The following is a 57,068-nucleotide window of genomic DNA, read 5'->3' as shown; positions in this document are numbered from 1 at the left end:
GGAGCAGCTCGGCCATGCGTCCGGCCACCGCCGCGTCGCCGATCATGACCGGGGCGATGGCGTGGTCGCCGGGCAGGACGTCGAAGCCCTCGTCGGTCATCCGCGAGCGGAAGAGAGCCGTGTTGGCGGCGAGGTGTTCCCGCAGGTCACCGGCGGACTCCAGGAGGTCGAGGACCTTCAGGGAGGCCGCGGCGATCACCGGGGCGAGGGTGTTCGAGAAGAGGTACGGGCGCGAGCGCTGGCGCAGCAGGGCGACGATCTCGGCGCGGGCGGCGACGTAGCCGCCGGAGGCGCCGCCGAGGGCCTTGCCCAGGGTGCCGGTGATGATGTCGACGCGGTCCATGACGCCGTGCAGCTCGGGCGTGCCTCGGCCGCCGGGGCCGACGAAGCCGACGGCGTGCGAGTCGTCGACCATGACCATGGCGTCGTAGCGGTCGGCGAGGTCGCAGATCTCCGCGAGCGGGGCGACGTAGCCGTCCATGGAGAAGACACCGTCGGTGACGATCAGCTTGCGGCGGGCGCCGCCCTCCGTGGCCTCCTTCAGCTGCTGCTCCAGGTCCGCGAGGTCGCGGTTGGCGTAGCGGAAGCGGCGGGCCTTGGAGAGGCGGATGCCGTCGATGATCGAGGCGTGGTTGAGGGCGTCGGAGATCACCGCGTCCTCGGCGCCGAGCAGCGTCTCGAAGACGCCTCCGTTGGCGTCGAAGCAGGAGGAGTAGAGGATCGTGTCCTCCTGGCCGAGGAACGCGGACAGGCGCGCCTCCAGCTCCTTGTGGACCTCCTGCGTGCCGCAGATGAAGCGGACGGACGCCATGCCGTAGCCCCAGCGGTCGAGCGCCTCGTGGGCGGCGGCGACGACGTCGGGATGGTCGGCGAGGCCGAGGTAGTTGTTCGCGCAGAAGTTGAGGACCTCACCGGGACGCCCGCCGGAGGTGACGGCGACCGTCGCGGACTGCGGGGTGCCGATCACGCGCTCGGGCTTGTGCAGCCCGGCGGCGCGGATCTCGTCGAGGGTGGCCTGGAGGTCTTCGCGTACGGAGTCGAACATGCGTGATTCCTTCGAGAGGTCAGGAAAGTTCAGGGGCGGAGGGCCGGAGCGAGGGACGGTGGTCAGACGGTCCAGTCGAGGATGACCTTGCCGCCGCGGCCGCTCGCCGCGTCGTCGAAGGCGGCCTCGAAGTCGCGGTGACCGTACCGTCCGGTGATCACGGGGGCCAGGTCGAGACCGCCTTCGAGCAGCACCGACATCGCGTACCAGGTCTCGAACATCTCGCGGCCGTAGATGCCCTTGATGGTGATCATCGAGGTGACGATCCGCGACCAGTCGACGGCGAACTCCTCGGCGGGCAGTCCGAGCATGGCGATCTTGCCGCCGTGGGTCATGTTGGCGACCATGTCGCGCATCGCGCGCGGGTTGCCGGACATCTCCAGGCCGACGTCGAAGCCCTCGCGCAGGCCGAGCTCGCGCTGCCCGTCGGCGATCGTCGACTCCGCCACGTTGAGGGCGAGGCCGGCGCCGACCTTGCGGGCCAGCTCAAGGCGCTCCTCGCTGACGTCGGTGACCACGACGTTGCGGGCGCCCGCGTGCCGAGCCACGGCCGCGGCCATGAGGCCGATCGGTCCGGCCCCGGTGATCAGCACGTCCTCGCCGACCAGCGGGAAGGACAGGGCCGTGTGCACGGCGTTGCCGAACGGGTCGAAGATCGCGGCCACGTCGAGGTCCACGGGGACGCGGTGCACCCACACGTTCGACGCGGGCAGCGCCACGTACTCGGCGAAGGCGCCGTCCCTGCCGACCCCGAGGCCCACCGTGGCGCGGCACAGGTGCCGCCGCCCGGCCAGACAGTTGCGGCACTTGCCGCACACCAGGTGGCCCTCGCCGCTGACCCGGTCGCCGATCTTGATGTCGGCGACGTCGCGGCCGGTCTCCACGACCTCGCCGACGAACTCGTGCCCGACCACCAGCGGCGCGGAGATCGTCTGCTGCGCCCAGCCGTCCCAGGCCCTGATGTGCAGGTCCGTCCCGCAGATCCCGGTGCGGAGCACCTTGATGAGCACATCTCCGTGGCCGATGACCGGCTCCGGTACGTCCTTGAGGCTGAGACCCGGCTCCGCCTTCTCCTTGACCAGCGCCTTCAACGCCACGGCTCCCGTCGTACGTCGCTTCTTCCCCCGACGACACAGGAATCTTCCCTACGGCGGCGCCCCGGTCCATCGAGGATTTCTTAAGCGCCGCCGCAGCTTTCCTTCAGACCTTGGGTTCAGCGGGTCTGACCGCGCTCGAAATAGGCGATCAGCTCCGGGTCGAGGGCGGGCACCTCGCGGGGCGTCCCGCCGTCCCGCAGCGACTGGGTGGCCCGCACGCCCGCCGCCACCGCCATGCGCGCCGCGACGGGCGACGTGTCGGTACGTCCTCCCTCCCGCACGAAACGTACGAACTCGTCGATGAGCAGTGGATCCGCGCCGCCGTGCCCGCCGTCGTCCTGCGCGTCCGGTACCGCGTACTCGGCGTCGGCCGCGCCCCGGTAGCCCGACCGGCGCGCGTTCCACACCTTGACCACTCCCCCGGGCCCGTCGCCGAAGTTCTCCAGCCGGCCCGCGTCGCCGATGACGGTGTAGTTGCGCCAGTAGTCGGGCGTGAAGTGGCACTGCTGGTAGGCGGCGAGGACGCCGTTGTCGAGGCGCATGTTGACCAGGGAGACGTCCTCGACGTCGATGACGGGGTTGAGGTCGCGCTGGGTGTGCGGCGGCCAGTGGCCGTCCTTGGTGTACCAGTCGTCGGTCTTCGGCTCGCCCGGCTCGCGGCGGTGCGGATTGTCGCCGTAGACCATCAGGTCGCCGAGGGCCTGCACTTGGCGCGTGTAGCCGCCCGCGAGCCAGTGCAGCACGTCGATGTCGTGGGCGGCCTTCTGCAGCAACAGGCCGTTGGTGTACTGCCGTTCGGCGTGCCAGTCCTTGAAGTACCAGTCGCCGCCGAACCCGACGAAGTGCCGTACCCAGACCGTCTTGACCGCGCCGATCTCACCGCGCCCGATGATGTCGCGCATCAGGCGGACCACGGGCATGTGGCGCATGTTGTGCCCGACGTACAGCCTCGTGCCCGTCTCGTGGGCGGTGCGCAGGATCTCGTCGCAGGCCTCGACGCTCGTCTCCAGCGGCTTCTCCACGAAGACGGGCTTGCCCTCGCGCAGCGCCTCGCAGGCGAGCTGCGCGTGGGTGTGATCGGGGGTGAGGACCACGACGGCGTCGACGTCCGGGTCCTCGACGACCTTGCGGTGGTCGCTGGATATCAGCGCGCCGGGGAAGGCCACGGCCGCCTCGGCCCGGGCGGTGGCGTCGTGGTCGGCGAGCGCGGTGACGCGTGCGCCCGCGTCCGGCCGGTGGGCGGTGCGGGCGAGCGAGCCGCGCAGTCCGTAGCCGAGAACGCCGAGACGGAGGTCGGTCATGGAACTTCCTTCGCTTGAGCGGGTGTTGCGGGTGCGGGGGTGCGGGGGCGAGGGCGGGGCTGGGGTTGGGGGTTGGGGGTTGGGGGTTGGGGGTTGGGGGTTGGGGGCGAGCTTGATCCTTATCTATCCGGCCGCGCCCGCCTCTGTCGAGAGCTCGGACGGCCCCGCTACGGATGGACGAGCACGTGGGCGAGGACGACGCACCCGCTCCCCATGAGCCTGATCCGCACAAACCTCGCCGACTCGCCCTTGCCGAATGCGAGGAGCGTGGGCCGCAGCGCCTTCCCGCCGACGTGGCGGGTCGAGGCGTCGGCGAAGTCCGGGGTCCTCGACAGCTGTACGTCGAAGTCCGCCGTGGCCGTCGCCGCCCCGTTCCACACCTCGACCTGCCCGACGCGCCGCACCTCACCGAGGTCGACCTGCCACCAGGCGCCGGATTCGGCGAGCGTGCGGGTGTCGGTGGAGGTGTCGCCGTCGACGGCGTACGCGGCCGGGGCGCCCGCGTCCGTCGAGGACGGCGTCGCAACTCCCGTTCGGGCCAGGTCCGGGCGCAGCTGCTCGACCCGCTCCCGATGCGCGCCCGCACGCCGCGCCACAGCGACCGCCTCGGTGGGCAACCGGTCCAGTTCGGTGTGGTTCTCCGCCCAACCGTCGAGGGCGCGCCCGCCGGAGAGCACGGGGCGGGCTCCGGGTGCCGCGGTCCAGGTGACCGTGTGTCCCGCGCGCCCGGAGTCGGCGGCGCCGGGACGCAGGGGCGCGGACACCTCGTACACGCCGCCGCCGAGTTCGACGCGCACGTCGCGCGCCTCCCGCGCTGTGGTGGTGCGTGCGGCGTCTCTGGCGCCGGCGAGCGAGCACGGGCGTGCGGTGCTGCACGTGTCGCCGGTGCCGTGCGGGGCCGCGTGGAGGACCTGCGGGCGGGGCGCCGCGGCTGCGGAGGCGGGCGCGGGGGCGGCCAGGGAGCCGAGGGCCGACGCGGCGGTGAAGGCGGCGGCGAGGAGTGCGGACCGGCCGCCGTGACGGCGGCCCGCCGAGCGGCGCCTCATTCGGCGCCGCCCCAGTCGGGGTGCCCGGGCATCGGCGGATTGTCGAGGTCGAAGAGCCAGTGGCGCAGGAAGGTCCCGACGGACCGGTCCCCCGTCACCTGCACCGCGTTGTCGATGAAGTCCTGCGTGGACGCGTTGCCGTGCCGGTGCCTGGTGAGCCACGCCTTCATCACCGCGTCGAACCCGTCCTTGCCTATCTGCTGCCGCAGGGCGTAGAGGGAGACGGCCGCGCCGTCATAGATGTTGAATCCGCCGAGCCCGGTCGGCTTTCCGGGCGGGCCGTCGGTCTTGCGCACCGCGTCGAGTTTCTCGTACGCGGTCCTCATCTTCTCCTCGATGGGCTGGAAGCCCCTCCGATCCGCCCACACGGCCGCGTAGAACACGGCGGGCCCCTCGTTCAGCCAGGCGTCCTGCCAGGTGGCGGGGGTGACGGAGTCGCCGAACCACTGGTGGGTCAGCTCGTGGACCATGGTCGTGGAGTACGTGGGGCGGTCGAACCAGCCGGGCCCGAAGAGGGAGAGGGTCTGGTTCTCCAGGGCGTCACCGTAGCCGTCGCGCACGATCTGCACGCCGTACGTGTCGAACGGGTAGCGCACGCCGAGGGTCTTCTCCAGCCAGGCGAGCTGCCCGCCGGTCTCCTGGACGATCGGACGGTACTTCGTCGTCCGGCCCTCGGGGACGAGGTGGCGCAGCTTCACGCCGTGCGGGCCGCGCCCGTAGACGTACGTCTGCTTGTTGACGGAGATGCCGAGGAGCTCCGGTGCCATCGGGGAGTTGAGGGAGAAGTCCCAGGTCTCCTTGGCTCCGGGGGCCTTGCGCCGGCCGGTGCGGTTGCCGTTGGCGGCAGGCGTCCAGCCCTTGGGCGCGGTGAGGTGGAAGGACCAGGTGGCCTTGTCGGAGGGATGGTCGTTGACGGGCGCGAAGGTGTCGGCGCGCGACGCCTGGGCGGCCGAGGCGAAGCCCCCGTCGGACATGTGACGCCAGCCGGGCAGGCCGACGGGCTTCGTCCTGCCGTTGCCGTGGTACGTGACATCGACGTCGAAGGAGCGGTGGTCGCGCAGGGGGTGGGCGGGGGTGACGGTGAGCTCCTGGCCCGTCTTGCCGACGCCGATGGTCCAGGTGGCGGGCGCGCCGTTCACCGTGATCCGGTCGACGGCCAGCGAGTCCACGTCCAGGTTGAAGGACGACAGGTCGTGGGTGGCTCTCGCCCGGATCTTCATGGTGGCGGCGAAGTCGTACGTCACGGGGGTGAAGTCGAAGGAGAGGTCGTAATGGCGGACGTCGTAGCCGCCGTTGCCGAGCGTCGGGTACAGCGGGTCGCCCACGCCGTCCGAGCCGGGGGTGGAGATGGGGGTGGCGGGCGTCGCGTGGACGGGGGCGGCGAGCGCGAGGGTGGTGGCCGCGGCCGCCGTCGCGATGGCGGCGCGCAGAGGTCGGATCCTTTTCTCAGCCATGGGGTGGCAACGTAGTAATCGCTTACTGCGCCGGTCAATACCCTGTCACGCCTGAGCCATCGCCACATCAGCACAGGTGGAGCAGAAAGAACGTAGAAAGATTCCGGGCCCTCTTGCGCGCCGTAGCAACCGCTTACATGCTGTCGCGGGATCGGCTCACCTCAAGCGCTCCGACGCCTCCATGTGCCCCGACACCTCAGGGAGTTCGCATGCCCGCACCTGGCCCCCGTTCTGGATCCAATGGTTCCGCCGGGCCCGGCCGTCGCAGGTTTATCGCGGTGGGGCGGGGGTCGCGTCCGTCGTGGTGCCGTCGGTGATGGGCGGCTGCGGCACGGCGTGGGGTGCTGCCGCCTCTACTGGTTCCGAGGACACTCCTGCTCGTTCCGAGGGCACCTCTCCCGATTCTGATCGCACAGTTCCCCGCGCCCCTCAAAGCGGCCCGCCCCTCAGGGCAAGCCCCGCTTGCCGGCAGCTAGCGCCTAGGAGACACGAATCCTCATGCCCGCCCCGCATCTGACCCTGCCGCCCACCGACCGCGTTCTGTCTCCGCTCACCGGCTGGACCCGGGCGCACTGGGAAGCGCTCGCCGACCGGCAGTTGGATGCCCTTGTCCCGTACGCCACGCCGGGCTTCGCTCAGTACCGGCTGCCGGGGCGGAACAGTTGGTCGGGGGTCGTGTCGGACGGACTCGAAGGGTATGCGCGGTCGTTCCTCCTCGCCTCCTTCCGGATCGCGGGAGCGGGCGGCGAGGTCGACCCCCGCCTCGTGGAACGCTACGCGCAGGGTCTGGCCACGGGCACGGATCGTGACAGCGGTGAGGCGTGGCCGGAACTCACCGACTGTTCCCAGCAGATGGTGGAGGCCGCCTCCATCGCGATCGGGCTGCACGAGACTCGTCCCTGGATCTGGGACAAGCTCGACACCCGGGTCCGGGAGAGGGCCGTCGACTGGTTCTCCGGATTCGTCGGCGGGAAGACCTGGGACAACAACTGGCGGCTGTTCCAGGTGGTGTCCGAGCAGTTCCTCGCGTCGGTGGGAGCCCCTTACAGCCAGGCGGACATCGACGGCGGCCTCGACCGCATCGAGGACTGGTACCGCGGCGACGGCTGGTACAGCGACGGCGACGGGCGCAACTTCGACTACTACATCGGCTGGGCCATGCACCTCTACCCGCTGTTGTGGGCCCGAATGACCAGTGGGGCCGGTGGGGCCGGTGGGGACGACGGGGCCGACGGGGGCGACGGGGCCGACGGGGGCGACGGCGGCCGTGCCAAGGTCTACCGGGAGCGCCTCACTCAGTTCCTCGCCACCTACCCGCACTTCTTCGGCGGTGACGGCGCGCCCGTCCACCAGGGGCGTTCCCTGACGTACCGCTTCGCGGCCGCCGCGCCCGTGTGGATGGGCGCCTTGGCGGACTGCACGCCGCTCGCGCCGGGCCTGACGCGACGCCTCGCCTCCGGCACGGCACGGCACTTCGTGGAGCGCGGCGTGCCCGACGAGCGGGGACTTCTGCCGCTCGGCTGGTACGGGACGTACCTGCCCGCGACGCAGGCCTACTCGGGGCCCGCCTCCCCGTACTGGGCGAGCAAGGGCTTCCTGGGGTTGCTGCTCCCCGCCGACCACCCAGTGTGGACGGAGCGCGAAGTGCCGCTGCCCGTCGAGGAGTCCGACCAGTACACGGCGCTCCCCCAGCCCGGCTGGCTGCTGCACGGCACCCGGCACGACGGCATCGTCCGCCTGATCAACCACGGCAGCGACCACAACCCTCTCGAAGGCCCCGCCCAGGACGACCCGCACTACGCCAAGTTCGCCTACTCCACGGCGACCGCCCCTGAGACCGCCCCACGCGCGTGGGACCGCGCCGTCGACGGCCACATAGCCCTTCTCGCCCCCGACGGCACGCCCTCGCGCCGCCTCCGCATCCACCCGCTGAGCTGCGAGGGCCGCGTGGCCGCGTCCCGCCACGAGGCCCAGTATCCGGGCGGCGAGGCGGCGTACCCCATCGAGACGACGAGCGCGCTGCACGGCCCCTGGGAGATCCGCGTGCACCGCGTGCGGGCCCCCGCGGGGGCGACCGTCCGCGAGGGCGGCCACGCGGTGGCGGACGACACGCAGCCGCACACCGAGCACGGCCCCGGTTGGGCGCTCACCCGTACGACGACGGGTCTGACCAGCGCGGTCATCGCCCTGCACGGCTGGGACGAGAACGCGGGCGTCGCCCGCGAGGTGGCGGCCAACGCGTACGGCCCGCACTCCGCGACACCGTTCCTGACCTCCGCGTCCCACGCGGGCGGCGACAGCGTCCACGTCACCCTGATCGCCCTCTCACGGGACACGGTCAGCCCGCGCGCGCTGCGGGAGTCCGTCACCTGTTCCGTGGACGGCGACACCGTCCACGTCCGCTTTCCCGATGGGACCGGACTCGACCTGTGAGCTGATGCCGTTCGGCGAGGTTCGCCGGCTGCTCCCGGGTCCACCGCTGGTTGTTCCCGCCGTGGCAGGCGTGTCGTACTGCGGGGCCGTATCGCTGCTGCGCAACGTCCAGTGTTGAGTGCGCTAGCCGATGCACGCCCACTGGTTCGCCAGCGCCCCGTCAGCCCCCGTAGATCTCCAAGCACTTGCCGGAGTGCCAGCAAAGATCGAAAGCTTCCGGACCCCCGAGGCGATTCCGTGCGGCGACACTCCGCTGCAACCCCGGCCCACTCCTGCACGTCTTGCTACTGAGTACCGGCAGGAGCCGGCCACCCCGGGGGAACGAGACGCGAGCCATGCGAAAGTACGCGATCGTCCAGCACACCACACGGTTCTTCTGGCTCCCACGCGGTGCGGGACGCCAGCCGCCCACGTCCGTGTGGCGACTGGCGGGACTGTGGCTGTTCACACTCGCCTGCGCGGCCGGGCTCACCACGCTCGGCTGGGACGACGAACTCGACGACGGCCAGCCCATGGTGCTGCTGCTCGTTTTCCACGTCATCGACGACATCGCCGAGGGAGTACGGCACCGCTGGCCGGCCGCACTGGCCGCGATGACCCTTCTGTGGGGCGTCGCCCGGTTCACCGGCGCCTCCCTGCCCGGCTCCCTCGGCGAGGCCTGGACGCAGACCATCGCCGCCGCCGCCGGCGTCACCCTCGGTTTGGCAGCGAGCGGAATCATCACACGGCTTCCGGAGCGCCGACCACGCAGGCCCGTCGAGGGGCACGACGCCGAGCCCGGTTAGTCACAGTGGGGCCGGCCCGGACTTTCGCCGATCAGGTCAGGTTGTTGTCCGTCGCGCATTCCGAATGCGCCTCAGATCCCGCCCGCCTCCCGCCGATGGATCTGCTCGACCAGCTCCCCGGCCATGCGTTTGATCGTGTCGAGTCCCGCCGTGCCCCAGCGGCGCGGCTCGACGTCCACGACGCAGACCGTGCCGAGGACCGTCGCCGTGCGGTCGATCAGGGGTGCGCCCAGGTAGGAGCGGATGCCGGTCTCGTCGACCACGGGGTTGCCCGCGAACCGCGGATAGTCGCGGACGTCCTCCAGGACGAGGGCCTTGCGGCGCACCACCACGTGCGGGCAGTAGCCGTAGTCGCGGGTCATGTAGCGGCCGGCCGCACGTTCCGGGTGCCCCGGAGCGTGCAGGCCCGCGAAGAACTGTCCGCTCTCGTCGAGGAAGTTGACCATGGCGTACGGCGCGCCGGTCACCTCGGCGAGCCGGTCCGCGAAGGCGTCGAAGGCCGGTTCGGGATACTGCCCGATCCCGAGCCCGCGCAGCCTCCGCACCCGTGCGGGCGCCTCGTTGTCCACCGGGGTGAGCAGGAGGCGCCCGGTCGGGTCGTGCATCACGTGTGGGCTCCGTAGCTGGCCGCGGGGGCGTGGTTGAGGAGGTGCTTGACGAGGGTGAGGAGGGTCTGGATGCCGGAGCTCGAGATCCGTGCGTCGCAGCGCACGACGGGTACGTGCGGGTCGAGGTCGATCGCGGAGCGCACTTCGTCGGGCTCGTAGCGGTAGGCGCCGTCGAATTCGTTGATCGCCACGATGAAGCCCATGCCGCGCTGCTCGAAGAAGTCCACGGCAGCGAAGCAGTCCTCCAGGCGCCGCGTGTCGGCGAGCACCACCGCGCCGAGCGCCCCTTCGGAGAGCTCGTCCCACATGAACCAGAAGCGTTCCTGCCCCGGTGTGCCGAAGAGGTACAGCACGTGTTCCGGGTCGAGCGTGATTCTCCCGAAGTCCATGGCGACCGTCGTCGTGGTCTTGTTCTCCACGCCCGACAGGTCGTCGGTACCCTCGCTGACCGTGGTGAGCAGCTCCTCGGTGCTGAGCGGCGCGATCTCGCTGACCGCGCCGACGAAGGTCGTCTTGCCGACCCCAAAGCCACCCGCGACCAGGATTTTCAGTGCGGTGGGGAAGGGGTCAGAGCTGTCGTCGTAATCCATCGAGCACTGCCTCCAACAGGGACCGGTCAGTTGGGTTGTGGTAGAAGTCCGGGGCCTTCTGGGTGAGGGCCCCGGAGTCGAGGAGATCCGAGAGGATCACTTTGGTCACGGCCGCGGGCAGCTTCAGCTGGGCCGCGAGCTCGGCGACGGAGGTGGGCTCCTCGCACAGGCCGAGGGCTGTGGAGTGCTCGGGCCCGAGGTAGCCGAGCGGGGTGGAGCCGGTCGCCATCACCAGGGAGAGCAGGTCGAGCTGGCTGCTCGGTCTCGTCCGTCCGTTGCTGACGGTGTAGGGGCGGACCAGCCGCCCCGCGGCGTCGTCGAGCCAGGGCCCGTCGTGCGGGGCCGCCATCCTCAGTGCCTCATCGGGGCGGGTTCCCCGACGGGTTGGCGGGGGGCGGTGATCAGGTACGGCCGCACGCTCTTGACCAGCATCGCCATCTCGTAGCCGAGGACGGCCGCGTCCGCGTCGCGCCCGGCGAGCACCGCCAGACAGGTGCCGGAGCCCGCGGTGGAGACGAACAGGAGGGTGGAGTCCAGTTCCACGACGACCTGCCGGACGTCACCGCTGTCGCCGAAGCGGATGCCCGCGCTGCGCCCCAGCGAGTAGAGCCCGGAGGCGAGGGCGGCCATGTGGTCGGCGCTGTCCGGGTCGAGGCCGTGCACCGACTTCACGAGTCCGTCGGAGGAGAGCAGGACGGCGCTGTGCGTGTGCGGCACGCGCTGCACGAGGCCGCTCATCAGCCAGTCGAGATCGGATACCTGGCCGGTCGGCGCATCGCTCGCCATGGTGGATCGACTCCTTGGGGTACGGACGTACGTAGATCTGCGCAAGCAGCGGTGGGGGGTCGGGGTCGGGCCCGGGGTACTGGTCAGCCGCCGTGTCCTTGCCCGTCGTGCGGGGCGCCGGTCCGGTGTTCCCGCGGGGTGGGTTCGCGCGCGTCCTGCGCCTGGGCGAGGCCGATGCCGCGCTGGAACGCGGCCATCAGGCCCGGGTCGTGGCCGACGAGCTGCTCGCTCTCCGGCCGCGGCGACGGGGAGTCGCGCAGCTGCGGTGCGAGGTGTTCCTGGGCGCGCCGCTTGGGGAGCTGCGGTCTGCCGACCCGGCCGCGCACGGCGCCGTTGCGGGGTACCGGCGGTGCCGCGGCGTGCTCGGCGGCGGCCTGCCGGTCCTCGGGCCGGATGCCGGGGGTGGCGTCGGCGGGCGTCGGCCGTTCCTGGCGGGCGCCGCGCACGGGGAGGGGTGCGGGTGACGCGCCGTTCACGGTGCGCGGCTGGGGCGTCGCGGGGGCCGGGGCGGCGGCGTGGGACTGGGAGGTGGGCTGGGGCTGGGGCTGCGGAGGTGAGTGAGGGTGGGGCTGGAGCGGTGTGGGGTCCGGCCAGGCCGGGGGGTCGGCGTGCACCACGGCGCGTGCCGCGTCCCGCGCCCCTTCTCCTGCGCTTCCGGCGGCGCCCGGCGACGCCGCCTCGGCCGCCGGGCGGCGACGGGTGACCGGGGCGGCCTCCTGCTCCTCGCCGAGCAGTTCCTGCGGCAGGATCAGTACGGCCTGGACGCCGCCGTAGATGTTGGTCTGCAGCCGCACGGCGACGCCGTGCCTGCGGGCGAGCGCGGAGACCACGAAGAGGCCGATGCGGCCGTCCTGCAGCAGGCTCGCGACGTCGACCTGGTCGGGGTCGGTCAGCAGGCGGTTCATCTTGTTCTGCTCGGTGACGGGCATGCCGAGGCCGCGGTCCTCGACCTCCACGGCGATCCCCGCGGTCACCGGGTTGGCGCGCAGCAGGACCTGGGTGTGCGGCGCCGAGAACACCGTGGCGTTCTCGACGAGTTCGGCGAGCAGGTGGATGACGTCGGCGACGGCGTGTCCGCGCAGGGTGCCGTCGATGGGCGGCACCAGTTTGACGCGCGAGTACTGCTCGACCTCCGCGATGGCGGAGCGCATCACCTCGTGCATGGAGACCGGGTTGCTCCACTGGCGGCGCGAGACGGCGCCGCCCAGCACGGCGAGGTTCTCGGCGTGTCTGCGGATGCGGGTCGCGAGGTGGTCGACGTGGAAGAGGCCCTTGAGCAGTTCGGGGTCCTCGACCTCGTTCTCCAACTCGTCGAGCAGGGAGATCTCGCGGTGCACGAGCGACTGGAGCCGTCGGGCGAGGTTCACGAAGACCTCGACCTTCTGTTCGCTGCCCGCGTGGCTGGAGAGCTGCGAGGCCTGCACGACGGCGCCGACGGCGGCTTCCTGAGCGCGGTTCAGTTCGTCGGTGAGCTGGTCGAACTCGTCGCCACCGGGCCTGATCCGGGCCGTGGCGGCCGGGGTCGGCGGTTGGTCGCCGCGGCGCAACTGCTCGACGACGCCGCGCAGTTCCGTCTGGCCACGTGCGGTGGCACGGCGCAGCCCGACGATGCGGTCGCGGACGGTCTTGGCGGCGCGCTCGGCGGCGACGGCGGCCGTCACGATGCCGGCGAGGCCCACCAGGGCGGCCGCGGTGAGGACGGCGAGCAGGGCGGGGTCCGGCCGGGCGCCGGTCGAGCGCAGGGTGAACAGCACGGCCGCGCAGGCGCTCAGGCCCACGGCGACGGCCGGCAGCACGGCGATGCGCAGGAGCTGCGGCCGTATCTGGGTCTCGGATGGTGCGGCGACGTTCCGGCTGCCGGGTTTGCCGTGCCGGCCGCCCTCACGGCGGTCTGCGCGGGCGGCCGGTGCGCGTAGGTGAGACATCTGCGTCCTCGGTACGTTGCGACGAGGGTCCGGCGGTCGGCCGGAGCTCTCTTTGCGGCGTGGTTGCGGCATCGCCGTGCCGGTCGGCAGGTCGCGACGTCAGCCCTGCGTCGTGATCCCTGCGTCGCCCGGCGGCCACTCACGGTAGTCGGCAACGCATCATGTGCGGTGGGCAGTTGACAAAGTCAGCGGGGCAGCGTCCCGCTCTGGTATGACGCCTCGTACGCGGGTCCGATTCGCGTGTCCTGCTGTAATGCCCTTATGCACCTCAACCCTTACGGCGAGGACGCCGTGAAGCTGGCCGCCGGGCTGGCCAACCGTCGGCCGGCCGACGCGGAGGAACTCGCGGACCGCTGCCGTGCCGCGGGACTGGCCCTGGGGCGCCCGGTCGTGCACGACGATCTCGTGCGCGCGCTGGAGGCCCTGGACGCCTGGGAGAAGGTCGTCGACGCGGTCGACGAGCACGAGCGGGCGGCGCTGGTCAACGCCATGCTGGCCGCGGCAGCGGCGCATCCACGGCTGACCGATCACGCGGGCAGCGGCTGGCACCTGCACTACCGCGAGGCGGACCGGCCCCTCGGCGACCTGCTGTTCTCCCTGATCTCGGTGGGCACCGCGCTGCATCTGGCGGGCCGGGGCATGCACCGGCTGCGGCGGTGCGCGGTGACCGAGTGCACGACGGTCTTCGCCGACACCTCGCGCACGGGGCGGCAGCGCTACTGCTCGCAGCGCTGCGCCAATCGCGACGCGGTACGCAGACACCGCGCACGCGCCGCGTGAGGTGGAGGGGGACGCAGGCGCAGGACACCGCGCCCCCGGTCCACGTCACGCCACAGGCGCCGCCTCCGGCTCCCCGCTGTCCGACGGGCGCGTCCGTTCGGTTCCGGCGGCGTCCGCCACGGCCGGTTCGGGCCAGCCGCCCTTCGGGGTGAGGGCGACGCCCCGCCACCACGGCGCCGTCGGCACGGTCGGCGTCCCGGGCTCGAAGGGCTCGCCGGGGCGGGGCAGCGCGATGGCGGCGCCCGCACGGCGCGCCGCCGCCATGGTGTCCTCGCCCGGCTCCGACCAGGCGTGCGGGGCGAGGTTGAACGTCCCCCAGTGGATCGGCAGGAGCACGCCGCGCGGCTCGCCGCCCTGGAGGTCCAGATGGGCCTGTACGCCTTCCTCGGGCGTCATGTGGATGTCGGGCCAGAAGTCGCTGTACGCGCCGATCTGGATCATCGTCGCGTCGAACGGCCCGTGCGCGGCGCCGATCTCCTGGAAACCGGCGAAGTAGCCCGTGTCGCCGCTGTGGTACACGCGGTGCTCGGACCCCGCCACCACCCACGACGCCCACAGCGTGTGCTGCTGGTTGCGCAGGCCGCGGCCGCAGAAGTGCCGGGCGGGGGTGGCCGTGAGGGTCAGCCCCGACACCTTCGCGGACTCGTGCCAGTCCAGCTCGCGCAGGCGGTCGGCCGGCACGCCCCACCGCTCCAGGTGGGCACCGACGCCGAGCGGCACCGCGAACACCGTGTCCGTACCGGTGAGGGCCTTGATGGTGGGCATGTCCAGGTGGTCGTAGTGGTCGTGCGAGATGACCACCGCGTCGACCGGCCCGAGCGCCTCGAGCGGCACCGGCACCGGGTGCAGCCGCTTGGGCCCCGCGAAGGAGAAGGGTGAGCACCGCTCGCCCCACACCGGGTCGAAGAGGACGCGCCGGCCGTCGATCTCGACCAGGACGCTGGAGTGACCCATCCAGGTGACCCGCAAGCCGCCGATCGGCGGCTTGGCGAGGTCGGCGAGGGTCGTGGCGTGCACGGGGACCGTTCCGGCGGGTCCGCGGCGTACGCGCTCCTCCTTGCGGAAGTAGATCTTGGCGAACTCCAGGGACGACCCGGTCGGCCGGGTCCGCGCCCCCACGGGGTTCTGGAAGGAGCCCTCCGTCACCGAGAAATTCGGCGACCTGCGGATGCGTGCCAGCCGGGCACCCGAAGGATCCGCTCCGAAGGCAGCGGACCGCAGCGAGCGCAGCCCGGGGATCAGGAACCGGGACACGGGACCTCCTGAGGGGGGTGAATAGGCCTCCCCATTATGTCCACGGGCTCCGGATGAGTCCTGCGGGGCACCTGAGCCGGTGCCCCGCCCCCGCGGCGCCCCGCGTCACCGCAGCTCGTACACCGCCGTCACCGAGACCTCGTCCTGGATGCGCCCCGGCGCCACCGGCACCGAGTCCTTCGAGAAGGAGGCCACCGGGACCGGCACCGGACGCGGGCGCCCGCCGTCGCTCTCCTCCAGCGAGAGGAGCTGGCCCAGGCTGCGGCCGCTCAGCCGGGCGTACTGCTCGGCCTTGCCCCTGGCGTCCTCGTACGCCGACGTGCGGGCCTTGGCGCGCAGTGCCTCCGGGTGCTTCACGTCGAAGACCACCGAGTGGATACGGGTCGCGTCGCCGGGCGCGTCGGCGACCGCGCGGACCACGGCGCCGGTCTTCTTGATGTCACGGATGACCAGGGAGAACATCTGCGTGGCGCGGTGGCCGATGAAGAGCCCGTCCTCGCCCCTCGCGCCCGTGGCCTCGTACTGGCCCGGGTCACCGACCCGGTTGCGGTACACCGCGGACAGGGAGAGGTTCTCGGTCCTGATGTCGCGCTCGGCGACGCCCGCGGCGCGTGCGGCGGCCAGCAGCGCCTCGGCCGCGGCGTTCTGCTCGGTGAGCGCCTTGTCCGCGGTCGGCCGGGTGACCTCGATGCCGGCGGTGAGCACGGCCATGTCGGGTGCGGCCGACGCGATGCCCACCCCGGTCACACTCACCGTCGCCGCCGCGGGGGCCACGGCGGCCGTGAGGGCGGCGGGCGCGGTCCGGGCGGCGACGGCGGGGGCGCCCGGCAGCCCGAGAGCGGCGAGCGCCAGGGCGAGGGCACTGACGGAACGTACGGAACGTACTGAGCGCATGACGTGGGTTCCTTCCGGCTGCCCGTCCCTGCGGGGACGGTTCGCCGTCATCCCAGCACCGGGGCGCCCGCGCGGGTCCGCGCCACTCCAGCCCTGTCACCTCACCGGCCGACTCCCTTTACGATGGCGGGCGTTCGCCCCCCGATGCCGTCCAGACACCTCGGAAGAGCGGAGTGACCGGTTGCCAAGGCCGACGAGTTACGAGAGCGCCCACCGCGAGAGCCTCCTTGACCCGACGGCCTTCTGGGGCCGCGCGGCCGAGGCCGTCGACTGGTACGTGCCGCCCGTTACGATCCTGGACACCGGCGCGCCGGCCGCGCCCCGCTGGTTCGCGGGCGGCGAGCTGAACACCTGTCACAACGCTCTGGACCGGCACGTCCTGGCCGGGCACGGGGATCGTACGGCACTGATCCACGACAGCCCCGTCACCGGCACGGTCCGCGGCCTCACCTACCGCGAACTGCTCGACGAGGTGGCCCGCACCGCGGGAATGCTCGCGGAACTCGGCGTCGGCAGAGGCGACACCGTCGTCGTGTATATGCCGATGGTGCCCGAGGCGGCCGTCGCGATGCTGGCGTGCGCGCGCATCGGCGCCGTGCACTCCGTGGTGTTCGGGGGCTTCGCGGCGCCCGAGCTCGCGGCCCGCATCGACCACGCGCGCCCCAAGGTGGTGCTCTCCGCGTCGTGCGGCATCGAGGTCGACCGGGTCATCGCGTACAAACCGCTCCTGGACGCCGCTCTGGAGCGGTGCGCGCACCGCCCGGAGGCCTGCGTGATCCTCCAGCGTCCGCAGGCGCGGGCCGAGTTGCGCGTGGGACGGGATCTCGACTGGGCGGACGCGGTCCGCTCGGCGCCGACCGCCGAGTGTGTGCCGGTGGCCGCCACAGACCCGCTCTACATCCTCTACACCTCCGGCACCACCGGCTCCCCCAAGGGCGTGGTCCGCGACCACGGCGGCCACGCCGTGGCGCTGCGCTGGAGCATGGAGCACATCTACGACGCCCGGCCCGGCGAGGTCTTCTGGACGGCGTCCGACGTGGGCTGGGTCGTCGGCCACTCGTACATCGTCTACGCACCGCTGCTCGCCGGCTGCACCACGCTCCTGTACGAGGGCAAGCCGGTCGGCACGCCCGACGCGGGCGCGTTCTGGCGCGTCGTCGCGCAGCACCGGGTGCGCACTCTGTTCACCGCGCCGACGGCGATCCGTGCCATCAAGCGCGACGACCCCGAGGGTGCGCACCTGGCCGAGCACGACGTGTCGTCGCTGCGTGCCCTGTTCCTGGCGGGCGAGCGCCTGGACCCCGACACGTACCACTGGGCGCGTGAGCTCCTCGACATCCCCGTCGTCGATCACTGGTGGCAGACCGAGACGGGCTGGCCCATCGTCGCCAACCCGCTCGGCATCGAGGCGCTGCCCGCCAAGTCCGGCTCGCCCGGCAGGCCGATGCCGGGCTGGGACCTGCGGGTCCTGGACGAGGCGGGCGAGGAGTGCCCGTCCGGTACGGACGGCACCCTGGCTCTGCGCCTGCCGCTTCCGCCGGGCAGCCTCACCACGCTGTACCGCGACGACGAGCGGTTCGCGTCCACCTATCTGAGCCGCTACCCCGGCCACTATCTGACGGGCGACGGCGGCCATCTCGACGAGGAGGGCCACGTCTTCGTGATGGGGCGCCTCGACGACGTCATCAACGTCGCGGGGCACCGGCTGTCCACCGGCGCCATGGAGGAGGTGCTCGCCGACCATCCGGACGTGGCGGAGTGCGCGGTGGTGGGCGTCGCGGACGAGCTCAAGGGCGAGCTGCCGCTCGGCCTCGTCGTGCTGCGTCAGGGCGTGGACCGTCCTGCCGCCGACGTCGAGGCGGAGCTGCGCTCCCTCGTACGGACCCGCATCGGTGCCGTCGCCACCCCGCGCCGGGTGGTGACCGTGCCGCGGCTGCCCAAGACCCGCTCCGGGAAGATCCTGCGCGGCACGGTACGGGCGATCGCCGACGGGCGGGAGTACACCGTTCCGGCGACGATCGAGGACATCGGGGTCCTCGACGAGATCACCGCGTCCCTGCGGGCGGACGGCCGGTGACGACCGTGGACGGGCCGGGAGTGGAGCTCTCCGCGCGCGGCGTCGAACTCGTGCTGCCGGACGGCGGTGTGGCGCTGTCCGGGATCGACGTGCCGACGGTCGGTCCCGGGCGTGTGCTCGGTGTCGCGGGCGGCAGCGGCGCGGGCAAGACGCTGCTTCTGGAGGTGCTCGCGGGGCTGCGGGTGCCGCGCGCCGGGCGGGTGTCGGTGCGGGCAGCCGCGCCCGGCGGTGGGGCGGAGACACCGCGGCAGGCGCTGCGGTACGGGTTCGTGCCGCAGGACGACATCGTGCACCGCGCGCTGCCGTTGCGGACAGCCCTGGAGTACGCGGCTCGGTTGCGCGGCACCGATCCCGGCGAAGTGCCCCGCGTACTGGAGGAGTTGGGGCTCGCCGAGGCGGCCGGGCAGTCCGTGCGGACGCTCAGCGGAGGGCAGCGCAAGCGGGCGAGCATCGCGATCGAGCTGCTCTCCCGTCCGCGGCTCCTCTTCCTCGACGAGCCGACGTCCGGACTCGATCCGCTCGCCGGGGCGCAGCTGACGCAGTACCTCGTGCGGCTTGCGGCGAGCGGTGTCACCGTCGTGTTCACCACGCACACGCCCGCCGATCTGCACCACTGCGACCAGGTGCTGTTCATCGCTCCGAACGGCAGAGCCGGCCCCTCGGGCACCCCGGCCGAGCTGCTGCGGCTGTCGCCCGACGGGACGTTCGAGGCCCTGTACTCCGTGGAGGCGCCGGCGTCGGACGGCGGGGCGCCGCCGTCCCGTGCGGAACCGCGAGCGTCCGCCGCACGCCCCCGCTTCTCCCCCGCCACCGGCCGGCTGCGCCAGTGGGCCGTCCTGACCGGCCGTGACCTGCGGCTGCTGCGGCACGACCGGCTGACCGCCGCGATCACCATCGGCTCGCCGCTCGTCATCATCGCGATGTTCGCGCTGCTGTTCCGCCCGGGCGTCTTCGACCCCGGCGACCCGTCGCCCGCGGCCTCCGCGATGGTGCTGTTCTGGATCGCGTTCGGCGCGTTCTTCTTCGGGCTCGCCTACGGACTCCCGCAGATCTGCGGCGAGTTGGCGGTGGTGCGCAGGGAGCGCAGAACCGTGCTGCGGCTGTGGCCCTATCTGCTGGCCAAGCTCACCGTCCTCGGGCCCGTCCTGCTCCTCACGGACGCGCTGCTGCTCGTGGTGCTGCGCGCCCTCGACCGGCTGCCGAGCGCCGGACTCTCCGTCCACGCCTCGTTGTTCGTGACGACGGCGCTGGCGTCGTCCGCCGCGCTCGCGCTCGGCCTGTGCTGTTCGGCCCTGGTCTCCGAACCGAGCCGGGCGGCGCTGGTGCTGCCGCTGCTGTGCTTCCCCCAGGTGCTGTTCTCGGGGGCGTTCGTGCCGGTGCCGGAGATGGCGGCGGGCGGGCGGTGGATCAGTGTGGCGATGACCAACCGGTGGGCGTTCGAGACTCTCGGCTCCGGGGCGGGCCTGGAGGAGCTGTGGCGGGGCGGAGGCGCGGAGGGCCGGGCGCTGCTCGACTCGTACGGGGAGAGCTTCGGGCATCCGGCGTGGACGGGCTGGGTGATCCTCGCCGGGTGCGCCGTGGCGCTGCTCGTCGTGGCGTGGCTGGTGCTGCGGCGGCGCTGTCCCGCGTCGGCCCACCGGCTCGGAGAGGCTCTCAGCACGTCAGACGCGGGGCCAGGTCGCCCCTGACCGGGGTGGCGGCGGCGAAGGTGGCGTACAGGAACTCCAGGAACCGGTCGACGTCCGCGGTGACGTTCGCGATGCCCGGCGAGACGCGTACCGCGCCGCCGGAGGGCAGCCCGAGCCCCCGGATGTAGCCGTCGATGGTCTCGGCGCGCCACCGCCCCGCGCCGGTGCGCCGCAGGAGGCGCGGTGCGATGGTGAAGGCCTCCTCGCCCGCGCCCGGGTTGCAGAAGCAGCCGGTGCGGACCGAGATGCCGGCCGCGGCGCACTCGCGGGCCACGATCCGCTCGTCGACGACCTTGCCCCGGGTGTCCAGGACGTTCAGGGCGACCGTCCCGCCGCGCCCCGCGGTGCCGCGCGGACCGTAGACGCGCACGAGCGGCCGGCCGCCCGGGTGCCGCAGCCCGGCGAGTCCCCGCAGCAGGCGTCCGGTCAGGCGGTCCACGTGCGCGCCCACGGCGTCGGCGCCCACCTCGTCGTACCAGTCGAGTCCGGTGGCGACCTGCGGGACGGCGTGGAAGTCGGGGGTGCCGTCCTCGAAGGCGGCCGGGGCCTGCGCCATGCGGTGCCAGCGCGCCCGTGCGCTGACCACCTGGATCGCGCCGCCCGCGAACCAGGGGCGGCGCAGTCCGGCGAGCGCCTCGCGCCGGGCCACCAGGCTGCCCACGCCGGAGGGATAGCCGAAGACCTTGTACCAGCTGGCGACCACGAAATCGGCGGGCACCCGGCGCAAGGACAGCTTTCCGGTCGGCAGGTAGGCCGCCGCGTCGAGGAGCGTGTGCCACCCGGACGCCCGGGCCCGCGCCACCCACTCCAGCGGATGCCGTACGCCGGTGAAGTTGCTCTGCGCCGGGTAGCAGAACAGGCCTTGGCGCCGCCCGGCGAGCGCCCTGCGCACCGCTGCTTCGGAGACCCGCAGCTCATCGCCCGTGAACGGCACGAGGCCGACCTTCGCACGGGCGGCACGCGCGAACTCCCGTACTCCGTTGACGGAGTTGTGGTTGTCCTGGGTGAGGAGCAGCGCGGCCGAGCGCCGGTCGAACGGATAGGCCTCCGCAACCAGCTTGACGGCCTGCGAGGCGTTCGCCGTGAACACCACCGTGTACTCGGCGGGATCCGCGTCGAGGAAGCGCAGGACCCGCAGCCTGGCCTCCTCGATCAGCTCGGTCGACGCCGTGGACGCGGGGCTCTCGGTGTGCGGGTTGCCGAACGCCCGCCCGCTCAGCCGCGCCGCCTGCGCCCGCACGAGACCGCGGGGCACCGGTGCGGCGCCGGTGTGGTCCAGATAGATCTGCCGCGTCTCGTCGAGGTAGCCGAAGTCCGCCGCGCGCATCCGCGCGAAGACCTCCTCGTCCGTCCCGTTCTCCCCCACGCCGCCCCCGTCCCGCACGCGCGGCACCCTGGACCGCGCACGTCCGTCCGCCGCGCCCGTCCGCAGCGTCTGCCATCCGCCCCCGCCTGTCCAGACGGCCCCGGGCGGGCGATGGTTGCGGGCGTGGCCGGCCCCGGTGGTTCAGGAGCCTGCGTGGAGCTGCATCTTGAGGGCGTCGATGTTGCGGAAGCCCTTCGCCTCCACGTGGTCCCCCGAGCTCTCGCCGCGGATGCGCCGTCCGATCCACGGCACCAGGTACTCGCGCGCCCAGTGGATGTCGTCGCGGCGCACCTCCAGCGTGCCGCGCGGCGGCAGCGGCGGCCACGCCTGGTCGGGGTCGGCGGGCACGTCGAGCCCCAGGACCTGCGCGGCACGCAGCGCGACGCGCGTGTGCCCCTCGGCGGAGAGATGCAGGCGGTCGCCGTCCCACGCGCGGCGGTCCTGGACGGTCTTGAGGGACCACAGGTCGAGGACGGGGCAGCCGTACCGGTCCGCGATGGCACGGACGTGCATGTTGTACGTGGCGATCTTGCCGCGCAGGTGCTTCAGGACCGCGACTCCTCGGGTGTCGAAGCCGGTGGTCACCATGACCGTGCCGACCGCCGACGAGAGGTCGGCGACGGCGCGCTCGAACCGCTCGGCGACCTCGTCGGGGTCGGTGCCGGGCCGGATGATGTCGTTGCCCCCGGCGCAGAAGCTCACCAGGTCGGGGGCGAGTTCCTTGGCGCGCGGCAGCTGGTCCTCGACGATCTGGTCGAGGAGCTTGCCGCGGACGGCGAGGTTGGCGTACCGGAAGGTGTGCTCGGGCACCCGGTCGTCCAGCAGGACCGCGAGGCGGTCGGCCCAACCGACGAAGGTGCCGTCGGGGGCCGGGTCGCCCACGCCCTCGGTGAAGCTGTCGCCGACCGCTGCGTAGGAGTTGATTACGCCGTTGTTGATGGGGTGATGGATGAAGGTTGTCGACTCTGCGCTCACGACGTCACATCCTTCACCTCCCTAAGTGACCTACGCCACCGTAGGGAGGGGTTGACGGAGGGTGAGATAAGCCACCGGTCAAGATTCACCCAATTACGGAATAAGCGTCAGCTCCGGTCATCGGCCTTTTCTCCGATTGACAGGCAGCCGTACGGCTGCCAATCGTGGTGATGCAGCTGATCGGCTGCATGACTGGGGGTGGCAGAAGGTGGACGCGGCGTTCAAGGCGCTGGCCGATCCGAGTCGGCGGCAGCTGCTGGACCGGTTGCGGGACCGCAACGGACAGACCCTGCGGGAGCTGTGCGCGGGTCTCGGCATGGCCCGGCAGTCGGTGAGCAAGCACCTCGCCGTGCTCGAGGCCGCCGAGCTCGTGACCACGGTGCGGCAGGGCCGGGAGAAGCTGCACTACCTGAACGCGGCTCCGATCAACGCCATCACCGAGCGATGGATCAGCCGGTTCGACCGTGAGCGGGCCCACGCCCTCGCGGACCTGAAGACAGCATTGGAGCAACCGACCATGGACAGCGACAGCTCGACGTTCGTGTACACGACGTACATCCGCACCACCCCCGAGCGCCTCTGGCAGGCCCTGACCGACCCGGCCTTCACCCGCCGGTACTGGGGCGTGAGCTTCGGCACCGACTGGACCCCCGGGTCCCCCATGGCCTGGACCGAGACGGGCGCCACGACCGAGGACCCCGAGCAGGTCGTCCTCGTCCACGAACCGCACCGCAGGCTGGCCTACACCTGGCACACGTTCAGCCCGCAGTGGGCCGAGGCGAACAACATCGACGAGGAACTGCGCGCGCGGCTCGCGAGCGAGCGCCGTTCACAGGTCACCTTCGACCTCGAGCCCGAGGGCGACCGGGTGAAGCTGACCGTCACGCACGAGTTCGACCGGGCGGGCACTCTGCGGTCCATGTGCAGCCAGGGCTGGCCGGCCATCCTCTCCAGCCTCAAGACCCTCCTGGAGACCGGCGAGCCCCTGGCCTGACGCGTCACGAGAGGGCCCGCGCCGAGGCTTGATCGCACCGGGAAGCCATGTCGTATCGTCAAAGACGCATCCACCGGCGAGCCGCGCCGGCGCAGAGTCCGAGGAGAACCCGTGACGCAGGAGTCCCCGCCGACAGAGCTGGCAGCACTGGTGGAGCTGTCGGAGCCCGAGCTCGCCGGAGTGCGCAATTTCCGTGACGTGGGCGGGCTGCCGACCGTGGACGGGCGGCGCGTGCGCCGGGGCAACCTCTTCCGCAGCGGTCACCTGGCGCACGCCACCGCCGCCGACGCCGCGTTCCTCTCCTCGCTGGGCCTGCACACGATCTTCGACTTCCGCAACGCCGCCGACCAGCGCCTCGAGGGCCCTGACATCGAGCTGCCCGGCGTGCGCAACGTGAACCTGCCGCTGACCGACCCGGCCGACGGCGCCGAGTTCTGGAAGATGGTGCGCGACGGCGACCTCGACCAGCTGCGCTCCATCCTCTCCGACGGCAGGAGCGCCGACCGGATGGGCGCCGCGTACCGGACGATCATCAAGGAGCGCACCGCCGAGCACAGCAAGGTCCTGCACGCGCTCGCCGAGGACAGCGTGCCCGCCCTGATGCACTGCGCGGCGGGCAAGGACCGCGCGGGCCTGTCCATAGCCGTCACGCTCCTCGCCCTGGGCGTGGAGCGTGACGCGATCGAGGCGGACTACCTCAAGTCGAACGTGAAGCACCGCCGCTACAAGGTGCACCGCTCGGACAGCTCCCCGAACGCGATGTCGCCCGAGGTCATGGAGCTCCTCGACCCGCTCTTCGACGCCCGCGCCGAGTACCTGGCGGCGGCGTACGAGGCGATCGAGGAGACCTGGGGCGACGTGGACACGTACCTCTCCACCGGCCTGGAGCTGAGCGCCGAAACGCGCGAGCGGCTGCGCGAGCGCCTGCTCGACTGAGGCCGCTACTGGTTGCTGGCCCCCAGCTCGAACAGCAGGTACAGGAAAGCCGCGAAGAGGTGGCCGACCGCCACGTAGATGATCAGGCGGACCCAGAGCCCTCGGGGAAGCTTCTCCTCCATGGTGTTGCGGGCGGGCCGCTCCGGCTGAACAGGGCCTTGCTGTTCCGGTTCCGTCATGTCGGGTCTCCCTGAGTGGGGCCGCCGAGGCACAGCGCGGTGGCGGGGCTCTGCAGCAGCGTGTGGACGAAGAGGAGGTCGGCGCCGCCCGGATCGGCGGCGGCGATCCGGTGCGGGGTCAGCGAGTCGAAGTGCGCGCTGTCCCCCGGCGCGAGGAGGTGCACCGTGTCCCCCAGGTGCAGCCGGAGCCGCCCCTTCAGGACGTACAGCCACTCCTCGCCGGGGTGGACGCGCACGATGTCGCCCTGCGCACCGTGCGGCACGTGCACGCGCAGCGCCTGCATGCCGCGGCCCGGGGCGCCCGCCTGCCAGTAGGTCCAGCCGCCGGCCGCCGTCGGTTCCATGTCCGGGGCGCGGACGACCGCGTCCCGGTCGGCGACCGTCTCGCCGAGCAGTTCGGAGACCGTCGTACCGTAGACACGTGCGAGGGTGAGCAGCATCGGCAGGGAAGGCTGGCGCTGCCCGGTCTCCAGGCGGGAGAGGTGGGCGGGCGAGAGCCCGGCCGTGCGGGCCGCGGCCTCCAGGGTCAGGGAGGCGCGGCGGCGCAGTTCACGCAGCTGGGGCGCCACGGTGGGGAGCGCTTCGGCCGCCTCGGGCGGCTCCGCGGGCTCCTTGGGCTCGGCAGGGCTCATACCAGGATTGAGCCAGAGCCTTGCCTCTCGGGCAACTTTCTTGCCCGAGAGGCAAAAGAGGTACGACGGCGGAGGGCCGACGTCCCGCTCAGCGGTTCGCGACCGCCTGCTTCACCAGCGTCCTGCCGAAGTCCCACATCAGTCCGCCACCGCTGTGCGCGTCCTCCATGACGGCGGTGAAGGCGTCCACGAAGCGGTCCACCTCCCGCTCCCCGATGGTCAGCGGCGGGATGAGCTTGATGACCTCCAGGTGGTCCCCGGAGACCTGGGTGAGGATGCGGTGCTTCTGGAGCAGCGGTACGACGACCATCTGCGCGAAGAGTCCCTTGCGGGCCGCCTGGAGCATCGTCCAACGGCCGCGCAGCTTGAGCGACGTGGGACGCCCGAACTCGATGCCGATCATCAGCCCGCGGCCGCGCACCTCGCTGAGCAGTTCGTAGCGGTCGACGAGGGCGGCCAGCCGGGACTTGAGCAGCTCGCCCGTGACCCGGGCGTTCTCGACGACCTTCTCGTCCTCGAGCACGGACAGGACGGCCAGCCCGGCCGCCATGGCCTGCGCGTTGGAGCCGAAGCTCGCCGAGTGCACGAGCACCCGGTCCATCGACGAGTAGACCTTCTTGAAGATCCAGTCCTTGCCCAGCGTCGCGCCGACCGGCACATAGCCGCCCGACAGCGCCTTGGCGACGCAGACCAGGTCGGGCTCGACGCCCTCCTCGTGCTGGTAGGCGTAGAAGTCGCCGGTCCTGCCGAGGCCGGTCTGCACCTCGTCGGCGATGAGGAGCGCCTTGTGGCGGTGCAGCAGTTCCTGGGCGGCGCGCAGGTATCCGGGCGGGGTCTCGTGCACGCCCTTGCCCTGGACGGGCTCGACGATCAGCCCGGCGACGTCGCCCTTCCTCAGCTCCGCGCGCAGCGCGTCCAGGTCGCCGAGCGGGACCGCGGTGTCGGGCAGCAGCGGCGCGAACCCGTCCCGGAAGCCGTCCTCGCCGTTGACGGAGAGGGAGCCCGTGGTGAGCCCGTGGAAGGCGTGCGTGCAGTAGAGCACCCGCGGCTTGCCGGTCGCGTAACGGGCGAACTTCAGCGCCGTCTCGACCGCCTCGGTGCCGCTGTTGCCGAAGAAGACCCGGTCCAAGTGCGGGCTGTGCTGGAGCAGTTGCTCGGCGAGCAGGCCCGGCAGCGGCTGGCAGTCGAAGCGGGTGAGGTCGGCGAGCGAGGCGTCGAGGACGTCGTGCAGCGCCTTGCGTACGACGGGGTGGTGCCGGCCGAGACCCATGACGCCGAAGCCCGCGAGCATGTCGAGGTAGTCGTTGCCCTCCGCGTCCCAGAAGTACGCGCCCTCGGCCCGTTCGTAGACCTTGTCGAAGCCGATGGTGTGCAGCATGCGCGGCAGTTGGTGGTTGAGGTGCCGGGTGTGCAGTTCGTACCGTTCGGCGCCCCGTTCGGCGAGAAGCCTGCCGAGGTCGAACTCCTTGGCGCCCGCGGTGCCGAGCTCCTTCGCGCCCTCGGCGTCGAACTCCGTGGTCATACGCTGTACTCCTTGCCTGAACCCTGCTGGTGCGCGCCCCGGTCGGCGGTCAGCGTGGCGCTGATGCGGCCGGCGATCTCGACGGGGGTGAGCCCCACGTCGGCGAGGACCTCGCCCCGCTTGGCGTGCGCGAGGAACTGCTCGGGGATGCCGAACCGCCTGACGGGCACGTCCACTTCGGCCTCGCCGAGCGCGAGCGCGACCGCGGCGCCGACCCCGGCGGAGCGGCTGTTGTCCTCGACGACCGCGACGAGGCGGTGGCGCGCGGCGAGGCCGGGCAGCTCCGGGGCGGCGGGCTTGACCCAGCGCGGGTCGACGACGGTGCAGCGCAGACCGCGCTCCCGGAGCAGTTCAGCGGCCTGCAGACAGACCGGCGCCATCACCCCGACCGCGACGAACAGCACCTCCGCCTCCGCCTCCGCGAGCAGTACGTCCATGCCGCCGATGCGGTCCACGGCGGGGATCGCCGGCCCCACCGACTCCTTGGGGAAGCGCAGGAGCGTCGGAGCGTCGTCGACGGCGACCGCTTCCCGCAGCTGCGCCCGCAGTTGGTCGGCGTCGCGCGGCGCGGCGATGCGCAGCCCCGGCACGACCTGGAGGATCGACAGGTCCCACATGCCGTTGTGCGAGGCGCCGTCGACGCCCGTGACCCCGGCCCGGTCGAGCACGAAGGTGACCCCGCACCGGTGCAGCGCCACGTCCATCAGAAGCTGGTCGAAGGCACGGTTGAGGAAGGTGGCGTACACCGCGACGACGGGGTGCAGGCCCCCCGTGGCGAGTCCGGCGGCCGACACCGCGGCGTGCTGCTCGGCGATGCCGACGTCCCACACCCGGTCGGGGTAGGCCTCCGCGAACTTCGTCAGGCCCACGGGGCCCAGCATGGCCGCGGTGATGGCGACGACGTCGTCGCGCTCGGCGCCGATGCGGACGATCTCGTCCCCGAACACGGAGGTCCAGGACGGGCCGTTGGACGGCGCGAGCGGTTCGCAGGTGAGGGGGTCCATCACGCCGACGGTGTGGAAGCGGTCCGCCTCGTCGGCGAGCGCGGGTTCGTAGCCGCGGCCCTTCTCGGTGAGGCAGTGGACGAGTACGGGGCCGTGGAAGCGTTTCGCGCGTCGCAGCGCCGACTCGACGGCTCCGATGTCGTGCCCGTCGATCGGCCCGACGTACTTGAGTCCCAGGTCCTCGAACATGCCCTGCGGCGCGAACGCGTCCTTGAACCCCTTCTTGGCGCCGTGCAGCGACTCGTACAGCGTCTGCCCGACGACGGGCGTGCGCTGGAGGATGTCCTTGCCCCAGGCCAGCACGCGCTCGTAGCTGTCGGTCGTGCGGAGGGTGGCGAGGTGGTTGGCGAGGCCGCCGATGGTCGGGGCGTACGAGCGTTCGTTGTCGTTGACGACGATGATCAGCGGCCGGTTCTTCGCGGCCGCGATGTTGTTCAGGGCCTCCCAGGCCATGCCGCCGGTCAGCGCGCCGTCCCCGATGACGGCGACGACGTGCCCCCGCTCGCCGAGGACCTGCCGCGCCTTGGCGAGGCCGTCCGCCCAGCCGAGCGCGGTCGACGCGTGGCTGTTCTCGACGATGTCGTGCTCGGACTCCTCGCGCGAGGGGTAGCCGGAGAGGCCGCCCTTGCCGCGGAGTTTGGAGAAGTCCTGGCGCCCGGTGAGCAGCTTGTGCACGTAGCTCTGGTGGCCGGTGTCCCACACGAGCCGGTCGACGGGCGACTCGAAGACGCGGTGCAGGGCGATGGAGAGCTCCACCACCCCCAGATTGGGGCCGAGATGGCCGCCCGTCCTGGCGACCGCGTGCACCAGGAACTCCCTGATCTCCCCCGCCAGTTCGTCGAGCCGGGCCCCGGAAAGTCCCTTCAGGTCCCGTGGCCCCCGGATGGTGTCGAGAATGGTCATGCTCGAGCCCCCTCTCTGGTTGTTCTCGGCTCACGGTGAAGAGGGGCACCCCTGCCGGAGGCCCCTCGTCGGCCCGTTCATGACGTCACCCGCGGTTTCCGGAGACCGTCTCGCGGGCCGCGCGGATGGACTCCTTGAGGGAGCCCATGGTGGCGAGGACGGCGGTCGGTTCGTAGCCGCAGTGCGCCATGCAGTTGGCGCAGCGCGGGTCCTTGCCTCGGCCGTACTTGCTCCAGTCGGTCTCCTCGATGAGCTGGCGGTACGTGGGCACGTACCCGTCGCTCATCAGATAGCAGGGACGCTGCCAGCCGAAGAGGGAGTAGTTCGGGATGGCCCACGCGGTGCACGGGAAGTCCGCCTTGCCCTCCAGGAAGTCCAGGAAGAGCGGCGAGTGGTTGAGCCGCCAGCGCAGCCGGTTGCCGCCCGCGAAGGCCTTCTTGAAGAGCTCGCGGGTCTGCTCGACACCGAGGAAGTGCTCCTGGTCGGGCGCCTTCTCGTAGGCGTAGGCGGGGGACAGCATCATCTCGTCGACCTTCAGGTCGTCGTTGAGGAAATTCAGGACCTCGATGATGGTCTGCGGGGTGTCGGTGTTGAAGAACGTCGAATTGGTGGTGACCCGGAAGCCACGCTTCTTGGCCTCCTTGATGGCGGCGACGGCCTCGTCGAAGACACCTTCCTTCGCGACGGACTCGTCGTGCCGTTCCCGCATGCCGTCGATGTGCACGGCGAACGCGAAGTACGGCGAGGGCTGGAACTTCTCGATCTTCTTGCGCAGCAGCATGGCGTTGGTGCAGAGGAAGACGTACTTCTTCTTCGCCACCAACTGCCGCACGATCTCGTCGATCTGAGGGTGCATCAGCGGCTCGCCGCCGGCGATGGACACCATCGGGGCGCCGGATTCGAGGACGGCGCCGACGGCCTGGGCCACCGGCATGCGCTGCTTGAGCACTCCGGCCGGGTGCTGGATCTTCCCGCAGCCCTCGCACTTCAGGTTGCAGGCGAAGAGCGGTTCCAACTCGACGATCAGCGGAAACTTGTCGCGCTTGCGCAGCTTCTGTTCAAAGAGATACGTAGCGACCTTGATGGACTGGCGAAGCGGCATGGCCATCTGGCTCACCTCCGAGGGAGCAACGAAGAACGGTGCCATTCAAAGAAAGCGGGGAGCACGGCACGAAGAACACGGAAAGCTGATATTCCACCGCGCACCGTGCCGATGCGGACGAGTTCGTGCTGTGGGGCATCCACGACCACCCGGACGGCCGCAACGGGCCGCTGACCGGCGCGTACGGCGCTGTGCAGCGTCGCGGCGGACTCCATGTCCACGGCGATCGCGCCCGTGGCCAGGAGGGCGCCGCGCTCGGTTCCACGGACGACGTGGTCGGAGCCGGTGAGCGGTCCGGTGTGCACGGTGCGGCCGGGCACGGCCCGCACCAGCTCCTCGACCAGCAGCCCGGTTCCCGTGCAGGGGGTGCTGCCGCGCGCGTCCCTGGTCTCCTCGGCGACGACGAGGTCGCCGGGGTGCATGCCGGGGGCGAGTCCGGCGCAGAAGCCGGTGGCCAGTACGGCCGCGTCGCGCAGGGTGTGCTTCCCGAGCGCCCCGGTGACGGCGCGCTCGGCGTTCTTGGGGCCCATGCCGGTACGCAGCACGGTCATGTCTCCCGGCGCGCCCTTGCGGTCGCCGGTGCGCAGGGCGAAGTGTTCGATGCCGAGCGCGCAGGCGATCAGCAGAGGCACGGGGCCCGGCCGCGGGGCCGGGTTCCCGTCCATCAGCTCCCCTTGGCGGGGCGGGCGTCGGAGCCGCCCGCGAAGGGCTCTCCGTTGATGTACCTGCCGAGGGCGGTGAGCGGGAACACCTGCCGGTACAGGTGGTAGTTGATGGAGAAGTCCCAGGGGAAGCCGGTGCCGGTGAAGTACGGCTCGTCCCACGACCCGTCCGCGCGCTGCGCCTCGACGAGCCAGGCGATGCCCCGCTCCGTCGACTTCGCCTCGCTCTCTCCCGCCGACAGCAGAGCGAGCAGCGCCCACGCGGTCTGCGACGCGGACGACGTGCCGTGGCCGACCCAGCCCCGGTCGCGGTAGGAGCGCAGGTCCTCGCCCCAGCCCCCGTCGTCGTTCTGCACCGACTCGACCCACCGCACCGCTCGGCGGATCGCCGGGTGCGCGGCGGGCAGCCCGGCCGTGATCAGGGCGGGCACCACCGACCCGGTGCCGTAGATGTAGTTGACGCCCCAGCGTCCGAACCAGGCGCCGTTCTCCTCCTGTTCGGCGAGGAGCCACTCGATGCCGCGCCGGGTGCGCGGGTCGTGGGACTTCCCCTCGACGGCGAGCATCTCCACGACGTGTCCTGTGACGTCGGCGGACGGCGGGTCGATGACCTCGCCGAAGTCGCAGAACGGCAGCCGGTTGGGGAAGGGGCTGGTGTTGTCGACGTCGAAGGCGCCCCAGGCGCCGTTCTTCGACTGCATGCCGAGGTTCCAGCGGACCCCGCGGTCGATGGCGTTCTCCAGGCGGGCCTTGTCCGGGTGCGCGACCCGGCGCAGCGCGAGGGCGACCTCAGCGGTGTCGTCGATGTCGGGGTAGTTGTCGTTGTGGAACTCGAACGCCCAGCCGCCGGGCGTCAGGCCGGGCCTGCGCACCGACCAGTCGCCGGGGCGCACGATCTGCTCGCCGAGCATCCAGTCGGCGGCCTTGACCAACTGCGGGTGGTCCGCGGGCACTCCGGCGTCCGCGAGCGCGATCGTCGCCAAACAGGTGTCCCACACGGGCGACTGGCACGCCTCGATCATCCGGGAGCCGTCCTCGCGCCACACGGCGAACCGGTCGAGCGAGGCGAGCCCGGCCTTCAGGACGGGGTGGTCCAGGTCGTAGCCGAGCAGGTGCAGCGCGATGACGGAGTAGACGGCGGGCGGCTGGATCCCGCCCCAGCAGCCGTCGTTCTCCTGCCGCTCGATGATCCAGCGGGCCGCGCTGTTCATCGCGGCTCTGCGCAGCGGGCGCGGCGCGACCTTGTGGTAGACGTGCAGCGCCTTGTCGAGCCGCTGGAAGACACCGTCCCAACTCGCCACGGGGGCAAGGGGTTTGGTGGGGTTGGGAACGCGCGCGTCGGTGTGCAGTTCGTCCAGGGCGAACGGCGCGGGGCGCACGGGCCGCTTGGCGGACACGATGGTGAGCGGCACTATCGTCTGCCGCGCCCAGCAGCCGAAGTCGTAGATGTTGAGTGGGACCCACTTGGGGAAGTAGATGAGCTCCGGCGGGAGTTCGGGCAGGTCGTCCCACTTCCACCAGCCGAAGAGGGCGAGCCAGATCCGGGTGAAGACGCGGGCTTCCGCGATGCCGCCCCGGTCGCGGATCCACGCGGCGGCCTTCGCCATGTGCGCCTCGTCGGGCCGGTCGCCGGCCAGGCGCAGCGCGACGTACGCCTCGATGGTGGTGGAGAGTTCGCCGGGGCCGCCGAAGAACGTGGCCCAGGTGCCGTCGTCGCGCTGCTCGCCGCGGATGAAGAGCGCGGCGGCGCGCGTGGTGTCCTCGTCCCGGATCCCGAGGAACTGCCGCAGGAGGAGGTCCTCGGCGTCCATGGTCACATTGGTCTCGAGGTCGCCCTTCCACCAGCCTTCGGGGTCCTGCCGGGCGAGCAGGAAGTCCGTGGAGCGCCGCATGGCGCGCGCGGCGGCCTCGCGAGGGCCTGTCGCGGTCGTATCGGTCAGGTCGTCGGGTTCGGTGGGCCGGCTGGCCGAGGCTGCGCGGGGCGTGGCCGCTCCGGTGCTTCCGTCGGTCGTCGCTGTCATGGCTTCCCCTTCGTGCAGTGCGGTGGCTACGTCTGCTGTGGGTCCGCCGTCGGCCGACGCGTCACGCCGGCCGGCGACTGCCTGTGGGTCCGGGGGTCTCCCCCCGGATCACCCGGATATCCGCGCGATAGTGATCATCTCTCTCGTACGACGACGAAGTCGGCGAGCGCGACGAGCTGCGCCCGGATACGGTCCGGCATCTGGACGTGGTCCAGGGCCTCGATGGCGATGGCGTGCTGGCGCCTGGCCTCCTTGGCGGTCCACTCACGGCCGCCCGCCTCCTCGATGAGGGCGGCACGCGCGGCGAACTCGTCCTCGGAGAAGTTCTCGAAGTCGCTGCTCTTGGAGTCGGCGGTGAGCAGCTCACCGAGCCGCTCGGACGCGGGCCCGCCCGCGGCCAGGGCGGCCACCACGGGCAGCGACTTCTTGCGCTGGCGCAGATCGCTCCACGTCTGCTTGCCGGTGGCCTCCGGGTCGCCCCAGATGCCGAGCAGGTCGTCCACGGCCTGGAAGGCGAGGCCGAGGTGGTACCCGTACTTCTCCAGGGTGTCGGCGGTGTGGTCGTCCGCGCCGCCGAGGACGGCGCCGATGGAGACCGAGCAGGCGAGCAGGGCGCCGGTCTTCTTGCCCTCCATCTCCAGGCACTCCTCGACGGTGACCCGGTCGCGGTGCTCGTAGCTGATGTCCTGGGCCTGGCCGTCGATCAGTGCGCGGGTGGCGGTGATGAGGCGGCGGGTGGCGCGGCCCGCCTCGACGGTGCCGAGTTCGAGGAGGATCTCGTTGCCGAGCGCGAAGAGGGCGTCGCCGACGAGGATGGCCTGCGCGGGGCCGTGCACCTTCCACACGGTGTCGCGGTGGCGGCGCTGCTCGTCGCCGTCCATCAGGTCGTCGTGCAGCAGTGAGAAGTTGTGCACGAGTTCCACGGCGACCGCGCCGGGGACTCCGATCTCGGGGGCCGCGCCCGCGACCTCGGCGGAGAGCAGGGCGAGCGCGGGACGCACCGCCTTGCCGCCGTCGCCGTCGGAGGGGTTGCCCTCCGCGTCGATCCATCCGAAGTGGTAGGCGGCCACGGTGTCCATGGGCGGTGCGAGACGGTCCACCGCGGCCCGCAGCACCGGGGTGGCCAGCGTCCTTCCTTGCTCGAGCAGTGAGGTCACGTCCACCGTGTCGGCAGCCGTTTTCTCGGCCGAGGGCACAGTCGGCACAGTTTCTCCTCTTGTTCCGGTGCTGTTTCGCTGGGGACCTGACCCCAGAAGGTCGAGCTTCACGCCGCCGCCTCCTCGAATGCGAAGAGGTGATCACGGGGGCGGTCGAGGGTGGAGAGGGCGGCTTCGGCCGCGCTGATGCCGCTGCGTACGGCGCTCTCCATGGTCGCGGGCCAGCCGGTGGCGGTCCACGCGCCCGCGAGGTACAGGCCGCGGGCCTTGGTGCGGGCGCCGGGGCGGAGCCTGCCGACACCGGGGGTGGGCGCGAAGGTCGCCGTGCGCTCGCGGGTGACGAAGAAGTCCCGTACCTCGGCGCCGTGCGCGGCGGGCAGCAGCCGCTCGAGCTCGGGGAGATAGCGCTCTCGCAGGGCGGCGACGGGCGCGTCGATCTCGTCGTGCGCGATCGACTGCGAGAGCGCGAGGTACTGCCCTTCGGTCAGTCCGGAGGCCTCGGTCCGGTCGAAGACCCACTGCACGGGTGTGCCGATGGCGGCGAAGAACGGCCGCTTCAGCACCTTCCTGTCGTACACGACGTGGATGTTCAGGATCGGCGCGGTGTCGATGTCGAGCAGCCGGTCGGGCTGGTCGAGGGCGCCCTCGGGGAGGAGGTCGTGCGTCTCGTGCTGCGGCACGGCGAGCACGACGGTTTCCGCCTCGATGGTCTCGCCGGGAACCTCAACGCGCCAACCGCCGTTGTCCGTACGGGAGATGGAGGTGACGCGTGCCTTTAGTTCCGTACGTACTCCCGCTGCGTCGAGCGCCTTGCGGGCCAGTGTGTCGTGCAGGTCACCGAGGGGCACCCGGGCCCAGCCGATGTCGGCGGCGCCCGGTTCGGAGAGCAGCCCGGTCTTGAACACCATCGCGGCGAGCCCGAGTGAGGCGTCGCTCGCGGAGGCGTTGAGTGTCGCGACGCCCACGAGGTCCCAGAGGGCCTCGATGGCGCGCGCCGACTGACCATTCCTGGCGAGCCAGCTGCCGAAGTTCTGGCCGTCGAGCACGGGGTCGGCCGGGTCGAGCCCCTTGAGGGCGAGCGCCGCGCGGCCCACCTTGGCGCGTTCGGCGACCGACAGATGGGGGTAGGTGGCGAGGCTCGCGGCGAGGTGCAGCGGCACGGGGAGCGCGGTGCGCCTGAGGCGCCCGAGCCGGTTGCGGCCCGCGTCGAGGACGGGCACGTCGAGACGTTCCTGCACGGGTGCGAGGTGCGCGCCGTCGATGCGGTCGAGGAACCATCGGTAGGCGGTGCAGCAGCGCAGATAGACGTGCTGGCCGTTGTCGACGGTCAGCGCGCCGCGCTGAAAGGAGAACGCGAGCCCGCCGAGTCGCGGCCGTCCTTCGAGCAGCGTCACGCGCAGGCCCGCGTCGGCGAGCGCGAGCGCGGTGGTGATGCCCGCGAGGCCGCCGCCGACCACCACGGCGGCCGCCCCTGCGGAGCGGCCTTCGGCGTCCTCGGTCAGCCCCTCGGGCTGCATGTCTTCCCTCGTCATGCACCCACCCCTTCGGCCGTTGCAGTCTGGGACGCGACCTGGGAGCGGAGGGTTGCCCGCCGCTTTGCGAACGCTGTCCCAACTGCCCCACGATCGCTCCGGATGCGCATCACACGCGCCTCCGGACGGTCTGTCGTGACACGTTCCGCGCGTCGAGACCGGACAGTCCACGCACGGCGACGTACGCCTTCTCGCGCCCGGGGAGCGAGACGCGGCCACGCAGGACCGCTTCCGGCTCCCGCTCGATGCGGTCCAGGAGGCGGCGGTAGATGCCGGCCATGGCGGCCACGCAGGCGCCGCTTCGCCGGTCCAGCATGGGAAGCAGGCGGTAGCCCTCGGTGAACAGGGCCCGCGCACGGCGCACCTCGAAGTGGACGAGGCCCGCGAAGTCGGCTCCGGCGGGCGGCTCGGAGCCCGAGAACCCGGCCGAGCAGCCGAACTTGGCGAGGTCGTCGGCGGGCAGGTAGGTCCGCCCGTCCAGGGCGTCCTCGCGAACGTCCCGGAGAATGTTGGTCAGTTGGAGCGCGAGACCGAGCGTGTCGGCATACTCGGGCGCGCGCTCGGAGTGGAGCGCCCCCCGCTCCGTGCCGAACACCCCGAGCGAGAGCCGCCCGATGGCCCCGGCGACACAGCGGCAGTAGACCTTGAGGTCCTCCCACGTCTCGTACGTCTCACCGCGTACGTCCTTCAGGACGCCGTCGATGAGTTCGTCGAGGCCTTCCATGGGGATGGGGAAGCGCGCGGCGGCATGGCCGAGGGCGACCGCGACGGGGTCGGTGTCGTCCTCCCGCACTTCGCCCGCGCGGATCCGCGCGACCGTCGCACGGGTGTCGTCGAGCCTTCGCGCCTTGACGTCCGGGGGGAGCTCGCCGTCGCCGATGTCGTCGACCCGCCGGGAGAGGGCGTAGAGCGCGGACATCGCCCGGCGCTTGGGCGTCGGCAACAGCCTGATGCCGTACGCGAAGTTGCGGGCCTGCCGGCCGGTCACGGCCTCGCAGTAGCTGTACGCGGCGAGCACCGACGCGGATACGTGCGGATCCGACTCCACGGCCCGGCTCACCTCTCTCCTCGCAGAACTGCACCCGTCTCACGCAGCAGGCGCGGCTTGGTCGGCTTGGGCGCTCCGGGCAGGACGTCGTAACCGGCGGTGACGATCGCCCGGGCGGCTGCCCTCCCTCCTGCCACGAACCCGGCCAGCAGCAGCTTCAGCCTGCCGTGGACGCTACCCACCAGGGGGGTGCCTTCATTCAGCAGGGCGCGGGCGCGTTCCACTTCGAATGCGACCAGCGCGCGCGCCGACGCGCCCGCTGTCGGCAGGGCCAGATCTGACTCACTCACGTGGAACCGCTTCATGTCCTCGACAGGCAGATAGATGCGGCCGCGCCGCAGGTCTTCGGCGACGTCCTGGATGTGCTCGACGATCTGCAGGCCGGTGCAGACGGCGTCCGAGCGGCGGACGCGCTCGGGGGTCTCCGTCCCCGTGATGGCCAGGACGAGACGGCCGATGGGATTGGCGGAGAGCGCGCAGTACGCGACGAGGTCGTCGTACGTCTCGTAGCGCGTGATGACCTGGTCCTGGCGGTTGGCCTCGATCAGGTCCAGGAAGGGGGCGGCCGTCAGGGTTCCGCGCTCGGCGGCCGGCCGCAGCGCCCGCACCAGCGGGTGGCCGGGCTCGGTGCCGGCGAAGACCCTGTCCAGGTCGGCCGCGACGGCGTCGAGGAGCGGCAGCGGATCGTCCGTGCCGGCGTCGAGCCCGAGGTGGCGGGCGTGGCCGGCGCCGGGGGCCAGGTCGCCGTCGCCGATGTCGTCGATGAGGCGGACGACGCCGTAGACGGCCATGAGGTCGTCGCGCCAGGCCCGGGGCAGGAAGAAGGGCGCGACCGGGAAGTTCTCGTCCGCGGCCTTGGCGAGGACGGCGGAAGCATCGCGGAGCTGGAGATCATCCGTAGCCATTGCCGTCACATCTCCCGTTCTACACTGCCGACCCAATACATCCTATTTCGGACACGCCGCCCGGCTCTCTCCGAGGTGGGCCGTACTCCGAAGCGGGGCACCGCGCGATATCGCCCCACTTGCCGCGAATCAGCACCTGTACAGCTTACGTTGTACAACCCAACACGCATCGTCGGGGTGTTCGGCGCATCACAACAACACACCGATTGGCGTCAATCTTCCTTTGCCGACGGCGAGTTGAGGGGACCGAGTGACCCTGGGGACACCATGTCACGACAGTGCCCCGCCGGGCTCCTCCCGGCGGGGCACTGATGCCGAACGGGTGTTCCCCCGTGGCTCGATCGGGCTACTTGCCCGTGAACTTCTCGTATTCCTTTATGACCTCGTCGGTCGGACCGTCCATGCGCAGCTCACCGCGCTCCAGCCACAGCACGCGGTCGCACGTGTCGCGGATCGACTTGTTGTTGTGGCTGACCAGGAAGACCGTGCCGGCCTCCTTGCGGAGCTCGCGGATGCGGGCTTCGGAGCGCTTCTGGAACTTGCGGTCGCCGGTGGCCAGGGCCTCGTCGATCATCAGGACGTCGTGGTCCTTGGCCGCCGCGATGGAGAACCGCAGGCGGGCCGCCATGCCGGAGGAGTAGGTGCGCATCGGAAGGGTGATGAAGTCGCCCTTCTCGTTGATCCCCGAGAAGTCGACGATCTCCTGGTAGCGCTCCCGGATCTGCTCGCGGGACATGCCCATCGCGAGCCCGCCGAGAATGACGTTGCGCTCGCCCGTCAGATCGTTCATCAGGGCCGCGTTGACGCCGAGCAGCGAGGGCTGGCCGTCGGTGTAGACCTTGCCCTTCTCGGCGGGGAGCAGGCCCGCGATGGCGCGGAGCAGGGTGGATTTGCCGGAGCCGTTGGAGCCGATGAGGCCGATGGCCTCGCCTCGGTAGGCGGTGAAGCTGACGCCTCGCACCGCGTGCACCTTGCGCACCCCGCGCTCCTCGCCGCGCCTGAGCATCCGGCTCAGGGCGGAGGTGGCGCTGCCCTTGCCCGTCTTCGCGCCGTTGACGCGGTAGACGATGTGCAGCTCGTCGGCGATGACGGTGGGGATGTGCCCCTTGCCGGCGTTCGCGTCGCCCTTCTCGGGCGTCTTGTCGTCAGCCACGGCCGTACCGCTCCTCCGCCTTCCAGAAGTACACGAAACCGACCGCACCGAGCACCACGGCCCAGCCGACCGCGAAGGCCCACACGTGCGGCGGCAGGTAGGAGGAGTCGTACTTGTCGATCAGGGCGAAGCGGATCAGGTCCATGTAGATGGAGGCCGGATTCCACTGGAGCACGTCCCCGACCCAGCCGGGCACGTCCTCCTTGGTCGCGAGCATCGCGGGGATGCTGAACATGACGCCCGAGGCGTACATCCAGGTCCGCATCACGAACGGCATGAGCTGCGCCAGGTCGGGCGTCTTGCTGCCCATCCTGGCGAAGATCAGCGCGAGACCCATGTTGAAGACGAACTGCAGGACCAGCGCGGGCAGGACGAGCAGCCAGGACAGAGCGGGGAAGATCCCGAACGCGCACATGATCACGACGAGCACGATCATCGAGAAGAGCAGCTGCTGGAGCTGCTGCAGCGCGAAGGAGATCGGCAGCGAGGCCCGCGGGAAGTGCAGGGCCCTGACCAGGCCGAGGTTGCCGGAGATCGCCCGCACGCCCGCCATGACCGAGCTCTGCGTGAACGTGAAGACGAAGACGCCCGTCACCAGGAACGGCACGTAGATCTCGTGCGGGATGCCCTCCCGGGCGCCGAGCAGCAGCCCGAAGATGAAGAAGTAGACCGCCGCGTTCAGCAGCGGCGTGGCCACCTGCCACAGCTGGCCGAGCTTGGCCTGGCTGTACTGGGCGGTCAGCTTCGCCTGGGAGAAGGCAAGGATGAAGTGGCGCCGTCCCCAGAGCTGGCGGACGTACTCGAAAAGTCCGGGGCGGGCGCCGCTGACGGTCAGACCGTACTTGGCGGCGAGTTCGGCCCGGGAGAGCCCGTCATCGGGCGACGGGGTCGACGGCGACGCAGTCACCGCGACCCCGCCGTCATGCGTTGTCTCACTCACGAGTGGAAACTTTCGTCTTCGAAAAGCGCAGCCGGTCGGGCGTAGGCGTGGGCCAGGGACCGGGGTATGGCCCGAATGCTCTCAGACCCGAGCTTGTCAGATGACGGGAGGTCGGCCCAGTCGGGTCAGCCGCCACACCGTACGCCACTTCATGGGCCTGCGAGGCCCGCAGGGCGTGGTCCAGCCCTCCTTGAAGCCGCCGAACCAGGCCTTGAGGGCCGGGCCCGAGGGGCGTCGGGCGAGGGTGAGGAGCATCCAGACACCGAGGTAGACCGGGACCAGCGGCGCGGGGAGGTTGCGACGGGCCAGCCAGACGCGGTTGCGGGCCACCATCCGGTGGTAGACCGCGTGCCGCGAGGGGGCCGTCGTGGGGTGGAGAAGCACCATGTCGGAGCGGTAGTCGATCATCCAGCCCGCGTTGAGCGCCCGCCAGGCGAGGTCGGTCTCCTCATGGGCGTAGAAGAACTCGCCGGGCAGCCCGCCCACCTCGGCGAGGACCTTCGTGCGGACCGCGTTGGCGCCGCCGAGGAAGGTCGTCACGCGCGAGGAGCGCATCGGGTCGGAGGCCCGCAGCCGCGGCACGTGACGCCGCTGGGTCTCCCCCGTGTCCGGGTCGGCGATGCGGAAGCTGATGATGCCGAGCTCCGGGTCGGCGGCGAACGCCTCGCGGCACAGCCGCGCCGTGTCCAGGGTGGCGAGCAGGCCGTCGTCGTCCAGGAAGAGCAGGATGTCGACGTCGGTGCCGCCGGGGCCGAAGGCCTCGATGCCGACGTTGCGGCCGCCGGGAATGCCGAGGTTCTCCGGCAGCTCCACGGTGCGTACGACCGACGAGGACTCCGCGACCTCGGGCACGGGGGCGCCGTTGCCGACCACGACCACCTCGACCGGGTCGCCCTCCTGCTTGGCGACCGAGTCGAGGAGGGCACGCAGCTCCTGCGGCCGGTTGCCCATCGTGATGATGACGGCGCCGACCTTCAGCTTCTCCGCCGAAGCGCTCGGGGTGCTCGGGGTGCTCACTTCAACCTGCTCGATACGAGGATGGACACGAGGTGCAGCAGGGTCTGCAGCATCGCGATGCCCGCGAGCACCGCCACACCGAGGCGCGAGAAGAACAGGTCGCCGCGCGCCTGGTCGACGAACGCGATGACGAGGATCAGCAGGGACGCCTCGACCCCGAGGATGAGCCGGTGGAACTTCAGCGCGGCGGCGGCCCTGCGGGCCAGCGCCATGCCCGAGGAGCGCGGCTCGGCCGCCGACTCCTTGACCGGCTCCTTGCCCGTCTGGTGCCGGGCGACGCCGACGAGGTCGGTCTCGGCCTTGATCAGGATCGCGCCGAGCGCGGCCAGGGTGCCGAGGAAGGCCCACAGCCAGTCGATGCGTCCCGAGCCCCATATGTCGGCGGCGCGCAGACCGAAGCCGACCAGGACCGCGGCGTCGCACAGGTAGGCGGCGACCCGGTCCAGGTAGACACCGGCCATCGAGTACTGCTTCTTCCAGCGGGCGATCTCGCCGTCCACGCAGTCGAGCAGCAGGTAGAGCTGGACCGCGACCACGCCGAGCACGGCGCCCGTGATGCCGGGCACCAGAAGGGCCGGGGCGGCGAGGGCGCCGGCGACGGTCATCACGTAGGTCAGCTGGTTGGGCGTGACCCGCGTGTTCACCAGGTGCCGGTCGATGCGCAAGGAGACCTCGCGCATGTAGAGCCGGCCGGCCCAGTGTTCGCCGCTGCGCCGGTCCTTCACCCCCGGGGGGTGAACAACCGGACGGAGCTCAGCTACCGATGGCTTTTGCATAGTCGGCGTATGCGTCCCTGATCTGGTCGGTGGACAGGTCGAGGTGTTCGAGGATCGTGTAGCGGCCCGGACGGGTCTGCGGAGCGAACTCCACGACCTTCACGAACTCGTCCACGGTGAAGCCGATCTCCTCCGGCAGCACCGGCAGGCCGTGGCGGCGCAGCACCTGCGCCATGAACGCCGACTCCTCGCGGGCACCGCGCAGGTGCATCGCGAAGGCCGCGCCCAGGCCGCACTGCTCGCCGTGGCTGGCGGCGCGCTTGGGGTAGAGGAGGTCGAAGGCGTGGTTGATCTCGTGGCAGGCGCCGGACGCCGGGCGGGAGTCGCCCGAGATCGACATGGCGATGCCGGTGAGGACCAGACCCTCGGCGAGGACCTGGAGGAAGCCGTCGTCGCCGACCCCGCCGGGGTGGCGGAGCACGGCCTCGCCGGCCTGGCGGGCCATGGCGGCCGCGAGGCCGTCGATGTCCTCGCCGCGCTCGCGGGCGGCGAGCTCCCAGTCGCGGATCGCGGAGATGTTGGACAGCGCGTCGCCGATGCCGGAGCGGACGAAACGGACGGGCGCCTCACGGATCACATCGAGGTCGATGACGACCGCGATGGGGTTCGGCACGCCGTACGAGCCGCGGCCCGCGTCGTTGTCGAGCGTCGCGACCGGCGAGCAGAGGCCGTCGTGCGACAGGTTCGTCGCGACGGCGACCAGCGGCAGACCCACGCGCGCCGCGGCGAACTTGGCGCAGTCGATGATCTTGCCGCCGCCGAGGCCGACGATCGCGTCGTAACGGCCCGACTTCCTGATGTCCTCACCGAGCTTGATGGCGTCGTCGAGCGTGCCGCCACCGACCTCGAACCACTCCGCGCCGCCCAGCGAGGGCATCAGCCGCTCGCGGAGCACCGCGCCCGAGCCGCCGCTGATGGCGATGGCGAGCTTGCCGGTCGACGAGCAGATCCGCTGGTCGGCGAGGACACCGGCCAGGTCGTCGAGCGCCCCCGGCCGGATGTCGACGACGACCGGCGAGGGGATGAGCCTCGTCAGTACTGGCACGCGATCTCCCGGCCCTTGGCGAGGTCGTCGTGGTTGTCGATCTCGACCCACTTGACGTCGCCGATTGGGGCCACGTCGACCTTGAAGCCGCGGTTGACGAGCTCCTGGTAGCCGTCCTCGTAGTAGAGGTCGGGGTCGCGCTCGAAGGTGGTCTTCAGGGCGTCGGCGAGCTCGTCGGCGGCGGAGCCCTCGATGAGGGTGACGCCGATGTACTCACCGGTGGCCGTCGCCGGGTCCATCAGCTTCGTGATCTTCTGGACGCCCTTGGCGTCGTCCACGATGACCTTCATCTCCTCGTCGGCGAGCTGCTTCACCGTGTCGAGGGCGAGGATGATCTTCTGGCCGTTGCCGCGGGCGGCGAGCAGCGTCTTCTCGACGGAGACCGGGTGCACGGTGTCGCCGTTGGCGAGGATCACGTCGTGCTTGATGGCGTCACGCCCGCACCACAGGGAGTAGGCGTTGTTCCACTCCTCGGCCTTGTCGTTGTCGATCAGGGTCAGCTTGAGGCCGTACTTCGCCTCCAGAGCCGCCTTGCGCTCGTAGACGGCCTCCTTCTTGTAGCCGACGATGATCGCGACCTCGGTGAGACCGATCTCGGCGAAGTTGCCGAGCGTCAGGTCGAGGATGGTGGTCTCACCATCGACGGGCACCAGGGCCTTGGGCAGGGTGTCCGTGTAGGGACGCAGACGCCGTCCGGCGCCTGCCGCAAGGACGAGGCCGATCATGCGGGTTCTCCTTCATCGTGTACGGCGGGTGCGCCCTTTTTCTCGGCGGCGACCCAGAAGCGGATGCTCTCGACGAGCACCACGAGTGCCACGGCCACGGCGAGTGCCGTGAGCGCGACGGTGAAATCGGTGGTGGACAGCACGGTGGCGGCCAGCGCGACCACGAGGGTCCTGCCTTCTTGGCCGCCGATCGCCCGCACCAGCCGGCGCGGGGGCGCACCGGCGCCGCCCTTGATGCGGTACACCGTGTCGTAGTGATGGTAGGCGACCGCCGACACCAGCCCGAAAGCCGCGGGCAGCGCCCCGTTCACATCGGCCCTGGCCGCCAGTACCAGGATCGTGCCGTACTCGGCGGCACGGAAGAACGGCGGCACCAGCCAGTCCAGGGGGGCCTTGAGCGGTCGTGCGAGCGCGAGGCCGGACAGGACGACGTACACGACCGCGGCGACGACGACCCACGGGCTGCCGTAGGAGGTGAAGGCGGCGACCGCGACGACCGCTGCGCCGCCGAGGAAGGCGAGCACGGGTGCGGGCAGGAAGCGCCCGCGTCGGCCGAGGGCGGTGAAGGACGAGGCGAGGGTGCCGTTGTCGGCGAGGTCGTCGAGTGCCCGGGCCGCGCGGTCGGTGCGGGTCGCCTTGCGGGTCAGCGAGCGCAGGACGCGTCCGGCGGTCGTGTAGCAGGCGGCGAGCGCGCAGCCGATGATCAGGACGACGAGGGTGATGCGCGGGGTGGTGACCGCGGTGAGCACGGCGATCATCGCCCAGCGCTCGCCGATGGGCAGCACTATCATCCGGCGCGCCCAGACCGTCCACCCGACGCTGTCGAGCTTGTCCGAGAGGGCCGCGGTGGGGCTGGTGTTGGCGGTCGCGGCCGTGCTGTCGGAGTTCGCCTCGTTGAAGGAGAAGTCCACGACGTGGCGGCAGGTCTGCAGGACCATGGCGCCGAGCGCGAGGGCCCATACGTCGTCGCCGTCGGCGTTGGCCGCGCCGAGTGCGAGGCCCGCGTAGTAGGCGTACTCCTTGGCGCGGTCGAACGTCGCGTCCAGCCAGGCGCCGAGCGTCGAGTACTGGAGGGAGTAGCGGGCGAGCTGTCCGTCCGTGCAGTCGAGGACGAAGGAGAGGAGCAGCAGCACGCCCGCCGCGACGAAGCCGCCGCGCGTCCCGGTCGCCGCGCAGCCCGCCGCGATCAGGGCGGTGAGCAGCGAGGCGGTGGTGACCTGGTTCGGGGTGAGGCCCCGGCGGGCGCACCAGCGGGCGATGTAGCGCGAGTACGGGGAGATGCAGTACGTGGTGAAGAAGCCGTCCCGCGACTTCACCGCGGTGCGCAGGCGTACGGCTTCGTCGTCGACGGCGGCGACGGCCTGGCGTGCCTCGTTCCGCGCCTGCGGGTCGTCGGGCACGGTGGCGACGAGGGTGCCGAGGTCGGGGCGGTGGACGTCCGTCGCGCCGGACTCCATGGCCGTGGCGATGTCGTCGGGGAGCGCGTCGTGGGTGACGACCCCGCCCGTGGTGGTGGCGGTCGCCCGCAGCGCGCGCGTCAGCTCCGGGCGGGCCTCCGGCTTGGCCGCGACGGCGCCGGGCACCGCGGAGGCGGCGAAGCGGGGGTCGGTCAGGCCGAGGCGCAGCGCGTGGACGTGTCCGACGAAGCGTGCGTCGACGACCGCGACCCGCTGGTCGCCCGGCACGGCCGCGAGCAGCGACTCGGCGTCCGCCGCGTCGGAGGCGACCCGCACGTCGAAGCCGAGGGACCGCAGATCGCCTTCGAGCGGCGACCCGGGGACCGGCTGTCCGGTGAGGATGGCGGTCGACAGACGAACTCACTCCTTGAGTACCGGCGCGGCTCGCGCCGGGCACATGCGTAAGGGGAGCGCCCCCGGGCCCATGGCGGCCGGGCGGCACGTCGGCTGAGGCTATCGGATGAGGGGAAGCGGGCGTTCATCACCCGTTCACGCCCCGATCAGAGCCTGTGTCATCACCCCGGTCGGGGTGACACAGGCTCTCAGGGCGGCCTGCGAGGGCCTCGGCCTTCGCGATCATCATGGTGGATGGGGGGCCGCGCCCACAAACCGCGCCCCGGTCGTGCCCGGCTTGCCCGTATAGCGGCCACATGCCTGTGCGGAGCAGCCGTGGGGGGCGTTCGCTTAGGGTGGGCGCCCATGACATGGCTGATCACAGGCGGAGCGGGTTACATCGGGGCACATGTGGCGCGGGTCATGGCCGGTGCCGGGGAGGACGTCGTCGTCCTGGACGACGTCTCGTCGGGGGTTCCGCAGCGGCTGCCCGCGGACATGCCCCTCGTGAAGGGTTCCTCGCTGGACGGCGACCTGCTGCGCCGGGTCTTCGCCGAGTACGGCGTCACCGGTGTGGTGCATCTCGCGGCCCGCAAGCAGGTCGGGGAGTCGGTGGAGCGGCCGCTGCGCTACTACCGGGAGAACGTGGGCGGCCTCACGACGCTGCTCGAAGCGGTGGCCGAGGCCGGCGTCAGGCGCTTCGTGTTCTCCTCGTCGGCCGCGGTGTACGGCAATCCGCCGGACGCGGAGCTGGTGGGCGAGGACACGCCGTGCGTTCCCGTCAGCCCCTACGGCGAGACGAAGCTCGCCGGTGAGTGGCTGGTGCGGGCGGCCGGGCGGGCGCACGGCATCGGGACGGTGTGCCTGCGCTACTTCAACGTGGCGGGCGCCGAGGCGCCCGAGCTCGCGGACACCGGGGTCTTCAACGTGATCCCGATGGTCTTCGACCGGCTGCGGCGCGACGAGTCACCGCGGATCTTCGGCGACACGCACCCGACGCCGGACGGCACCTGCGTCCGTGACTATGTCCACGTCTCCGACCTCGCCGAGGCCCACCTCGCGGCGGCCCGCAGGCTCGCGGAGGGCGCGGAGGGCGATCTGACGGTGAACATCGGCCGGGGGCAGGGTGTTTCCGTACGCGAACTGATCACCGTCATCGGTGAGGTGAGCGGCGACGCCCGTCCCGTGCTCGTCGAGCCGGCCCGCGCGGGCGATGCGCCGCGTGCCGTGGCCGATGCCCGTCTCGCGGCGGCGGAGCTCGGCTGGACGGCTCGGCGCGGGGTGCGCGAGATGGTCGAGTCGGCGTGGGCGGGATGGTGTCTGCACCACCCGGACGCACGCCGCGGATGACCGGCCGCGCGCGCTGACCTGCGCCCGCTCCCCCAGTCGGCAACCGTTGCCATTTTCGCAGGTCAGCGCAGTGATAACGGTGTTCAGTGCCGCGTTGCCAGATACCCCCCACCCGTAGTTCACTGTGGGCGCGCGACCAGCGGACAGCACACCGACGACCGATGCGGGAGGGCCTCATGGGGGCTGGGCACGATCACGGACACCTGCACGGGGCCCCGGCGACGGGGACGGCGGCCAACGCCCACAAGGGGCGGCTCCGCATCGCCCTCACCATCACGATCACGATCATGCTGGCCCAGATCGTGGGCGGGCTCATGGCGGACTCGCTCGCGCTCGTCGCGGACTCGGCGCACATGGCGACGGACGCGCTGGGCCTCGGCATGGCCCTGCTCGCGATCCACTTCGCGAACAGGCCGCCGACCGAGAACCGCACCTTCGGCTACGCCCGGGCCGAGATACTCGCCGCGCTCGCCAACTGTCTGCTGCTGCTCGGCGTCGGCGGGTACGTCCTGTACGAGGCGGTCCAGCGGTTCGTCACCCCCGCGGAGACCGAGGGCGGCCTCGCCCTCTGGTTCGGCGTCTTCGGGCTGGTCGCGAACATGGTCTCGCTCTCGCTGCTCATGCGCGGCCAGCAGGAGAGCCTCAATGTCCGCGGCGCGTTCCTAGAGGTCGTCGCGGACACCCTCGGCTCGCTCACGGTCATCGTCGCCTCGGTCCTGATCATGCTCACGGGCTGGCAGGCCGCCGACCCGATCGCCTCGCTCATCATCGGCGTCATGATCGTCCCGCGTACGGTCAAGCTCCTCAAGGAGACCCTGAACGTCCTCCTGGAGTCGGCGCCCAAGGGCGTCGACATGGCGGAGGTGCGGGCGCACATCCTCGAACTGCCGGGCGTCGAGGAGGTCCACGATCTGCACGCCTGGACGATCACATCGGGCATGCCGGTCCTCTCCGCCCATGTCGTGGTGAGCCCCTGGGCCCTCGACGCGACCGGCCACGAGAAGATGCTGCACGAGCTCCAGGGCTGCCTCGGCGACCACTTCGACGTCGAGCACTGCACGTTCCAGCTGGAGCCGAGCGGCCACGCGGAGCACGAGGCGAAGCTCTGCCACTGAGACCCCGCCCGAGGGCGGCGACGAGAAGACGACCGCCACCGCACAGAGCGCGTCGACGGTCGACTGCATCTCGACCGACGAGAACGGCATCGGTCAAGTGGTGGTGGCGAACAGCTTCGCCGACGGGTAGCGGGCACCGATGGGCAGCGGGCACCACGGAGAGTGTTGCCGTCACGGACGGTGTTACAGTGGCCAGAGTTCTTGAGTCCTGAGGAGGTGGGTTGATGACTGTCGCGGTCTGCGCTGCTCCGCGCGGCGACACGTGCATCCCCACCCTTCGGACGCGCGTCTGACTTCTCGTACGGCACTCGTACTTTTCGGTACCTCTCCCGTACGCGCGGTCCGCGGGTCCTTCACTCAAGGATCTCCACGTTGACTGACAACGCTTCTGTTTCCCGTGCCTTCTTCGCCCTGCACCACGGGCTTCCGCGGCAGGGCCCCGGCTCCGACGACACCACCCGGCGGCTGCTCTCCTTCGCGGGTGCGCCGCACGGGCGGCCGCGCGTGCTCGACCTGGGCTGCGGTCCCGGCCGGTCCGCGCTCCTGCTCGCCGCCGAGGCCGGCGCCGAGGTGACCGCCGTCGACCTGCACGAGCCGTTCCTCGACGAGCTCAGGGCCGCGGCCGAGGCCCGCGGGCTCGCCGGGTCGGTCACCGCCGTCAACGCCGACATGGGCGAACTCCCCCATCCGGACGGTTCGTTCGACCTCGTCTGGGCGGAGAGCTCGGTCTACAGCATCGGCTTCGACACCGCGCTGCGCTCCTGGCGGCGCCTGCTCGCCCCCGGTGGCGCGCTCGTCCTCACCGAGTGCGAGTGGACGACCGCCGAGCCGTCCGCCGCCGCCCGCGCCTTCTGGGAGCGGCACTGCACGCTGCGTACCGGCGAGGAGAACGTCCGGGCGGCGACCCGCGCCGGGTACTCGGTGCTCGGCGTGCACCCGCAGCCCGAGTCCGACTGGGACGAGTACTACGGCCCGCTGGCCGCCCGCGCGGACGCGGCGGACCCGGGCGAGCCCGGTATGGCGGAGGCGCTCGCCGCCACCCGCGAAGAGCTCGCGATGCGGCGCGAGCATGGCGCCGAGTACGGCTACACCGGCTATGTGCTGCGGCCCGTGGACTCCTGGCCCACCCGCCCGGAGACCGCGGCCGACATCACCGCCGTGCACGCCGTGAACGCCGCCGCCTTCGAGACCGAGGCGGAGGCCGACCTGGTCGACACGCTGCGCACGGATCCGGAGGCGTGGCTTCCCGGTCTGTCGTACGTCGCCGAGGCGCCCGACGGTTCGGTGGCCGCGCACGCGCTGCTCACCCGCTGCCGGGTGGACGGGGCGCCCGCGCTGGCCCTCGCGCCCGTCGCCACCCTGCCCGAGCACCAGGGGACGGGTGCCGGTTCGGCGGTCGTGCGTGCCGTGCTCGACGCGGCACGCACGCGTGGGGAGCGGATCGTCCTCGTTCTGGGGCATCCCTCGTACTACCCGAGGTTCGGTTTCAAGCCCGCTTCCGGGTACGGAATCCGGCCGGGCTTCGAGGTCCCGGACGAGGCGATGATGGCTCTGGCCCTGCACGGATCCGACGATTCCGCACAACTGCCGCGGGGCATGATCACCTATCCGGCCGCCTTCGGAGTCTGACCCCTCTCCGCGCGTCCCGCCGCGCCCCGGTGCGGCGGGACATGCGGGTCCCCGAAGTGCCCGAGGTGTCCGGAACGTACGGCAGACTTGGGGTTCGAAGACCGAAGAGAAGGATGCGTATGCCGATCACACCTGCCACCGCGGCGAACAGCCCGTCGAACGGCACCGGAGAAGCGATCTTGCTCGAACTCGTCGACGAGGACGGCAGGACCATCGGCACAGCGGAGAAACTCTCCGCGCATCAAGCGCCCGGGCAGCTGCACCGGGCGTTCTCCGTCTTCCTCTTCGACGAACAGGGCCGTCTGCTGCTCCAGCAGCGCGCCCTCGGCAAGTACCACTCCCCCGGCGTCTGGTCGAACACGTGCTGCGGGCACCCCTACCCGGGCGAGGCCCCGTTCGCGGCCGCGGCCCGGCGCACGTACGAGGAGCTCGGGGTCTCGCCGTCGCTGCTCGCCGAGGCGGGCACGGTGCGCTACAACCACCCGGACCCGGAGTCGGGGCTCGTGGAGCAGGAGTTCAACCACCTGTTCGTGGGCATGGTGCAGTCCCCGCTGCGGCCCGACCCCACCGAGATCGGCGGCACCGCCTTCGTGACGGCGGCGGAGCTGGCCGAGCGGCACGAACGGGACCCGTTCTCCGCCTGGTTCATGACCGTGCTCGACGCGGCGCGGCCCGCGGTCAAGGAACTGACGGGCCCCTCCGCCGGCTGGTAGCCGACCGTCCGCCGGGCCGTCAGACGCCGTTGGGCTTCAGGGGCAGGGCCGCCCAGATGACCTTGCCCCCGCTCGCGGTGTGCTCGACGTCGCAGGCACCGCCCGCCTCGGCGGTGATCTCGCGTACGAGGAGGAGTCCACGCCCGCCCGTCTGCGCGTGGTCCGCCACCAGGGCGGTCGGGCGGTAGGGGTGGTTGTCCTCGACGGAGACGCGCACCCACTCGGCGCCGACGGCGACCTCCACCGCGAGCATGGGCGACAGCAGGGCCGCGTGGCGCACCGCGTTGGTCACCAGCTCGGAGACGATGAGCAGCAGCCCTTGTACGAGGTCGTCCGGCGCCGGTACGCCCTGCCGGGCCAGCAGGTCGCGCACCGCGTGCCGGGCCTGGGGCACGGAGGCGTCCACGGCAGGGGCGGTGAAGCGCCACACCCCCTCGTACGGCATCGGTCCGCCGCTCCGTGGGAGTGGGCACGGCGCTCTCCCGTCGTTCCCCATCGTCCGGTCGCCGCCCTCGCGCTCGATTGTCGCCACACCAAGAGTGTTGGGAACGCTCTGGTCGAGACCGCTCCACTGACCAGAAGTCAGCGACTATCGACGTGATTTGACCGCCTGGGTCGGACACCATCAGATGTCCGATCGATCCTGCCCGCCCTGTCCTGCATGGTTCGCCTTCACATGTTCTTCAGGTTGTACGAGGCTGACGATGCGGCGCCCACCGATGCCGGTGGCGATCAGGCCGAGGCCGTCGAAGAGCAGCGCCAGGGAGAAGAAGCAGCCGATCACGTACTGGCTGCTGCTTGGCCATCCCGCGAGGACAAGGATGCCGATCAGCAGGCCGAAGGCTCCCTGCAGCAGCGTCAGGGCGAACTGCGGTCCCCGTACCACCAGACTGCCGACCAGCCGGAAGACCCCGCCCGTCAGGAAGAGCAGCGCCGCGAACATGGTCAGCGCCTCCGCCGCGACATCGGGCCTGCGGATGACGACGACGCCCGCCGCGAGGTTCAGCGCGGCGACCACGACGCCCAGCCAGAAGAAGCTGGTGCCCCGGGACTGGACGGCGTGCAGCAGGCCGACGACGCCGCCGATGAGCAGCAGCCAGCCGAACAGGAGCATCGAGGTCAGCGTGGCGACACCGGTGTAGACGAGGCCGACGAGCCCGGCCACGGCGAGGATCACGCCGAGCAGGGCCAGCCAGCCGAAGCTGCGGCTGACCGTCCTCGCCTCCGAGGTGGCTGCGTCGTCCCTGGGTCCGGCCATCAGCGTCTCCCTCTCGCTCGGCCCCCTTCTTGATCGTACGTTCGAGGGGTGCGGATAGCATCCGGCGCATGGAGCCGCAGCTGAGCCACACCGTCACGGACGGCGTCGCCACCGTCCTCATCGACCATCCGGCCAAGCGCAACGCCATGACCGCGGACATGTGGCGTCAGGTGCCGCCACTCCTCGCGGCGCTGGGCGCCGACCCGGCCGTGCGCGCCGTGGTCCTCACCGGCGCGGGCGACACGTTCTGCGCCGGCGCCGACATCTCCACGCTGCGGGAGTCGCCCGGCACCGCGCAGGACCTCGCGGTGCGGGCCGAGGAGGCCCTGGCGGCCTTCCCGAAGCCGACGCTCGCGGCGGTGCGGGGATACTGCGTGGGCGGCGGCGCGCAGCTGGCGGGCGCGTGCGACCTGCGGTTCGCGGACGAGGGCGCCTCGTTCGGTGTCACCCCGGCCAAGCTCGGCATCGTCTATCCGGCCTCGTCCACGCGCCGCCTGGTGTCGCTGGTGGGGCCCGCCACCGCCAAGTACCTGCTCTTCTCCGGTGAGTTGATCGGTACGGAACGGGCGCTGCGCACCGGCCTTGTGGATGAGGTGCTGCCGTCCGGCGAGCTGGACAAGCGCGTCGCCGAGTTCACCCGGATCCTGGTGTCACGCTCCCTGCTGACGCAGGCGGCCGCCAAGGAGTTCGCCACGGGCCGCACGGACCGGGACGCGTACTGGGCGGAGCAGGCGCGCGGCAGCGGCGACACCGCCGAGGGGGTCGCCGCCTTCCTGGAGCGCAGGCAGCCGCGCTTCACCTACTGACCGAAGCGGCTCCCGGCGCGGAACTTCGCGACGAGGTGCGCGGGCGCCTTCTCCGGGGACCCGGCGTCGTAGGGCGGCTGGGGGTCGTACTCGGCCAACAGCTGCACGGTCTGCGCGTGCTCGTCGCCCGCGATCCGGCCGGCCAGGGTGAGGCCCATGTCGATGCCCGCAGAGACACCGGCCGCCGTGACGTACTTGCCGTCGAAGACGACCCGCTCCCCCGTCGACTCGACGCCGAGCCGGTCGAGCTCGGCCAGCGCGAGCCAGTGCGAGGTGGCGCGGCGGCCCTTGAGGAGGCCCGCGGCGGCCAGCGCGAGCGAGCCGGTGCACACGGACGTGGTCCAGGTGGTCGTGGCGTCGACCGTGCGGAGCCAGCCGAGGAGGGCCTCGTTCTCCATCTGGTCGCTCTGTCCCGGGCCGCCGGGCACGACGACGATGTCGGGCCGCTGGACCTCCGCGAAGGACTTGTCGGCGACGAGGGCGAGGGTGCCGTTGTCGTCGCGCACCGGGCCGGCCTGCTCGGCCACGAAGACGGTCTCGGCGCCCGGCAGGTTGGTCAGTGTCTGGTAGGGGCCGATGGCGTCGAGGACGGTGAAGCGCTCGTACAGGGCGATGGCGATCTGCATGGTGTCCCTATCGGTGTGGATGGATGTGCCGGGTGGAGGTACCGGACGGTGCGGCCGGTACGGGGTGGAAGCGGCGGCGGTACTCGGCCGGAGCCGCGCCGAGCACCTTGACGAAGGCGCGACGCATGGCCTCCGGGGTGCCGTAGCCGCTCGCGCGTGAGACTTCCTCGACGCCGTCGGAGGTGTCCTCCAGGAGGCGTCGGGCGTGTTCGATGCGGACGCGCTCGACGTACTTGCCCGGGGTCAGACCGGTTTCCGCCTGGAAGGCGCGGGCGAAGTGGCGGGGCGAGAGGCGGGCGCGCGCGGCGAGCGCCTCGACCGAGAGGTCGTCGGCCGGGTGCTCGGTGATCCACTGCTGGACCTCGCGCAGCGGCTCGCGCCGTGCGGTCTGGGCGGCGAGCTGGACGCTGAACTGCGCCTGGTTCCCCGGGCGCCGCAGGAAGACCACCAGGTGGCGGGCGACCGTGAGCGCCACCTCGCGGCCGTGGTCCTCTTCGACGAGCGCCAGGGCGAGGTCGATGCCCGCGGTGACCCCCGCGGACGTGGCGACATGGCCGTCCCGTACGTAGATGGGGTCGGGGTCGACGTCGATGCCCGGGTGGTCCCTGGCGAGCTTCTCGCAGTACGCCCAGTGCGTCGTCGCCCTGCGGCCCTCCAGGAGGCCCGCCTCGGCGAGGCGGATCGCGCCGGTGCAGACCGAGACGAGGCGCTCCGCGCGCTGGCCGTTCTCGCGCAGCCACGCGGTCAGCTCCGGGTCCTGCCCACGTGTTCCGTGGCCGCCCGGGACCAGCAGCGTGTGCGGCCGGGGGGCGTCGGCGAGCGCGGAGTCCGGGACGAGGGTGAGGCCGCTGGAGGTGCGTACGGGCCCGCCGTCCAAGGAGGCGGTGCGGACGAGGTAGCCGTCCTGGGTGGCGGCCGTGCAGTGCCCGGCGCCCGTGAACACCTCCACGGGTCCCGTGACATCAAGGCTCTGGACGCCGTCGAAGAGGACGACCAGGACGATTCGCTGCGTCATGCCGTCGATTCTTCGCCCGGTCCCCGATGTCTGCAATGACGAGGAACCCACCTTTCCTGCCATGGCGGATGACCATCACACGTAGCACATACCGACCAGTAGGTAACGTGCATCCATGACCTCATCGACGAGCCCTTCCCCCGCGCCCGCCCCGTCCGCCGCACTGGAGTCGCGGGCCGGACGCCGCTGCCACTCCGTCCTCAACGCCCTGCACTCGACGCACTACTTCTCGCCGGACGTGAACCGGGAGCTGAGCGGCCTCGGCATCACCCACCCCACCGCGGTCAACTTCGCCGTGCGCGCGGCGGCGCTGGGCGCCGTCGGGCCCGGGACCGTGGCGGCCGCCTTCTACAACTACAAGTACGAGCTGGTCGCCGCGCACGTCCCCCAGGTGTGGCGGACGGCGTCTCCCAACGACGTCCTCGCGGCGCGTCTGCGGGGCGTCGACACGACGCTGCGGCGGCTGCTCGGCGAGGAGCTCGTCGCCTCGCCCGAGATGGCCGAGGCCGCGGAGCTCGCGCTGCGCGCCACCGAGGCCTGTACGCGCGGCGCGCGCCCGCTGTACGCCGCCCACGCCGACCTGCCCGTCCCCGAGGAGCCGCACCTCGCGTACTGGCACGCGGCGACGCTGCTGCGCGAGCACCGCGGCGACGGCCATCTGACCGTGCTGCTCGGCGCCGGACTCGACGGCCTCGAAGCCCTGGTGAGCCACACCGCGACCGGTAAGGGCACCCGGCCGAAGTGGGTCTTCTCCACGCGCGGCTGGAACCAGGAGGAGTGGGACGCGGCCGTGGACCGGCTGCGGGTACGCGGAGTCCTCGACGGCGACGGCGAGTTGACGGAGACCGGCGTGGCGCTGCGCCGGGACATCGAGGCGGAGACGGACCGCCTGGACCGGGCCCCGTACGAACACCTGGGCGCGGCGGGCGTCGAGCGGCTCACCGAACTCGGCACCCTCATCACCGGGACCGCGCTGCGGGCCGGTGCGTTCCCCGCGGATCTGCTCGGCAAGCGCTGAGCGGGCGGTCACCGGCCGTCACCGCGCATGGCTTCGCGGGTCCGAGGTACCCGTTCGTCCACCGGCTCCGCCGAGCCCCGGCGGGCCGGGGACGAAAGGGGAGTTCTCATGTTCCGTGCCATCGCGGACGTCCTGCGCCAGATCGGTGCCGCCCTCGCCACCGTCGTCACACTGCCGTTCCGGGCCGTGGCCCGACTGTTCGGCGGAGCGTCACGTTCCGCGGGGCGCGGCGGGCGGAGTACCGGCGGGCGGCCGGGGCGCACGGGCCACGCCCGCCGGGTCTGATCACCTTCCGCCGGCGCCACCTGCCACAATTGCCCGGCAACCCCAGAGAAGGCGGTACCGGAACGTGGCAGCTTTGAAGACGTCCACCCCAGCATCCATCGAAGGCAGGATCGCCGAGGAGCTCGGCGTACGGGAGCGGCAGGTGAAGGCCGCCGTCGACCTGCTCGACGGCGGCTCCACGGTGCCCTTCATCGCGCGCTACCGCAAGGAAGCGACCGAGATGCTCGACGACGCGCAGTTGCGCACGCTCGAAGAGCGCCTGCGCTACCTGCGCGAGCTGGAGGACCGGCGCACCGCGATCCTCGACTCGGTCCGTGAGCAGGGCAAGCTCACCGACGAACTCGAAGCGCGGATCCGCGAGGCGGACACGAAGGCCCGCCTCGAGGACATCTACCTGCCCTTCAAACCGAAGCGGCGCACCAAGGCACAGATCGCGCGCGAGGCCGGCCTCGAACCGCTCGCGGACGGGCTGCTCGCCGACCCGAGCGTCGAACCGCAGGCCGCGGCCGCCGCGTTCGTGGACGCCGACAAGGGCGTCGCGGACCCGCAGGCCGCCCTGGACGGCGCGCGGGCGATCCTCGCCGAGCGGTTCTCCGAGGACGCCGACCTGATCGGCGAGCTGCGCGAGCGCATGTGGGTGCGCGGCAGGCTCGCCGCGAAGGTCCGGGAGGGCAAGGAGGAGGCGGGCGCCAAGTTCGCCGACTACTTCGACTTCGCCGAACCCTTCACCGACCTGCCCTCGCACCGGATCCTGGCCATGCTGCGCGGCGAGAAGGAGGAGGTCCTCGACCTCGTCCTGGAGCCCGAGGAGCCCGCCGACACGCCGGGGACCCCGTCCTCGTACGAAGGCATCGTCGCCCAGCGCTTCGGCGTCGCCGACCGCGGCAGGCCCGGCGACAAGTGGCTGCAGGACACGGTCCGCTGGTCCTGGCGGACGCGGATCCTCGTGCACCTCGGCATCGACCTGCGGCTGCGGCTGCGGACCGCCGCCGAGGACGAGGCGGTGCGGGTCTTCGCGTCTAACCTGCGCGACCTGCTGCTGGCCGCGCCCGCGGGCACGCGCGCGACGCTCGGCCTGGACCCCGGGTTCCGTACGGGCGTGAAGGTCGCCGTAGTCGACGCGACCGGCAAGGTCGTCGCGACCGACACGATCCACCCGCACGTCCCGGCGAACAAGTGGGACCAGTCCCTGGCGACGCTCGCGCGGCTCGCCAAGGAACACGACGTCGACCTGGTCGCCATCGGGAACGGCACGGCGTCGCGCGAGACCGACAAGCTCGCCGGTGAACTCATCACCAAGCACCCCGAGTTGAACCTGACGAAGGTGATGGTCTCCGAGGCGGGCGCCTCGGTGTACTCGGCGTCGGCGTTCGCCTCGCAGGAGCTGCCCGACCTGGACGTCTCGATCCGCGGCGCGGTGTCCATCGCCCGCCGCCTCCAGGACCCGCTGGCCGAGCTCGTGAAGATCGACCCCAAGTCGATCGGTGTCGGCCAGTACCAGCACGACCTGTCCGAGGTGAAGCTGTCGCGCTCCCTCGACGCGGTCGTCGAGGACTGTGTGAACGGCGTCGGCGTGGACGTCAACACGGCCTCCGCCCCGCTCCTCGCCCGGGTCTCCGGCATCGGCGCGGGCCTCGCGGAGAACATCGTGTCGCACCGCGACGCGAACGGCCCGTTCAAGAGCCGCAAGGGCCTCAAGGACGTCGCCCGGCTCGGCCCGAAGGCGTACGAGCAGTGCGCGGGCTTCCTCCGCATCCGCGGCGGCGACGACCCGCTGGACGCCTCCAGCGTGCACCCGGAGGCGTACCCCGTGGTGCGCAAGATGGTGAAGTCGGTGGGCGGGGAGGTCGGTTCGCTGATCGGCAACACGGCGGCGCTGCGCTCGCTGAAGCCGGACGCGTTCGTGGACGAGGTCTTCGGCCTGCCCACGGTCACGGACATCCTGAAGGAGCTGGAGAAGCCCGGGCGCGACCCGCGGCCCGCCTTCAAGACGGCGACCTTCAAGGACGGGGTCGAGAAGATCTCCGACCTCGCCGCCGGCATGGTCCTCGAAGGTGTCGTGACGAACGTGGCCGCGTTCGGCGCGTTCGTGGACGTGGGCGTCCACCAGGACGGCCTGGTCCACGTGTCCGCCATGTCCAAGACGTTCGTCAAGGACCCGCGGGACATCGTGAAGCCCGGCGACATCGTCAAGGTGAAGGTCATGGACGTCGACATCCCACGCAAGCGGATCTCGCTGACGCTGCGCCTCGACGACGAGGCGAACGCGGCAGGCGGCGACGGGGAGCAGCCGAGGCGGGGCAGCGGCCGGCCGCCGCAGCAGCGGCAGCGGGGCCAGGGCGGTGGCGGCCAGGGCAGTGGCGGTGGCGGCCAGGGCCGACGCCAGCAGGGCCAGGCTCAGGGGCAGGGTCAGGGACAGCGGGGCGGTGGCGGTGGCCGCGGGCAGAAGCCGCAGCGGCAGGGCCCGCCGCCCGCCAACGACGCGATGGCCGAGGCGCTGCGGCGGGCCGGTCTCGTCGACCCGAAGCGGCGCTGACGCGTCGTAGGGCCGAGAGGGGTGGAGGTCAGAGTGGCAGTTCCGTCACTTTGCCCTCCGCCACCTCCAGGCGGCGGGTCACATGGACCGCGTCCAGCATCCTGCGGTCGTGCGTGACGAGCAGCAGGGTGCCCTTGTAGGCGTCCAGGGCGGTCTCCAGCTGCTCGATCGCGGGCAGGTCCAGGTGGTTCGTCGGCTCGTCGAGGACGAGCAGGTTGACGCCCCGGCCCTGGAGCAGCGCGAGGCCCGCGCGGGTCCGCTCGCCGGGCGAGAGCGTCGCCGCGGAGCGCAGTACGTGATCCGCCTTCAGGCCGAACTTGGCGAGCAGCGTCCGGACTTCGGCAGGTTCGGTGTCGGGGACGGCCGCGCAGAACGCGTCCAGCAGGGATTCCTCGCCGTGGAACAGGGCGCGCGCCTGGTCGACCTCGCCGACCAGGACGCCCGAGCCGAGCGCGGCGTGGCCCTCGTCCAGCGGGACGCGGCCCAGGAGCGCCGCGAGCAGCGTCGACTTGCCCGAACCGTTCGCGCCGGTGATCGCCACGCGGTCCGCCCAGTCGATCTGCAGGGTGA

General features: G+C 71.7%; 51 protein-coding genes and 1 pseudogene (2 of these 52 running past the window's edge). 15 read left to right on the top strand and 37 right to left on the bottom strand.

Annotated features, from left to right (window positions below; genetic code table 11):
* The 5 genes from AC07DO_RS31045 to AC07DO_RS31025 all read right to left on the bottom strand — a co-directional run.
* On the bottom strand, positions 1-1,045 hold the 5' portion of the coding sequence (locus tag AC07DO_RS31045) for a glycine C-acetyltransferase (protein ID WP_479064150.1). Its footprint begins 170 nt before the window's first position; the window shows 1,045 of its 1,215 coding nt (coding positions 1-1,045); the start codon lies at positions 1,043-1,045; its stop codon lies off the left edge, out of view.
* Positions 1,046-1,107: 62 nt separating this feature from the next.
* Complete coding sequence (gene tdh, locus AC07DO_RS31040; protein WP_479064229.1) at positions 1,108-2,136, bottom strand: L-threonine 3-dehydrogenase; 1,029 nt, start codon at positions 2,134-2,136, stop codon at positions 1,108-1,110.
* A 122-nt stretch (positions 2,137-2,258) separates the two neighbouring features.
* Positions 2,259-3,443 (bottom strand): Gfo/Idh/MocA family protein, encoded by a 1,185-nt coding sequence (locus AC07DO_RS31035; RefSeq protein ID WP_479064148.1) that lies wholly within the window; start codon positions 3,441-3,443, stop codon positions 2,259-2,261.
* Between the two features lie 167 nt (positions 3,444-3,610).
* Positions 3,611-4,489, bottom strand: a complete 879-nt coding sequence (locus tag AC07DO_RS31030; RefSeq protein ID WP_479064145.1) for a discoidin domain-containing protein — start codon at positions 4,487-4,489, stop codon at positions 3,611-3,613.
* Positions 4,486-5,943 carry a M1 family metallopeptidase gene (locus AC07DO_RS31025; RefSeq protein ID WP_479064139.1) on the bottom strand — a complete coding sequence of 486 codons (1,458 nt, stop codon included), beginning with the start codon at positions 5,941-5,943 and terminating at the stop codon, positions 4,486-4,488. The genes AC07DO_RS31030 and AC07DO_RS31025 overlap by 4 nt, the downstream gene beginning before the upstream one ends.
* A gap of 498 nt (positions 5,944-6,441) precedes the next feature.
* Here AC07DO_RS31025 and AC07DO_RS31020 point away from each other — a divergent pair, with 498 nt between their 5' ends.
* Both AC07DO_RS31020 and AC07DO_RS31015 read left to right on the top strand, forming a co-directional pair.
* Positions 6,442-8,376 carry a DUF2264 domain-containing protein gene (locus AC07DO_RS31020; RefSeq protein WP_479064137.1) on the top strand — a complete coding sequence of 645 codons (1,935 nt, stop codon included), beginning with the start codon at positions 6,442-6,444 and terminating at the stop codon, positions 8,374-8,376.
* 335 nt (positions 8,377-8,711) lie between these two features.
* Positions 8,712-9,161, top strand: a complete 450-nt coding sequence (locus AC07DO_RS31015) for a hypothetical protein (RefSeq protein WP_479064135.1) — start codon at positions 8,712-8,714, stop codon at positions 9,159-9,161.
* A gap of 71 nt (positions 9,162-9,232) precedes the next feature.
* Here the strand turns inward: AC07DO_RS31015 and AC07DO_RS31010 are convergent, their stop codons facing one another.
* From AC07DO_RS31010 to AC07DO_RS30990, 5 genes are all read right to left on the bottom strand, one after another.
* Positions 9,233-9,769 (bottom strand): GAF domain-containing protein, encoded by a 537-nt coding sequence (locus AC07DO_RS31010; protein WP_479064133.1) that lies wholly within the window; start codon positions 9,767-9,769, stop codon positions 9,233-9,235.
* Positions 9,766-10,359 (bottom strand): GTP-binding protein, encoded by a 594-nt coding sequence (locus AC07DO_RS31005; RefSeq protein WP_479064131.1) that lies wholly within the window; start codon positions 10,357-10,359, stop codon positions 9,766-9,768. Before AC07DO_RS31005 ends, AC07DO_RS31010 begins: the two co-directional genes overlap by 4 nt.
* Complete coding sequence (locus AC07DO_RS31000; RefSeq protein WP_479064129.1) at positions 10,337-10,708, bottom strand: DUF742 domain-containing protein; 372 nt, start codon at positions 10,706-10,708, stop codon at positions 10,337-10,339. Before AC07DO_RS31000 ends, AC07DO_RS31005 begins: the two co-directional genes overlap by 23 nt.
* 2 nt (positions 10,709-10,710) lie before the next feature.
* Positions 10,711-11,145 (bottom strand): roadblock/LC7 domain-containing protein, encoded by a 435-nt coding sequence (locus AC07DO_RS30995; protein ID WP_479064127.1) that lies wholly within the window; start codon positions 11,143-11,145, stop codon positions 10,711-10,713.
* 83 nt (positions 11,146-11,228) lie between these two features.
* Positions 11,229-13,070 carry a sensor histidine kinase gene (locus AC07DO_RS30990; RefSeq protein ID WP_479064125.1) on the bottom strand — a complete coding sequence of 614 codons (1,842 nt, stop codon included), beginning with the start codon at positions 13,068-13,070 and terminating at the stop codon, positions 11,229-11,231.
* Positions 13,071-13,331: 261 nt separating this feature from the next.
* Between AC07DO_RS30990 and AC07DO_RS30985 the strand changes: the two genes are divergently transcribed.
* A complete protein-coding gene (locus AC07DO_RS30985; protein WP_479064123.1) occupies positions 13,332-13,850 on the top strand; it encodes a CGNR zinc finger domain-containing protein in 519 nt (172 codons plus the stop codon).
* Positions 13,851-13,895: 45 nt separating this feature from the next.
* Here the strand turns inward: AC07DO_RS30985 and AC07DO_RS30980 are convergent, their stop codons facing one another.
* Positions 13,896-15,104 (bottom strand): MBL fold metallo-hydrolase, encoded by a 1,209-nt coding sequence (locus tag AC07DO_RS30980; RefSeq protein WP_479064121.1) that lies wholly within the window; start codon positions 15,102-15,104, stop codon positions 13,896-13,898.
* 105 nt (positions 15,105-15,209) lie between these two features.
* Entirely contained in the window at positions 15,210-15,998 is a 789-nt protein-coding gene (locus tag AC07DO_RS30975; protein ID WP_479064119.1) for an SIMPL domain-containing protein, read from the bottom strand.
* Positions 15,999-16,179: 181 nt separating this feature from the next.
* Between AC07DO_RS30975 and AC07DO_RS30970 the strand changes: the two genes are divergently transcribed.
* On the top strand, positions 16,180-18,075 hold the full coding sequence (locus AC07DO_RS30970; RefSeq protein WP_479064117.1) for a propionyl-CoA synthetase: 1,896 nt from the start codon (positions 16,180-16,182) through the stop codon (positions 18,073-18,075).
* Entirely contained in the window at positions 18,072-19,763 is a 1,692-nt protein-coding gene (locus AC07DO_RS30965; protein ID WP_479064115.1) for an ABC transporter ATP-binding protein/permease, read from the top strand. The genes AC07DO_RS30970 and AC07DO_RS30965 overlap by 4 nt, the downstream gene beginning before the upstream one ends.
* Here the strand turns inward: AC07DO_RS30965 and AC07DO_RS30960 are convergent.
* A complete protein-coding gene (locus AC07DO_RS30960) occupies positions 19,729-21,156 on the bottom strand; it encodes an aminotransferase class V-fold PLP-dependent enzyme (protein WP_479064113.1) in 1,428 nt (475 codons plus the stop codon). The two genes, AC07DO_RS30965 and AC07DO_RS30960, sit on opposite strands and share 35 nt — an antisense overlap.
* Before the next feature lie 114 nt (positions 21,157-21,270).
* Complete coding sequence (locus tag AC07DO_RS30955; RefSeq protein ID WP_479064111.1) at positions 21,271-22,104, bottom strand: SGNH/GDSL hydrolase family protein; 834 nt, start codon at positions 22,102-22,104, stop codon at positions 21,271-21,273.
* Positions 22,105-22,312: 208 nt separating this feature from the next.
* On the opposite strand from AC07DO_RS30955, the gene AC07DO_RS30950 reads away from it, so the two are divergent.
* Both AC07DO_RS30950 and AC07DO_RS30945 read left to right on the top strand, forming a co-directional pair.
* Positions 22,313-23,098 (top strand): ArsR/SmtB family transcription factor, encoded by a 786-nt coding sequence (locus tag AC07DO_RS30950; protein ID WP_479064109.1) that lies wholly within the window; start codon positions 22,313-22,315, stop codon positions 23,096-23,098.
* Between the two features lie 111 nt (positions 23,099-23,209).
* On the top strand, positions 23,210-24,034 hold the full coding sequence (locus AC07DO_RS30945) for a tyrosine-protein phosphatase (protein WP_479064107.1): 825 nt from the start codon (positions 23,210-23,212) through the stop codon (positions 24,032-24,034).
* A gap of 5 nt (positions 24,035-24,039) precedes the next feature.
* On the opposite strand, the gene AC07DO_RS30940 is transcribed toward AC07DO_RS30945, so the two are convergent.
* From AC07DO_RS30940 to AC07DO_RS30855, 18 genes are all read right to left on the bottom strand, one after another.
* Entirely contained in the window at positions 24,040-24,156 is a 117-nt protein-coding gene (locus AC07DO_RS30940) for a DUF6126 family protein (protein ID WP_436849033.1), read from the bottom strand.
* Positions 24,157-24,209: 53 nt separating this feature from the next.
* Complete coding sequence (locus AC07DO_RS30935) at positions 24,210-24,845, bottom strand: helix-turn-helix domain-containing protein (RefSeq protein ID WP_479064105.1); 636 nt, start codon at positions 24,843-24,845, stop codon at positions 24,210-24,212.
* 88 nt (positions 24,846-24,933) lie between these two features.
* Positions 24,934-26,367 (bottom strand): aspartate aminotransferase family protein, encoded by a 1,434-nt coding sequence (locus AC07DO_RS30930; protein ID WP_479064103.1) that lies wholly within the window; start codon positions 26,365-26,367, stop codon positions 24,934-24,936.
* Positions 26,364-28,274 (bottom strand): 1-deoxy-D-xylulose-5-phosphate synthase, encoded by a 1,911-nt coding sequence (gene dxs, locus AC07DO_RS30925; protein ID WP_479064101.1) that lies wholly within the window; start codon positions 28,272-28,274, stop codon positions 26,364-26,366. The genes AC07DO_RS30930 and dxs overlap by 4 nt, the downstream gene beginning before the upstream one ends.
* Positions 28,275-28,359: 85 nt before the next feature.
* Entirely contained in the window at positions 28,360-29,382 is a 1,023-nt protein-coding gene (gene hpnH, locus AC07DO_RS30920) for an adenosyl-hopene transferase HpnH (RefSeq protein ID WP_479064099.1), read from the bottom strand.
* Positions 29,383-29,387: 5 nt separating this feature from the next.
* Complete coding sequence (locus AC07DO_RS30915; RefSeq protein ID WP_479064097.1) at positions 29,388-30,041, bottom strand: phosphorylase family protein; 654 nt, start codon at positions 30,039-30,041, stop codon at positions 29,388-29,390.
* Complete coding sequence (gene shc, locus AC07DO_RS30910; protein ID WP_479064095.1) at positions 30,041-32,059, bottom strand: squalene--hopene cyclase; 2,019 nt, start codon at positions 32,057-32,059, stop codon at positions 30,041-30,043. The genes AC07DO_RS30915 and shc overlap by 1 nt, the downstream gene beginning before the upstream one ends.
* Before the next feature lie 134 nt (positions 32,060-32,193).
* The gene (locus AC07DO_RS30905; RefSeq protein WP_479064093.1) at positions 32,194-33,327 is read right to left on the bottom strand and encodes a polyprenyl synthetase family protein; all 1,134 of its coding nucleotides are present in this window, start codon (positions 33,325-33,327) and stop codon (positions 32,194-32,196) included.
* Positions 33,324-34,733, bottom strand: coding sequence for a hydroxysqualene dehydroxylase HpnE (gene hpnE / locus AC07DO_RS30900; protein ID WP_479064225.1), 1,410 nt, complete (start codon positions 34,731-34,733; stop codon positions 33,324-33,326). Before hpnE ends, AC07DO_RS30905 begins: the two co-directional genes overlap by 4 nt.
* Before the next feature lie 124 nt (positions 34,734-34,857).
* Positions 34,858-35,808 carry a presqualene diphosphate synthase HpnD gene (gene hpnD / locus AC07DO_RS30895; RefSeq protein ID WP_479064091.1) on the bottom strand — a complete coding sequence of 317 codons (951 nt, stop codon included), beginning with the start codon at positions 35,806-35,808 and terminating at the stop codon, positions 34,858-34,860.
* Positions 35,805-36,701, bottom strand: coding sequence for a squalene synthase HpnC (gene hpnC / locus AC07DO_RS30890; RefSeq protein WP_479064089.1), 897 nt, complete (start codon positions 36,699-36,701; stop codon positions 35,805-35,807). The genes hpnD and hpnC overlap by 4 nt, the downstream gene beginning before the upstream one ends.
* A gap of 346 nt (positions 36,702-37,047) precedes the next feature.
* Complete coding sequence (locus AC07DO_RS30885; RefSeq protein WP_190415681.1) at positions 37,048-37,854, bottom strand: ABC transporter ATP-binding protein; 807 nt, start codon at positions 37,852-37,854, stop codon at positions 37,048-37,050.
* Entirely contained in the window at positions 37,847-38,794 is a 948-nt protein-coding gene (locus AC07DO_RS30880) for an ABC transporter permease (protein WP_479064086.1), read from the bottom strand. The genes AC07DO_RS30885 and AC07DO_RS30880 overlap by 8 nt, the downstream gene beginning before the upstream one ends.
* A 96-nt stretch (positions 38,795-38,890) precedes the next feature.
* Positions 38,891-39,772: a glycosyltransferase family 2 protein gene (locus AC07DO_RS30875; protein WP_479064223.1), complete on the bottom strand. Its 882-nt coding sequence runs from the start codon at positions 39,770-39,772 to the stop codon at positions 38,891-38,893.
* Between the two features lie 35 nt (positions 39,773-39,807).
* Positions 39,808-40,587, bottom strand: a complete 780-nt coding sequence (locus AC07DO_RS30870; protein ID WP_150187310.1) for a CDP-alcohol phosphatidyltransferase family protein — start codon at positions 40,585-40,587, stop codon at positions 39,808-39,810.
* On the bottom strand, positions 40,565-41,632 hold the full coding sequence (locus AC07DO_RS30865) for an iron-containing alcohol dehydrogenase family protein (RefSeq protein WP_479064084.1): 1,068 nt from the start codon (positions 41,630-41,632) through the stop codon (positions 40,565-40,567). The genes AC07DO_RS30870 and AC07DO_RS30865 overlap by 23 nt, the downstream gene beginning before the upstream one ends.
* Positions 41,620-42,357, bottom strand: coding sequence for a phosphocholine cytidylyltransferase family protein (locus tag AC07DO_RS30860; protein WP_409234445.1), 738 nt, complete (start codon positions 42,355-42,357; stop codon positions 41,620-41,622). The genes AC07DO_RS30865 and AC07DO_RS30860 overlap by 13 nt, the downstream gene beginning before the upstream one ends.
* On the bottom strand, positions 42,354-44,168 hold the full coding sequence (locus tag AC07DO_RS30855; RefSeq protein WP_479064221.1) for a DUF5941 domain-containing protein: 1,815 nt from the start codon (positions 44,166-44,168) through the stop codon (positions 42,354-42,356). Before AC07DO_RS30855 ends, AC07DO_RS30860 begins: the two co-directional genes overlap by 4 nt.
* Positions 44,169-44,513: 345 nt before the next feature.
* Between AC07DO_RS30855 and galE the strand changes: the two genes are divergently transcribed.
* The 4 genes from galE to idi all read left to right on the top strand — a co-directional run bounded on the left by galE (position 44,514) and on the right by idi (position 48,954).
* Positions 44,514-45,497, top strand: a complete 984-nt coding sequence (gene galE, locus AC07DO_RS30850; protein ID WP_479064081.1) for a UDP-glucose 4-epimerase GalE — start codon at positions 44,514-44,516, stop codon at positions 45,495-45,497.
* Positions 45,498-45,673: 176 nt separating this feature from the next.
* A complete protein-coding gene (locus AC07DO_RS30845; protein WP_479064079.1) occupies positions 45,674-46,612 on the top strand; it encodes a cation diffusion facilitator family transporter in 939 nt (312 codons plus the stop codon).
* Between the two features lie 372 nt (positions 46,613-46,984).
* On the top strand, positions 46,985-48,241 hold the full coding sequence (locus AC07DO_RS30840) for a GNAT family N-acetyltransferase (protein ID WP_479064077.1): 1,257 nt from the start codon (positions 46,985-46,987) through the stop codon (positions 48,239-48,241).
* Between the two features lie 119 nt (positions 48,242-48,360).
* Positions 48,361-48,954, top strand: a complete 594-nt coding sequence (gene idi / locus AC07DO_RS30835; RefSeq protein ID WP_479064076.1) for an isopentenyl-diphosphate Delta-isomerase — start codon at positions 48,361-48,363, stop codon at positions 48,952-48,954.
* A 19-nt stretch (positions 48,955-48,973) separates the two neighbouring features.
* On the opposite strand, the gene AC07DO_RS30830 is transcribed toward idi, so the two are convergent.
* The gene (locus AC07DO_RS30830; RefSeq protein WP_479064074.1) at positions 48,974-49,486 is read right to left on the bottom strand and encodes an ATP-binding protein; all 513 of its coding nucleotides are present in this window, start codon (positions 49,484-49,486) and stop codon (positions 48,974-48,976) included.
* A 93-nt stretch (positions 49,487-49,579) separates the two neighbouring features.
* Entirely contained in the window at positions 49,580-50,212 is a 633-nt protein-coding gene (locus AC07DO_RS30825) for an HdeD family acid-resistance protein (protein ID WP_479064072.1), read from the bottom strand.
* A 68-nt stretch (positions 50,213-50,280) separates the two neighbouring features.
* On the opposite strand from AC07DO_RS30825, the gene AC07DO_RS30820 reads away from it, so the two are divergent.
* Positions 50,281-51,018, top strand: a complete 738-nt coding sequence (locus AC07DO_RS30820) for an enoyl-CoA hydratase/isomerase family protein (RefSeq protein WP_479064070.1) — start codon at positions 50,281-50,283, stop codon at positions 51,016-51,018.
* Here the strand turns inward: AC07DO_RS30820 and AC07DO_RS30815 are convergent.
* Both AC07DO_RS30815 and AC07DO_RS30810 read right to left on the bottom strand, forming a co-directional pair.
* Positions 51,012-51,644, bottom strand: coding sequence for a DJ-1/PfpI family protein (locus AC07DO_RS30815; RefSeq protein WP_479064068.1), 633 nt, complete (start codon positions 51,642-51,644; stop codon positions 51,012-51,014). The two genes, AC07DO_RS30820 and AC07DO_RS30815, sit on opposite strands and share 7 nt — an antisense overlap.
* A 7-nt stretch (positions 51,645-51,651) precedes the next feature.
* On the bottom strand, positions 51,652-52,659 hold the full coding sequence (locus AC07DO_RS30810) for a GlxA family transcriptional regulator (protein WP_479064066.1): 1,008 nt from the start codon (positions 52,657-52,659) through the stop codon (positions 51,652-51,654).
* 115 nt (positions 52,660-52,774) lie between these two features.
* Here AC07DO_RS30810 and AC07DO_RS30805 point away from each other — a divergent pair, with 115 nt between their 5' ends.
* From AC07DO_RS30805 to AC07DO_RS30795, 3 genes and pseudogenes are all read left to right on the top strand, one after another.
* Positions 52,775-53,677, top strand: a complete 903-nt coding sequence (locus AC07DO_RS30805) for an SCO6745 family protein (RefSeq protein WP_479064064.1) — start codon at positions 52,775-52,777, stop codon at positions 53,675-53,677.
* Positions 53,678-53,785: 108 nt separating this feature from the next.
* Positions 53,786-53,917 (top strand): annotated as a pseudogene (locus tag AC07DO_RS30800) (LPFR motif small protein); the annotation flags it as partial.
* A 109-nt stretch (positions 53,918-54,026) separates the two neighbouring features.
* Positions 54,027-56,498, top strand: a complete 2,472-nt coding sequence (locus AC07DO_RS30795; protein WP_479064062.1) for a Tex family protein — start codon at positions 54,027-54,029, stop codon at positions 56,496-56,498.
* A gap of 28 nt (positions 56,499-56,526) precedes the next feature.
* On the opposite strand, the gene AC07DO_RS30790 is transcribed toward AC07DO_RS30795, so the two are convergent.
* Positions 56,527-57,068, bottom strand: the final stretch of a protein-coding gene (locus tag AC07DO_RS30790) for an ABC-F family ATP-binding cassette domain-containing protein (RefSeq protein WP_479064060.1). 1,111 nt of this gene lie beyond the right edge of the window; 542 of the gene's 1,653 nt are visible here — the last part of the coding sequence; its start codon lies off the right edge, out of view — the gene reads right to left on this strand; its stop codon occupies positions 56,527-56,529.

The sequence above is a fragment of the Streptomyces sp. NPDC045678 genome (assembly GCF_056432085.1).
Note: the sequence above shows the minus strand (reverse complement) of the source record. Positions and strands in the feature narration are given on the sequence as shown.

Coding starts and splice junctions, on each gene's coding strand:
- AC07DO_RS30930 (WP_479064103.1), bottom strand. CDS start 26,367: ATGACCACGGAGTTCGACGCCGAGGGCGCGAAGGAGCTCGGCACCGCG.
- AC07DO_RS31015 (WP_479064135.1), top strand. CDS start 8,712: ATGCGAAAGTACGCGATCGTCCAGCACACCACACGGTTCTTCTGGCTC.
- AC07DO_RS30995 (WP_479064127.1), bottom strand. CDS start 11,145: ATGGCGAGCGATGCGCCGACCGGCCAGGTATCCGATCTCGACTGGCTG.
- AC07DO_RS31020 (WP_479064137.1), top strand. CDS start 6,442: ATGCCCGCCCCGCATCTGACCCTGCCGCCCACCGACCGCGTTCTGTCT.
- AC07DO_RS31035 (WP_479064148.1), bottom strand. CDS start 3,443: ATGACCGACCTCCGTCTCGGCGTTCTCGGCTACGGACTGCGCGGCTCG.
- shc (WP_479064095.1), bottom strand. CDS start 32,059: ATGACAGCGACGACCGACGGAAGCACCGGAGCGGCCACGCCCCGCGCA.
- hpnH (WP_479064099.1), bottom strand. CDS start 29,382: ATGGCCATGCCGCTTCGCCAGTCCATCAAGGTCGCTACGTATCTCTTT.
- idi (WP_479064076.1), top strand. CDS start 48,361: ATGCCGATCACACCTGCCACCGCGGCGAACAGCCCGTCGAACGGCACC.
- AC07DO_RS31030 (WP_479064145.1), bottom strand. CDS start 4,489: ATGAGGCGCCGCTCGGCGGGCCGCCGTCACGGCGGCCGGTCCGCACTC.
- dxs (WP_479064101.1), bottom strand. CDS start 28,274: ATGACCATTCTCGACACCATCCGGGGGCCACGGGACCTGAAGGGACTT.
- hpnC (WP_479064089.1), bottom strand. CDS start 36,701: ATGGCTACGGATGATCTCCAGCTCCGCGATGCTTCCGCCGTCCTCGCC.
- hpnE (WP_479064225.1), bottom strand. CDS start 34,733: ATGCAGCCCGAGGGGCTGACCGAGGACGCCGAAGGCCGCTCCGCAGGG.
- galE (WP_479064081.1), top strand. CDS start 44,514: ATGACATGGCTGATCACAGGCGGAGCGGGTTACATCGGGGCACATGTG.
- AC07DO_RS30935 (WP_479064105.1), bottom strand. CDS start 24,845: ATGAGCCCTGCCGAGCCCAAGGAGCCCGCGGAGCCGCCCGAGGCGGCC.
- AC07DO_RS30915 (WP_479064097.1), bottom strand. CDS start 30,041: ATGGACGGGAACCCGGCCCCGCGGCCGGGCCCCGTGCCTCTGCTGATC.
- AC07DO_RS30860 (WP_409234445.1), bottom strand. CDS start 42,357: ATGATCGGCCTCGTCCTTGCGGCAGGCGCCGGACGGCGTCTGCGTCCC.
- AC07DO_RS30985 (WP_479064123.1), top strand. CDS start 13,332: ATGCACCTCAACCCTTACGGCGAGGACGCCGTGAAGCTGGCCGCCGGG.
- AC07DO_RS30815 (WP_479064068.1), bottom strand. CDS start 51,644: ATGCAGATCGCCATCGCCCTGTACGAGCGCTTCACCGTCCTCGACGCC.
- AC07DO_RS30870 (WP_150187310.1), bottom strand. CDS start 40,587: ATGCAAAAGCCATCGGTAGCTGAGCTCCGTCCGGTTGTTCACCCCCCG.
- AC07DO_RS30845 (WP_479064079.1), top strand. CDS start 45,674: ATGGGGGCTGGGCACGATCACGGACACCTGCACGGGGCCCCGGCGACG.
- AC07DO_RS31000 (WP_479064129.1), bottom strand. CDS start 10,708: ATGGCGGCCCCGCACGACGGGCCCTGGCTCGACGACGCCGCGGGGCGG.
- AC07DO_RS31005 (WP_479064131.1), bottom strand. CDS start 10,359: ATGGATTACGACGACAGCTCTGACCCCTTCCCCACCGCACTGAAAATC.
- AC07DO_RS30810 (WP_479064066.1), bottom strand. CDS start 52,659: ATGACGCAGCGAATCGTCCTGGTCGTCCTCTTCGACGGCGTCCAGAGC.
- AC07DO_RS30940 (WP_436849033.1), bottom strand. CDS start 24,156: ATGGAGGAGAAGCTTCCCCGAGGGCTCTGGGTCCGCCTGATCATCTAC.
- AC07DO_RS30825 (WP_479064072.1), bottom strand. CDS start 50,212: ATGGCCGGACCCAGGGACGACGCAGCCACCTCGGAGGCGAGGACGGTC.
- AC07DO_RS30975 (WP_479064119.1), bottom strand. CDS start 15,998: ATGCGCTCAGTACGTTCCGTACGTTCCGTCAGTGCCCTCGCCCTGGCG.
- AC07DO_RS30990 (WP_479064125.1), bottom strand. CDS start 13,070: ATGTCTCACCTACGCGCACCGGCCGCCCGCGCAGACCGCCGTGAGGGC.
- AC07DO_RS31025 (WP_479064139.1), bottom strand. CDS start 5,943: ATGGCTGAGAAAAGGATCCGACCTCTGCGCGCCGCCATCGCGACGGCG.
- AC07DO_RS30805 (WP_479064064.1), top strand. CDS start 52,775: ATGACCTCATCGACGAGCCCTTCCCCCGCGCCCGCCCCGTCCGCCGCA.
- AC07DO_RS30820 (WP_479064070.1), top strand. CDS start 50,281: ATGGAGCCGCAGCTGAGCCACACCGTCACGGACGGCGTCGCCACCGTC.